We start from the raw sequence: 54,565 nt of genomic DNA, 5'->3' as shown, positions 1-54,565 counted from the left end.
AAGCGCATGAGCACGTGCGGCAGGCCCGCGGTGCCGAGCACGAGGGCCAGCGCGAGGGAGAGGAAGTCGAGCTGGGACAGCGCGCTCGCGCCGTACTGCAGGCCCGGCTCGAGGATCGCCTCGCCGCGGTCGCCCGACATGTTCACGGCCTCCTGCATGACGGCCGACAGGTTGAAGCCGTGCAGCGCGAGCACCCAGATCGTCATGGCGCCGGCGCCCAGGATGAGCAGGGTCGCCTTGATGATCTGCACCCACGTGGTGCCCTTCATCCCGCCCACCAGCACGTACAGGATCATCAGCGCGCCGACGACGGCGATGACGACGCCCTGGCCGGCCTGGTCGGTGATGCCGAGCAGGAGGGCCACGAGGCCGCCGGCACCGGCCATCTGGGCGAGCAGGTAGAAGAAGACGACGGCGAGCGTCGAGAGCGCCGCCGCCATGCGGATGGGGCGCTGACGCAGGCGGAACGACAGCACGTCGGCCATCGTGAACTTCCCGGTGTTGCGCAGCAGCTCGGCGACCAGCAGCAGGGCGACGAGCCACGCCACGAGGAAGCCGATGGAGTAGAGGAAGCCGTCGTACCCGTTGACGGCGATGGCGCCGGCGATGCCCAGGAAGCTCGCCGCCGACAGGTAGTCGCCCGCGATGGCCGTGCCGTTCTGCGTGCCGGTGAAGGTGCGCCCGCCCGCGTAGAAGTCGGCGGCGCTCTTGTTCTGCCGCGACACCCGGAAGACGACGACGAGGGTGACGGCGACGAACGCCCCGAAGATGCCGATATTGATCCAGGTGTTGCCGACGTTCGTGGCCGCGGCGGCCATGACGGTCCCGTTCACAGCTGGCCCCCCTCGATCTCCTCGCGCAGGGCCTGGGCCCGTGCGTCGAACTTGTTGTTCGCCCAGCGCGCGTAGAGCGTGGTGATCACGAACGTGGACACGAACTGCAGCAGGCCGAACACGAGCCCCACGGTCACCGTGCCGGCGACGCGGGTGCTCATGAACTCGTGGGCGTACACGCTCAGCAGCGCGTACAGCAGGTACCAGACCAGGAACAGCGCCGTCATCGGGAAGACGAAGTTCCGGAAGGCCTTGCGCAGGCTCTGGAACTCCGCCGACCGTTCGACGCGTTGGTAATCGGTTTCGACCGGCCCTGAAGCCTCTACGTCACTCATGCCGCCTCCATTGGCTCATGCGGGGCTCGCGCTCTCCCGCGGCCCGGTGCGTTCTCGCACCAGTGGCCCAATGTGCCGTATTTCACATGCTCAGGGCAATGGGTTCCCCCGGCGGGTCGATCGACTTGACCAAGTCGTTATTTCACCCGGGATCGGCGGGCCCGTGACAGGCGAAGCGGCAGGTCAGCGGCGCACGTACGTGAGGTCGGTGATCGTGCGCCCCGCGCGGTGCGCCTTGCGCTCGAAACTGGTGAGCACGCGCCGCTCGAACCGCGGCGCCGCGCCGCCCGCGCCGTGCGCGTTGTCGAGCGCCGGATGGGCGTCGAGCACCTCGAGCATCTGCGCGGCGTACTCGGCCCAGTCGGTGGCCAGGCGCAGGGTGCCTCCGGGCCGCAGCACGCGCGCGGCGAGGGCCGCGAACTCGGCGGTGACCAGACGACGCTTGTGGTGCCGGGACTTGTGCCAGGGGTCGGGGAAGAACACCCACAGCTCGTCGACCGCGCCGGCGGGCAGGGCCGTCTCCAGCAGCTCGGTGGCGTTGGCCTGCACGAGCCGCAGGTTGGACAGGCCCTCGCGGCCCTGCTCGGCCGCCGCCCGGTCCGCGTTCGCGATCGTGTTGGCCAGGCCGGGCTCGTAGACCTCGACGGCGAGGTGGTCCCGCTCCGGGTCGGTGGTCGCCGCCTCGACGACGGCGTCGCCCATGCCCGAGCCGATCTCGACGGTGAGCGGCGCCGTGCGCCCGAAGACGGCCTCCGCGTCGAGCACCCAGGCGGGGTCGACCGAGGTGCGGGCGACGGCTCGCGGGACGTCGATCAGATAGGCGTCGCGGCGCGTCTCCCACATGCGCTTCTGCCGGTCGGTGAGGCGGCCCGAGCGGCGCACGAACGACACCGGCCGGGTCCGGAACCCCGCGAGCCCTGGACGCCCCTCGGCGTCCGGGCGCGGGCGCTCGGCGGGGCTGTCGGCAGGACTGTCGGACGAGGCGGCGGGCGAAGCGGGCACGGGCTGACTCACAGCCCGATGGTACGAGGTGCCGAGGTAGTCACGTGGCGAGGTAGTCACGTGGCGAAGTAGTCACTCGGCAAGAGCACTCGTGGCTACCTCGCTGGATGACTACCTCGCCACGTGACTACCTCGCTGGACGACTACCTCGCCACGTGACTACCTCGCCGGGTGGTGGGGCAGATCGTGTCGAGCTCCGTCTCCAGCATCGCGACCGCCTCCGTGGCGCCGAGATCGCCGACGAGCGCGCGCAGCGTCAGGCCGTCGGCGAGCGCGAGCAGCCGACGGGCCCGCTGCAGCGCCACGGCGCCGTCCACCCCGCTCGCCTCCCGCACGAGCCGCGCGCACTCCTCCTCGGCACCACGCCGCGCCTCGGCGAGCACCTGGCGGACGGCGTCGTCGTTGATCGACCGGGCGACATAGGCGTACCAGACGCTGACGGCGGCGCGCTGCCCGTCGTCGCGCGGGATCTGCTGGCTCACGACGTGCAGGAGCCGCTCCCGCGGCGGGTCGTCCGTGGTGCCGAGGTAGCCCTCGTACGCGGAGTCGATCAGCGCGGTGCACCCGGCCAGCACGAGGGCCTCCTTGGTGCCGAAGTAGTGCTGGATCCGCCCCATCGACACGTCCGCCGCCGCGGCCACGGTGCGCAGGCTCACACCCTCGATGCCGCGCTCGGCGATCACCATCCACAGCGCCATGACGATCTGGGCCCTGCGTTCTGCGTGGTCGACGATCCTCGGCATGCGTCGAGTTTAGCAATGCACCCGCATCGCCATCTGTTACGATGCGAACGTATTGCAACAAGCCCCGAGGAGACATCATGCGCACCGAGCCCCACGCCCCGCGCCGCCGCTGGCCCGTCGTCCTGCTCGCGACCGTCGCCACCCTCTCGACGAGCGGCCTCGTGCTGCTCCTCGCCGCGAGCGGCCCGGGCGTCGGCCACTTCCGCAGCCCGGAGGGGCGAGCGGCGTACGAGGAGGCGTACGCGGCCGCGCTGGCGAGCCTGCCCGAGCCGACGGCGACGCACGACCTCGAGACCACGTTCGGCACCGTCCGCGCCTACGCCTGGGTCGACGACGAGCACCCCGACGCCGCGCCCGTCGTCCTGCTGCCCGGCCGGTCGGCGTCGGTGCCGATGTGGGGCGACAACCTGCCGGACTACGTCGGGCACCGCACGGTGTACGCCTTCGACACCCTCGGTGACACCGGGCTGTCCACGCAGACCCTGCCGCTGGCCGGCGTCGGCGACTCGGCGCGCTGGGTCGACGAGGCCATGGCGGCGCTCGACATCGAGCGGGCCCACCTCGTGGGCCACTCCCAGGGCGGCGGGCTGGCCGCGGCGGTCGCCGTGCGGTACCCGGAGCGCCTCGCAAGCCTCACGCTCCTGGAGCCGGTGCTCACCCTCGGCATGATGCCGCTGTCGACGATCCTCGTGTCGATCCCGGCCTCGCTCCCCTTCGTGCCCGAGGCGTGGCGCGAGGCCGCGCTGCACCGCATCGGCGGCGTCGAGGCCGAGGAGGTGGACCCCGACGACCCGCTGGCCCGCCTCATCGCCGCCGGCTCGCGGCACTTCAGCTCGGGCTCGCTGCCCAACCCCGTCCAGCTCACCGACGACGAGCTGCGCGCGCTGCCGATGCCCGTCTACGTGGCGATCGCGAGCGACTCGTCGCTGGCCGGCGGCGAGGGTGCGGCGGAGCGCGCGGGCCTGATCCCGGACGCCACGGTGAAGATCTGGCCGGACACGACGCACTCGCTCCCCATGCAGGTCGCCCCCGCCCTGGACGCCGAGCTCCTGTCCTTCTGGGACACCCACGACCCGGCCCGCTGACCGCGAGCGGCTCACGCCAGGGCGGTGCGTTCCAGGAGCCACCACAGTGCGACCACCGCGATCACCGCGCAGCCGGCGCCCAGGGCCCAGCGGGCCGTGCGCGGGGCGCGGGCGCGCAGCAGCACCAGCAGCGGGAACACCACCGCGACGATGCCGAGCTGCACCGCCTCGATGCCCACGTTGAACGCGAGCAGCGACCACAGCAGCGACCACGACCACGCCGCGTCGATCCCGAGCGCACCGGCGAACCCCACGCCGTGCACGAGGCCGAACACGAACACGAGCGGCAGCCGCCACCGGTCCCACGCCGTCCGCTCGTCCCGCACCGTCCCGCGCCAGGCGAGGGCGTCGCGGACCCCGCTCGGGAGCGCCGCCCCGTCCCGTGCGAGCAGCACGAGGTCCACCCCGGCGACGACGGCGATCGACGCGGCGATCACCGGCTCCACCACGATCGCGGGCACCTCGACCACGCCGAGCGCCGCCAGCAGGAACGTGATCGAGTGCGCCACGGCGAACGCCGTCGCCGTCCACACGACGTCGCGCAGGCGGCGTGCCCCGACGAGCAGGGCGAGCAGGAACAGCACGTGGTCGAGCCCGAACAGCAGGTGCTCCCCGCCGAGCACGAAGAACTCCGCGAGCTGCTTCAGCAGCCGGTGCTCCCCGGTCGTCAGGGTGGGCGACGACGCGGTGAGCACCGCCGAGCCCTCCTCGCCGTCGAGGGCGTACTCCACGATCGTCTCGGTCGAGTGCACGAACGACTCGGCGTCGGGGAACAGCGCGCTCGACACCTCGTGCACGCCGTCCGGTGCGCCCGCGCACGCGTAGGCGTACGCGAGCGAGGCGTACGCCCGCCCGCCGCGCTCGACGACGTCGGCCGCGGCGAGCGTCGGCGTGCAGGGGTCGCCGTCGGACGTCACGGCGAACCGGTCCGTGACGTAGCCGTCCACGGCGGCCTCGTGCTCGTCGAGCTCGGCGAGCTGCGCCGCGCGGCCGGTCGCCTCGTACGCCTCGGCACGCAGCCACGCGGACTTCATGAGCAGGTCGTACTCGAGGTCCAGCACGACCGACACGTCGGCCGAGCCGGGCGCCGCGGCCTGCACCTGGGCGTACACGTCGCTCGTCGCGTCGTGCGCGGACGCGGCGAGGCCCCCGGCGGGGCTGCTCACGACCGCGAGCAGCCCCGCCAGGGCGACGGTGTGCCGGATCCTCACCGGCGCGCCGTGGTGAAGTACGCCGGGGGCGCCGTCGCGGTGCCGCCCCCGGAGGTGCGGGCCGTGACGAACCAGGCGTAGGTGCGGCCCGGCTTCAGGCCCGTCCACCGGACCGACGCGGTGCGGCCGGAGGCCACGACGTCCTGGCCGATCTGGTGCGACGGGTCGTACAGCACCACGGCGTCGGTGGTGAACGACGTCGTGCGCGACGTCAGGTCGACGGGCAGCACCATGTCGTCCTCACGGCCGTCGTACCGGTGCTCGGTGTCGTACTCGGTGGCGCCGAACTCACCGAGGAGCGGCGAGTAGGTGTCCACCGACATCTCGCCACGGTCGACGTCGAACTGCAGCATCCGGAAGAACGACGCGCCGAACTGGAGCTGGTCGGCCGGGTCGTAGCCGCCGATCCGGTCGAGGCCCAGCCGGCCCGCTGACACCGTGTAGAACTGGTAGTCGGCCAGGAGCTCGACCACGCCGCCACCGATGTCGCCGACGACGGGCGGGCGCACGTTGGTGCCCACGCCGTGCCGGTGCCCCGCGAGCACGAGGAACACGTTCGGGTTGTCCTTGACGAGCAGGTTGTACAGCAGCGGCCCGTCCGACCCGCCGAAGGCGGCCCCCCGCCCGTCCGGCGAGGACGAGGGCTCGAGGTAGTCGTGCGTGAGCAGGATGCCGTTGCGGTCGGGGTACCGCTCGAAGATCGACGCCGCCCACTCGGCCTCGTCCCGCGTCACGCCGTACGAGAGGCCGACCACCACGAAGTCGAGGCCGCCCGCCGAGAACAGGTCGTAGTGGTTCTCGTTCGAGCCGGGCTCCATGACGCCGCCGTAGGAGGCGTCCTCCCAGCCCTCGGACAGCGCCTCGTACCGGTCGGGCCCGAAGTACCGGTCGTAGAGCGTCGGGTCGGTGCCGGACTGGTTGTCGTGGTTGCCCGCGACGACGCCGTTCGGGATGCCCGCCGCGTCGATGCGCCCCTGGGCCTGCGAGGCGAACTCGAGCTCACCGATGACCTGGTCCTCCATCTCGGGCGGGAAGGCCCGGATGTTGTTCTCGATGATGTCGCCGGTGTGCGCCACGTAGGCGATCTTCCGCTCGTCGGCGTTGTCGACGATCCAGTTCATGACGCCCTCGTAGCCCTGCGCCCACACGGCGCGCTCCTCGGGCGTCTCCTGCTCGACCGCACCCTCCGACAGGTACTGCGTGTCGGTGTAGTGGACGATCGAGAAGTCGTAGTCCTCCGGGTCCTCGAACCGGTCGCCGTCGCCGGCGGCGAGGTCGTCGGCGAACGGGTCCTCGCCCGTCACCATCGCGTGGACGGCGCCGCGGTCCACGTGGCCGCGGTCCACGGTGCCCTCGAGCACGGTCGGCCCGTCGACCGCGCCGCGCGCCGACGCGACGACGTCCCACGCGTCGGTCCGCGGGTTCCAGACCCGCAGGGTCACCAGGCGGGCGGGGTCGGCCGTGCCCTCCCAGCGCAGCACCGGCGCGTCGACCGTGCCGTGCACCGGCACGTCGAACCGCTGGTAGGTCACGTCGGCCGAGGCCGGCGCCTCCTCCGACCGGCCGTCGCCGGGCGCGAGCGCCGTCGTGCCGATCTTCCGCTGCCCGCGCGGGTCCAGCGTGGTCGGCACCTCGGTCGCCGTACCCTCCCAGGCGCGCTTCGGCGTGAGGATCTCGGCGGCGGAGAACCGCGCGGTGAGGCGGCCGCCGTCGGGCTCGGTGACCTTCGCGCGCAGGGTCGCGGTGCGGCCCACGTCGGAGGTCCCGGACGCCGGCGCGACCTCCGAGGGCACGTCCGGGATCCCGGCGCTGACGAAGGTGACCTCGTGGGTCGCCGCGTTGCCCAGGCCGTCCGTCGCCGTGACCCCGATCGTGTGCCGGCCCGCGGACAGGCCGGGCCCGACCGGGTCGCCGGGCGCGACCTCCTCGCCGTCGAGCGTGACGGCCGGGCCCTCGACCACGCCGGACGCGTCGTCGACCGCCACGTCGAGCGGCACGGCGGCCGTCAGCCGCGCGCCCCGGGCGGGCGTGACCCGCGTGAGCGCGGGACCCGTGTTGTCCGTGACCAGCGTGCGTGCGGCGGTCTCGCCCGTGGTCGACGTCGCGGTGAGCTCGTGCTCGCCGTCGCGCAGGTCAGCCGTGTCGAGGTCGGCGCGCAGGCCGCGCGCGGGCGCGTCGACGTCGAACGTCAGCGTGATCTCGCGCAGCAGCGTCTCGTTGGAGCCGCAGGTGCCGTCACCCATGCGGTAGGTGGGCTCGAGGTCGAGGCCGGCCGCCGTGCCCGCTGCCGGGGCCAGCGCGAGGGCCGAGATCGTGAAGTCGTCGCGGTTGCAGTCGTCCGCGAACGCGCCGGTGACGACCCGGACGGTGTTCTCCCCCGGCCGCAGCCACTCGTTGGGGAAGACGACGTCGGCGCGCTCGCTCGCGTACGAGCCGCCGAGCGGCGTCTCGATCCCGTTGACCACGAGCAGGTTCGCCGCACGGCCGTCGACGGAGTTCGACCCGACGTCGAACGAGAACGTCGCGTCGCCCGTGCCGAGGGTCTGGGTCGCGTCCAGCGGCTCGCCGTCGACGGCGAGCCCGGCCGTGCCGCCCTCGCCGTCCGCGGGCCGCGCCCCCGTCACGACGACCGCGCCCGTGGTCAGCGTGCCGTCGACGGGCGTGAGCCGCGGCGCGCCGGCCGGTGCGTTGTTCACGCGCACCGTGTGCCGCGTGCGGTCGCCCGAGGCGGTGCGCGCCTCGAGCGTGTGCGCGCCGTTGGTCAGCGTCGTGGTGTCGAGCTCGGCGCGCAGCCCCGTCGTGCCCTGCGGGTCGCCCTGGACGAAGAAGGTCAGCTCCGCGCGCAGCAGGAGGCTCGTGGTGGACCCGCAGCTGCCGTCACCGAACGCGTAGGTGTACTCGTTCTCCTCGCCGTCGGCGATCTCGCCGAGGGGTTCGAGCGTGAAGTCCGACAGCACGAAGTCGTCGTGGTTGGAGCCGCAGCTCGTCTCGATGGCCCCGACGACCACCTCGACGGTGTTCTCGCCCGCGCGGAGCTGCTCGTTCGGCACCTCGAGCTCGACGCGCTCGCTCACGGCATCGGGCAGCGGGATCGGCGCGGCGCCGTTCACGGAGACGGTGCTGCCGTACCGCGCCTCGATCGAGTTGCTGCCCACCTGGAAGCCGAGCACGGACGTCCCGAGGGTCTCGGTGGCACCGGGTACGGGCGCGCCGTCGACCGTGAGCCGCGCGACGTCGTCGCCCGGTGCCACCGGCTCGGCCGCGACGGCCACGGAGCCCTCGAGGAACGCACCGTCGCCAGGGGTGAGCAGCGGACCGTCCGGCGTCGGACCGGGCTCGTGCGGCGCCGGCCGGCCGGCCGGGCGTGCGTCGTGGGCGTCGTCAGCGGGCGCAGCGGACGACGAGGTCGCCGCCCAGCCCGTCACGGCCAGCGCGGCCGCGGTGACGGCCGCGACGAGCCCCGCCTGGCGCGAGGTCCGCCGTCCGGGTCTGTGGGTGCTGCTCGGCTGGTTCCTGGTGACTGGCCGCATGGCCGCCCTCCTGAGTGTCCTGGGGTCGTGTCTCGGGTCCGGGCGTCCCTGCGCACGCCCGGACGCCAACCTGGACCCGCCGGGTGAACGGCACGGGTGCGTCAGGCAACTGCCGGACGAACTGTCTGGAACCTGGACGAATCCTCGGCCCAGGCGGGCGCCGCCTAGTCGAGGGATGAGCGACGACCTGACCGGCACCACCGAGATCCGGCTGTGCTGCCTCCTGTGGGCCCGCCCCGGGCAGGAGGCAGGCCTGGCCGCCTACGAGGACACGGTGCTCGCCCTGGTGGCCGAGCACGGCGGCGAGGTGCTGCAGCGCGCGGCGTCCGACGGCGCCGACGGACATCCGCACGAGGTGCAGCTCTACCGGTTCGGGAGCAGCGGGGACCTCGACGGCTACCTCGCCGACCCCCGCCGCACGGCGCTGGCGGCCGAGCGGGACCGGGTCGTCGAGCGCACGGAGCTGTTCCCGGTCCAGGTGCGCTGAGGCACCTCGGGAACGACGAAGGCCCCCACCGTGGTGGGGGCCTTCGTCGTGCTGTGCGCCATCAGGGACTCGAACCCCGAACCCGCTGATTAAGAGTCAGCTGCTCTGCCAATTGAGCTAATGGCGCCTGCCTTGCGACGGAGAGATTACCAGGGTCGCAGGGTCTGCGCGCCATCTGATTCTCCGCTCACGACGGACCGCAGGGAGAGGCCTCGGAACCGTCGTGCTGGTGCGCCATCAGGGACTCGAACCCCGAACCCGCTGATTAAGAGTCAGCTGCTCTGCCTATTGAGCTAATGGCGCGCAACGGGGAGAAACACTACCAGGACCAGCGCCGTCATCGGTAACCGAACGGACGGCGCCGGCCTGTGAACTGCGCGACAGCGCCGGGGCCCTACAGGTAGAGCCCCGCGGCGCCGTCGGCCTCGTCGTTCTCGGCCACGCCGTGCACGTCGCGCTCGCGGAGCAGCACGTAGTCCTTGCCGCCCAGGTCCACCTCGGCGCGGTCCTCGGGGTCAAACAGCACACGGTCGCCGACCGCGACCTGACGGACGTGCTCGCCCTTGGCCACGACCGTCGCCCACGCGAGCCGCTTGGGCCCGACGGCGGTCGCCGGGATGACCAGCCCCGCCGTCGACTGGCGCTCCGCGGCGTCGTGCTCGGGCTCGACGAGCAGCCGGTCGTGGAGCATGCGGATCGGGAGGGTGCCGGGCGTCGTCACGGCGGCAGGTCCGGCGTCAGGCGTCGCGGAAGTACTCACGGGACAACGCTACGCGACCGCGAAGCGCTCCCGTGACCGCGCTACGGTTGCCGCTATGACCACTCGCCTCGAGCCCGGGGACAAGGCTCCCGACTTCACCCTCCCGACCGCCGACGGCGCGACCGTCCGCCTGACCGACCTGGCGGCGAGCACCGACAAGGGCGTCATCGTCTACTTCTACCCCGCCGCGGCGACGCCGGGCTGCACCAAGGAGGCCTGCGACTTCCGCGACTCCGAGGCGTCCCTGCAGGCGGCCGGGTACGCGGTGGTCGGCATCTCCCCCGACCCGGTGAAGAAGCTCGAGAAGTTCGCGGCGGACGAGTCGCTCACCTTCGCGCTCGCCTCGGACGAGGACCACGCCACCCTCGAGGCGTACGGCGCGTGGGGCGAGAAGCAGAACTACGGCAAGACCTACGTGGGCGTCGTCCGCTCCACGGTCGTGGTCGACCCCGACCTCACGGTCGCCGAGGCGTTCTACAACGTCCGGGCCACCGGCCACGTCGCCCGCGTGCGCAGGGCGCTGGGCCTCGACTGATGGCCTCGCCCGCCGACCTGCTCGACCTCGACGCCGAGCTGAGCGACGCCGAGCTGGCCACGCGCGACCGGGTGCGCGAGTTCGTCGACCGCCGTGTGCGGCCGAACATCGCGCAGTGGTTCGCCGACGCGCACTTCCCGCGCGAGCTCGCCCCCGAGCTGGGCGAGCTCGGCGTGCTCGGCATGCACCTGGACGGCTACGGCTGCGCCGGGCGGTCCGCCGTCGAGTACGGGCTGGCGGCCCAGGAGCTCGAGGCGGGCGACTCCGGCATCCGCACGTTCGTCTCGGTGCAGGGGTCGCTCGCGATGTCGGCGATCCACAAGCACGGCTCCGAGGCGCAGAAGCGGCAGTGGCTGCCGCGCCTGGCCACGGGCGAGCTCGTCGGCTGCTTCGGGCTCACCGAGCCGGGCGCGGGCTCCGACCCCGCGAGCATGACCACGCGCGCCCGGTTCGAGCCGGGCGGTGAGACGGGCGACGCCGGCGGCGAGTGGGTCCTCGACGGCGCCAAGCGCTGGATCGGCCTCGCGTCGATCGCGGACGTCGCGATCATCTGGGCCAAGGTCCGCGAGCCGCGCGACGACGGCACCGAGCGGGACCGGGTGCGCGGGTTCGTGGTCCCGACGTCGACCCCGGGGTTCTCGGCCGTGCCCATCGAGCCCAAGCTGTCGATGCGCGCGTCCGTGCAGTGCGACGTCACCCTCGACGGCGTCCGCCTGCCCGCCGACGCGATCCTGCCCGAGCACCCGGGCCTGGCCGGGCCGTTCGCGTGCCTCGACGAGGCGCGGTACGGCATCGCGTGGGGCGCCGTGGGCGCGGCGCGGGACGCGTTCGAGGCGGCGCTCGCCTACGCGAAGGGGCGCGAGCAGTTCGGCACGCCGGTGGCGGGCTTCCAGCTCACGCAGGCCAAGCTGGCCGACATGGCGCTGGCGGTCACCACGGCCCAGCTCCTGGCGCTGCGCCTGGGCCGCCTCAAGGACGCCGGACGCCTGGAGGGCCACATGATCTCGGCGGGCAAGCTCAACAACGTGCGCGCGGCGATCGAGGTGTGCCGGCAGGCGCGCACGATCCTGGGCGGCAACGGCGTGACGCTCGACCACTCGCCCCTGCGGCACGCGAACAACCTCGAGTCGGTGCGCACGTACGAGGGCACCGACGAGGTGCACACGCTCGTGCTCGGCAGGCATCTGACGGGTCTCGCGGCGTTCCGCTGACCTGGGCCGTCGTCGACCCGTAGACTGTGCGCCGCGCGCGAGTGGCGTAACTGGCAGCCGCGCCAGGTTTAGGTCCTGGTGTCTTCGGACGTGCGGGTTCGAGTCCCGCCTCGCGCACCCCTGTGGGCCGGGCTGCTACGGCAGCCGGCCCACGTGGGCCATGGCCTGCTTGAGCAGCATGCCCTGGCCGTTCATCATCTCGGCCTGCACGTCGTCGGCGCACGCCTCCTCCGGCGTCAGCCAGGCGAGGTCGAGGGCGTTCTGCTGCGGACGGCAGTCGCCCGTCACGGGCACGACGTACGCGAGGGACACGGCGTGCTGGCGCGGGTCGTGGAACGCCGTGATGCCCGGGGTGGGGAAGTACTCGGCGACGGTGAACGGCTGCGGCGACGGCGGCACCTGCGGCAGCGCGACGGGGCCGAGGTCCTTCTCGATGTGCCGCAGCAGCGCGTCGCGCAGCCGCTCGTGGTACATCACGCGGCCCGAGACGAGCGCCCGCGTCATCACGCCCTGCGTGTTGACGCGCAGCAGCAGGCCGACCGAGACCACGTCGCCCGAGTCGTCGACGCGGACCGGCACGGCGTCCACGTACACGAGCGGCAGCTGGGCGCGTACGACGGCGAGGTCCTCGTCGGTCAGCCACCCCGACGGCTGCGTGGGCTCGGGGTAGAAGTCGTCCGAAGGGTAGTCGGCAGTGTCCGTCACGGGTCCGTTCTACCAGTTCGGGCCCCGGCGCGCCCTACCCCGCGCCGACGAGTCCGGGCCTGCGGCTGTCTGCCGGGTCACTGCGCGACCATTCCTGGAATAGCCGAGGGCGTAAGAGTGCTGCACGTAGCAGACGCTCAACGAGAGGAACCAGGACATGGCCACCGTCGAGATCACCGACGCCACGTTCGAGAAGACCGTCACCGACAACGACATCGTGCTCGTGGACTTCTGGGCCACGTGGTGCCCGCCGTGCAAGATGTTCGGCCCCGTCTTCGAGAAGTCGTCGGACGAGAACACCGACATCGTCCACGCCAAGCTGGACACCGACGCCAACCCCGGCATCTCCGCCGCCGCGCAGGTCACCTCGATCCCGACGCTGATGGCCTTCCGCGAGGGCGTGCTGGTGTTCCGCCAGGCCGGCGCCCTGCCGCCCAAGGGCCTCGCCGAGGTCGTGGAGGCCGTCCGCGGCCTCGACATGGACCAGGTGCGCAAGGACCTCGAGGCGCAGAAGAACTGACGCCCGACACCACGAAGGCCGCCTCCCCCGGGGAGGCGGCCTTCGTGGTGTCCGGCACCTGGAGCGCGACGAGAGCCTCGTCGCGCTGGATCGTCAGGAGATCATCGAGGCAGCACGAGAGATCACGTCGAGCGGCGAGCTGGACCACGGGCAACGGGCTCAGATCAAGGCTGGTCCCACACCCCCTGAGCTCGCAACGCCTCACTCCGCCCGCGTCAGGTCCAGCACCGGCCAGTCGTCCAGGTCCGACCGCATGCGGCGGTCGTGCGTCGCGACGACGACGGCGCAGGGCGTCACCTGGAGCGCGCGCGTGAGCTCGTCCACGAGGTCGATGGACAGGTGGTTCGTCGGCTCGTCGAGCAGCAGCACGTGCGGCGCGTGCAGCAGCGCCCGCGCCAGCTCGAACCGGCGGCGCTGCCCGGCCGACAGCTCGGCGAGCGGCCGGTCCAGGTCCTCCTCGCTGAGCAGGCCGAGCCCCGCGACCGGGACCACGTAGTCGGGGTCGAGCTCGCCCGCGGAGAGCAGGCGCAGCGCCTCGTCCGCGTAGGTCTCGAACCCGGTCCGCAGCCGCGCCTTCCCGGTGATCGGCGCGCTCTCCTGCCCCACGACGCCGATCCGCGCCCCCGGGACGACCGTCCGCGTCCCCTGGTCGAGCGGCAGCGCGCCTGCGAGCGCCGCGAGCAGCGTCGACTTGCCCGTACCGTTGGGCCCCACCACGAGCAGCCTGCCCGACGGCGGCACGGCGACCCGGGTGCCGGGCAGGTCGAGCCGGGCGGCGCCGTCGTCCCCGACGCGGGGTGAGCGCACCTCGACCACGGGGTCGGCGGGGTCCCAGCCGGGTGACATGGCCGGGAGGTCGGGGAACCGGAGCTCGACGGGCGGTGTCGGCACCTCGATGGCCTCGGCCTCGAGCTTCTGGATCAGGCGGTCGGCGGCCTTGACGTGGATCCGGGCCCGCGTGGCGCGACGGTGCTTCTGCGAGCCCTTGGGCGGGCGCCACTCGTCGGAGAGTCCCTCGTACGAGGCGTCGAGCCGTTCCGCGAGCGCGGCGGCTCGCTTGCGCTCGGCCCGGTAGCGCTGGCGCCAGCGGTGCAGCGCCTGGTTCTTGGCGAACCGGTAGGCGAGGTAGCCGGGCTGCCCGTAGAGCACCGGTTTGCCGTCCCAGGAGGGGTCCAGGTCGAGGATGGCGGTGGCGGCGTCGTCGAGCAGCTCGCGGTCGTGCGTGACGAGCACGACGCCGCCGCGCCAGGCGACGAGCTCGCCGGTGAGGAACTCGATGGCGGAGTCGTCGAGGTGGTTGGTGGGCTCGTCGAGCAGGAGCAGGTCGGCGCGCTCGGCGAGGCGGCAGGCGAGCCGCACCCGGAACCGCTCCCCGACGCTGAGCTCGTCGAGCCGGCGGACGGGGTCGCGTGGCGCGCCGAGCCGGGTGAGGGCCACCTCGACGCGGCGGTCGGCGTCCCAGACCGCCAGGTGCTCGGCGGCGGCGAGCGTGCGCTCGAGGACGGCGAGGTCGCCGGTGCCGTGGTCGAACGCGGCGGCCGCGGCCTCGAGCTCGCCGGCGGCGGCGCGCAGGCCGTCGAGGGTCGCGGCGACGAGGTCGCCGATCGTCTGCCCGGGGGACGGGTGCAGCTCCTGCTCGACGAGGGCGACGCTCCCGTGCCGCCGGACCTCGCCCGCCTTCGGCGCAAGATCCCCGGCGAGCAGGTGCAGCAGCGTGGACTTGCCCGAGCCGTTCTCCCCCACGACGCCGAGCCGCGTGCCGTCGTTGACGGTGAAGGTCACGCCGGCCAGCACGTCCCGCCCGGGGTACGCGAAGGCAAGGTCCTGGGCGACGAGGTGCATCCCCCCAGCCTACGGGCCGGGCTCGACGGCTTGTCGTCGACCGAGGTCAGGAGCCGGCGCGGCACACAGGACTGGTGCGGACCGGCGCACCGGCGGTACGGTCCCGTCGCCGGCCCGATCGGTCCGGACACCACCACCCGAAGGCGGCTCCGTGACCGGTCCCAGTGCCCCGACGCCCGATCCGTCCGCCGTGCCCGATCGGGTCGCGTCCACCGAGACCTCCGCGGTCCACGAGGCGCGGCCCTCCTCGTGGACCACCGGCCCGTTCCCCCCGCTGTGGGCGGCGGTCATCGGCAGCCTCTTCGTCGTCGCGACCACAGGGATGGGTCTCGCGGTGACCTTCGTGGGCTCCGTCGTGTCGGCGATCGTGGCCCGCAGGCGGCCCTGGGTGTCCGCCACCGCCGTCGTGCTCGCGGTGTGGTCGGGAACGGGCGTCCTGCTCACCGGCCGCTTCTGACACACCACGTCCGGCACGACGACGCCGCGGGCACGCGGCGGGGGTTCACCCAGGGGCGGGTGCGCCGCGTGCCCACGGCGAGCTGGTCAGGCGGGGGTCACCTCCGTCCTGCGTTCCGCGGGGTACCGGATGTTCTCCACCATCTCCTGCACCTCGTGGGCGGGTGGTCTGGTCAGCAGCGACACGACGACGGTGACGACGAGGTTCACGACGGCGCCGATGGTGCCGATGCCCTCGGGGCTGATGCCGAGGACGTGGTCGTTCGCCGCGGTGCCGAACACCGGCAGGGTGTAGATCATGTACGTCGCCGTGAACACGAGGCCCGCGAGCATGCCGGACACCGCGCCTGCCGCGTTGGCCCGCTTCCAGAAGATGCCCAGCAGCAGGATCGGGAAGAAGGTCGACGCGGCGAGCCCGAAGGCGAAGGCGACCACCTGGGCCACGAACGCCGGCGGGTTGATGCCGAAGTAGATGGCGACCAGGACGGCCAGGCCCATCGCGATGCGGCTCACGAGCAGACGGCGCGACTCCGACGCGTGGTGGTCCACGTACCGGAAGTACAGGTCGTGCGACGCCGACGACGAGATGACGAGCAGCAGGCCCGCCGCCGTCGACATGGCCGCCGCGAGGCCGCCCGCCGCGACCAGGCCGATGATCGGAGCCGGCAGCCCCGCGATCTCCGGGCTGGCCAGCACCAGGATGTCGTTGTTGATGATCAGGTCGGCGCCCGACTCCGGGTTGTTGCTGATCGTGCTGATCGTCTGCACCCCGTCACCGACCGTGACCAGCCCGGTCGCCATCCAGTTCTGCACCCAGGACGGGAGGGCGTCCACCGCGGCGCCCTGCACGCCGGAGAGCAGGTTCAGCTTGGTGAACGCGCCCACGGCGGGAGCCGTCGTGTACAGCAGGCCGATGAAGATCAGCGCCCACAGGGCCGAGTAGCGCGCCCCGCGGACCGTCTTGGTCGTGTAGAACCGGATGATCACGTGCGGCAGGCCGGCGGTGCCGATCATGAGCGACATCGTCACGAGGAACACGTCGATCTGGGGTCGCGCCGTGAACGCCTCGGTGTAGACGGGCAGGCCGAACTCGGCGCCGATCCGGTTGAGCTCGGCCAGGATCTCGCCGAACGTGATCTGGGGTACCGGGAACCCGGTCATCGTCTGGGCCACGGCCCAGGCCGGGATGAGGTAGGCGACGATGAGCACCGTGTACTGGGCCACCTGGGTCCAGGTGATGCCCTTCATGCCGCCGAACACGGCGTAGGCGAAGATGACCGCCGCGGCGATGGCGACGCCCCACGCCTGCTCCACCTGCAGGAACCGGGAGAACACGATGCCGCCGCCGGACATCTGCCCCACCACGTAGGTGAAGGACACGATGATGGCCACGACGGCGGACACCGAGCGCACCGTCTCGGAGAACCGGTCGCCCACGAACTCCGGGACCGTGAACTTGCCCCACTTGCGCAGGTACGGCGCGAGCAGGAGCGCGAGCAGCACGTAGCCACCCGTCCAGCCCATGAGGTAGATGGAGCCGTCCGACCCGAGGAAGGCGATGAGGCCCGCCATCGAGATGAAGGACGCCGCCGACATCCAGTCCGCCGCGACGGCCGCGCCGTTCGCGACGGCGGGGATGTTCTGCTCGGCGACGAAGAAGCCCTTCGTCTCGCGGACCCGGCTGCGCCAGGCGATGACGATGTACAGCGCGAAGGACGCCGCGACGAAGATCAGCGCCCAGGTCTGGATGTCGCTCATGCGCGGCTCCCGTCCTCGTTGCGCTCGCTGACGCCGTACTCGTCGTCAAGCCGGTCCATGCGCAGGGCGTAGATGAGGATCAGCACGATGAACGTGTAGATCGACCCCTGCTGCGCGAACCAGAACCCCAGCGGGAAGCCGGCGATCACGATCTGGTTGAGCTGCTCGACGAAGAGGATGCCCGCGCCGAACGAGACCACGAACCAGACGACGAGCAGCGCCACCATGAGGCGCAGGTTCTTCTTCCAGTACTCCGTGCGCCAGCCGTTGTCCCGGCCGGCGGCCGGTACGGCGCCGTCGTCCGGCGGCGGCGCGGCGCCCCCCGGGCCCTCGTGGGTGTCGGCCATGTTCGACGCTCCTTTGCGTGTCGTGGTGCGGCCCGGCGGGAGCCCCAGCACGCGCCGGGCCGCTCTGTGGTGCGGGTCACAGATGCCCCCTGAGGCCGAGGAAACGGGCAGCGGGCCTGGTGGCGCAAGGCCCGACCGGGCGGACGGCGGACGCGACCCCGCGAGCGGTCGATCGGGGCGGCGAGCGGAGTCCGCCAACTTCACCCGACCGCTCGCGGTGGCGTTCCGACCGTTCGCGGGGCGGGCCCGGCCGTCCGTCAGGACGGGGAGGTGAGAGCCCTCCCCCGCGGGCCGCGCCGGCCCTACGATCGGCCCATGGCCTCGACGTCGAGCACCTCCGGCACCGCCGTGCGCCGCCGTGTCACGCACCCCGGCAGCCTGGCGATGATCGTCGGCGGGCTCTGCGTGTTCGTCGGGTCGGTCCTGCCGTGGATCAGCACGCCGCTGGGCGACATCCCCGGCCACGCGAGCTACCTCGGCTGGGCCACCATGGCCGCTGCCCCTCTCGCGTTCGCCGGGGCGGTCCTGCCGTTCCGGCGCGTCGCGATCGTGCACTGCCTCGTCGTCGCGCTCCCTGCCGTCGTCGCGGGCGGCATCTACCTCGCCCAGGTCGTCCAGCTCACCGTGGTCGCGGGGGCCTTCCCCACGGCGTGGCCCGGCATGGGGCTGGTCATGATCCTCGGCGGCGCGGTGATCCTGCTGCGCACGGCGTGGCGCCTGCGCCACGCCGCGGAACGACGGCCCTGACTACCCTCCTGACATGGAGTTCGACGACGGGGTCGACGAGCACGACACCCCGGCCGAGGTCGACGCGGCGTTCCGCACCCTGCGCCGCGTCGCGATCACCCACGTCGTCCTCTTCCTCGCCGCCCTCATGGGCGTGCCCGCCCTGTCCCTCACCCTCGGCTGGTGGTCGGACGGCCGGCTCGCCGGCGGCATGAGCCCGGGCTTCGCCATGGCCGCGTTCGGGCTCTACGCGTTCTTCCTCGTCATCGGCCTGGCCGCCGCGTCGCTCTCCTCCGCGGTCGAGGCACGCATGCTCGGGGGCAGGCACGTCGACGACGCCGACGGCTTCCCCCCGGAGGAGGACCGCCCGTGACCGTCACCAGCGCGGGCACGCTGGCCGCCCTCATCGCCCTCGTCGCGCTGATGACGCTCGTCGTGCGTCCGCGCGGCTCCTCGACCGTGGACTTCTACCTGGCCGGGCAGCGGGTCGGCGTCGCGACGAACGCCCTGGCCATCTGCGGGGACTACTTCTCCGCCGCGTCGTTCCTCGGCGTCGCGGCCGCCGTCTACGTCTCGGGGCTCGACGGCGTCTGGTACGCCGTCGGGTTCGCCGCGGGGTTCGTGCCCGTGCTGCTCTTCGTGGCGGCGCCCCTGCGCCGGTTCGGCGAGTTCTCGATCCCGGACTTCCTCGGCCGCCGGCTCGCGTCGGAACGGGTGCGGCTGGTCGCCGTCGGCGTGGTGCAGATCGTCATCCTCTCCTACCTCATCCCCCAGGCCGTCGGCAGCGGCATCACCTGGCAGCTCCTGGTCGGGCGCGGGCTGCCCGGCCTGTCCGCCTACGAGACGGGCGTCGTGCTGTCGACGGCCGTCGTGGCGGGCCTCGTCGCGTTCGGCGGGATGCGCGGCACCACCTGGACGCAGGCGATCCAGTTCCTCCTGCTGCTCGGCGCGCTGGTCTGGCTCGCCGTCGCCGTGGCGGGCTCGGGCTTCCACTACTCCTCCGCCGTCGCCGAGCTGTCCGCCGAGCCGCTGGCCAACCCCGCGCCGGGCGACGCCGGGTGGTACCTGCGGCCCGAGGACAACCAGATCGACCCCGGCGCACCCGCCCTGTTCGGTCAGCCCGGCGCCGCCTACGGCCCGCTGGCCCAGTTCGCCCTCATCCTCACGCTCGTGCTCGGCACCGCGGGGCTGCCGCACGTGATGAACCGCTACTTCACCAGCCCGACGGGCACGGCGGCCCGCATGACGACGGTGTGGGTGATCGGCCTGGCCGGCCTGTTCTACGCGCTGGCCGTCATGCTCGGCACGGCCGCGCGGCAGCAGATCGCCGCCGCCGTCGACGACCACCCGTGGCTCGAGGAACTGACGGTCGACGGCGTGCTGCTCGTCCCCGAGCACGCCCTGCCCGTCCTGGGGCGGATCTACGGCGGGGACTCGGGGCTCGCCGTCGTCGCGGCGGGCGCGCTGGTCGCGGTGATGTCGACGATCGCGGGCCTCCTGCTCGCGGCGGCGGCGTCCTGGGGCCACGACGTGTACGAGCGGCACATCAACCCCCGCGCCACCGAGACCCAGGCGGTGTGGGCCGGCCGGGCGAGCACCGCGTTCGTGGCCGTCGCCGCGGGTGCGCTGGCCATCGCCATGGAGCCGCGTGAGCTCACCCCGGCGGTGCCGTCCATCGTCGCCGCGATGGTGACGTGGGCGTTCGCGATCGCGGGCTCCGCGCTGACCCCCGTCTTCGTCCTCGCGATCTGGTGGCGCGGGACGACGGCGGCGGGCGCCACCGCGGGCATGACCGTCGGCGGGCTCGTCTCGGTGAGCATGTTCGTGCTCGGCGCCCTGCCGGTGGGACCCGGGCTCGGCGAGACGCTGATGACCCCGACGCTCGTCGCCGCGCCCCTCGCCGCCCTCGTGACCTGGTTGGTCTCCCGCCGCACCGCGCCGCCCGACGACGTCGAGCGACAGTGGCTCGTGCTGCACGGCACCGCCGCCGACCGGCACGCCGAACGCCTCGCGCGGCTGACCCTCGCGAGCCTCCAGCAGCCCACGCGGCGCCGCTCCGGCCGCACCGCCCGACGCCGGGAGGGGCGCGATGCGCACGGGTAGCCTGCTGCTCGCCGCGACGATCTGCGGCACCTGGGCCGTGGTGTATCTGGTGACCCAGGTCGTCGTGTCGCCGCCGCTCGGGGTGGGCACCACCGTGGTGGCGGGCACCGCGGCGTCGGTGCTCCTCGTGCTCGGCTACCCCTCCGCGCTGCGGGGCCCGCGCGCGCCGCTGGCGCGGTGGCGGCGGCTGAGGGGGCGCGCCGTCGGCTCCCGGCCGGCGGGCGATCACGCCGAGGGCCGAGGCGTCGAGCGCTCGCGCCGGCGCATCGTGGCAGGTCACCGGATGCCGCTGCGCTCGGGCCTCACGGCCGACGCCGCCCGCCGCACCGCCACGCTGCTGCGCCCGCTGCTCGGGGGCGACGCCGTCGTCATCACCGACCGGGAGCTCAACCTGGCGTTCGTCGGCCCGGGGTCCGACCACCACGAGGCCGGCGGGCGGGTGCGGGCCGCCGCGGTGCGCAGCTCGATCGACAAGGGCCGCACGGTCGTCACCCGCCGCGCGTCCGCGATGGGCTGCGACGTGCCCGGCTGCCCGCTGCGCAGCGCCGTCGTCGTGCCGCTCGTCGTGGGCGAGCGCGTGGTGGGGACCATCGGCGTGTTCCGTACGCACGACGAGCCCGCCCCGCGCGACCAGGTCGAGGACATGGCGAGCATCCTGTCGCTGCACCTCGAGCTCGCCGAGGCCGACCGCGAGCGCAAGCTCGCCGCGGACGCGCGCCTGGACGCCCTGCGCGCCCAGATCAACCCGCACTTCCTGTTCAACATCCTCAACACCATCGCGTCCAAGTCGCGCACCGACCCGGACGAGGCGCGGCAGCTCCTGCTGCGCCTGTCCGACTTCTTCCGGTACGCGGTGCGGCAGGAAGGGCAGCTCGCGGAGTTCGCGCAGGAGTACTTCTTCGTGCGCACGTACCTGTCGCTCGAGCAGGCCCGGTTCGGGGACCGGCTGCGCGTGCGGTACGACGTCGACCCGCAGGTGCTCACGGCGCACGTGCCGGTGCTGACGATCCAGCCGCTGGTCGAGAACGCCGTCAAGCACGGGCTCGCGACCAAGGTCCAGGGCGGCACCGTCACCCTGAGAGCACGGGTGGACCCGCTGACCCGCACGACGACGATCCGCGTGACCGACGACGGCGTCGGCATGGCCGGCGACGTGCTCGACCGGCTGGGCACCCCGCTCGTGGCGCGGGCCCCCGACGGGTCCCACGGCGAGGCGGGGGCGCGCGGCGGCGTCGGCCTGCAGAACATCTCCGAGCGGCTGACCACGCTGTTCGGCGAGAGGTTCACCCTGGACATCCAGTCGACGGAGGGCGAGGGCACGGTCGTGGAGGTGCGTGTCCCGCTACGCTGAGGCGCATGCGCCCCCGCGCCCTGATCGTCGACGACGAGGCACCGGCCCGGGCTGAGCTGCGCTTCCTGCTGGAGGAGCTCGGGCAGGTGCAGGTGGTCGGCGAGGCGGCCAACGGCGAGGAGGCCCTGCTGCTCCTGCGCTCGCTGCCCTACGACCTCGTGCTGCTCGACATCCGCATGCCGGGCGGGAGCGGGCTGGAGGTGGCCGCGGCCCTGCGGGACCTGCCGAACCCGCCCAGGGTCATCTTCACGACGGCCTACCCCGACCACGCCGTCGAGGCCTTCGACCTCGCCGCCGCCGACTACCTGGTCAAGCCGTTCGACGCCGCCCGCCTCGCCCGCGCGCTCGAGCGGGCGCTGGAGCACGCCGACGACGCGGCGTCGCCGTCCGCGGCCCCGTCGAGCGGCGGGCCCGCACGGCGCGGCGAGGAGCCCGAGCCGCTGGCCCGCGTGCCCGTGCAGCGCGACGGACGCACGGTGCTCGTCGACCAGTCCGCGATCGTGTACGCGAGCGCCGCACGCGGCTACTCGTCCCTCAAGCTCGCCGACGAACGGCTCCTGGTGACGTTCTCCCTCAACGAGCTGGAACGCCGCCTGCGCGGGCACTTCTTCCGCGTGCACCGGTCGTACCTGGTCAACCTCGACCACGTGCGCGAGCTCGTGCCGGACTTCAAGGGTGCGCTCGTGCTGGTGATGAACGACCGGCAGCGCAGCCGCGTCGAGGTCTCCCGGCGGCAGGCGCGCGAGCTGCGCCGCCGACTGGGGGTCTGAGCGAGCGGTTAGGCTCGCTCGCGTGAGCACCACTCCCCCTGCTGTGCGTCCCGTGTGGCCCGCCGCGGTGGCCGACGGCGTCGCCGTCCTCGCCTTCACCGCGATCGGGATCGCGTCCCACGACGGGGACCTGCTGCAGGCGTTCGGGCGCGTCGTCTGGCCGTTCGCCGCGGCGGCCCTGCTCGGCTGGCTGGTGGCGCGCGCGTGGCGCGACCCGGCGCGGGTGTGGCCGGTCGGCGTCGTGGTGTGGGCCGTGACGGTGCTGGGCGGCCTGGCGCTGCGTGGCCTGTCCGGCGGGGGCCTGGCCTGGACGTTCGCCCTGGTGACGGCCGCGTTCCTGGCCCTGACGATGCTCGGCTGGCGCGCGCTGGCGACCTTCCTGCGCCGCCGACCCTGACCGGCTCCGGCGTCGCCGCTCCTGCGTCGCCGCCGATCGCCTTTCAACCCGACGTTACTCGCCTTTGCGGCCCGTCAAAGCCAAGAAACGTCGGGTCGAAAAGCGATCGACGTCGGGGCGCGGGGCGGGGCGGACGGGGCGGACGGGCAGCTCAGGCCGGTCGGACCGCCGAAGATGACCCGGCGGTCAGGTTGCCGGGGCCGTCAGCGTGGCGAGGATCGCCGGGGCCAGCGCGCGGAACGCCCTGCCCCGGTGCGAGATCGCGTTCTTCTCCTCCGGGGAGAGCTCGGCGGCCGTGCGGTCGCCGTCCTCGTCGACCACCAGGATCGGGTCGTAGCCGAACCCGTTGGTGCCGCGCGGCGCCGTCGCGAGCACACCGCGCATCTCGCCGAGCCGCACCTCCTCGTGCCCGTCCGGGGTCACGAGGGCCGCGGCGCACACGAAGCCGGCCTGACGGTGCTCCGGGCGCACGTCGGCGAGCTGGCCGAGCAGCAGCTCGAGGTTGGCGACGTCGTCGCCGTGCCGCCCCGCCCAGCGCGCGGAGAAGATGCCGGGCGCGCCGCCCAGCACGTCGACGGCGAGGCCCGAGTCGTCGGCGACGGCGGGCAGGCCGGTCGCGGCGCAGACCGCGCGCGCCTTGATGAGCGCGTTCTCGGCGAACGTCACGCCGTTCTCCACGGGCTCCGGCGCCCCGACCTCGCCCGAGGTGACGAGGCCGCCGTCCGGCAGGACGAGGCCGGCGGCGCCGAGGATGGCTCGCAGCTCCCCGACCTTCTTGAGGTTGTGCGTCGCGAGGACGATCCGGGCGGCAGGCGGCACGGTCGAGGAGGTCATGTCCCGATCATGCCAGCCGCCACCCGCCCCGCTCACGCCGGGACCAGCGCGGAGTCGGGCGCCCCGGCGACGGCACCCGCGCCGACACCGGCACCGGAACCGGCACCGGCACCGGAACCGGCATCAGGACCCGAACCGTCCCGGTAGAACCGGCTCATCGCCCGGTACTGCCTGCTGCCCAGCGCGAGCGCCATGAGGCCGCCGCCGAGCAGGTTGTTGAGCAGCGTGAAGCCGATGAGCGCCCACATGCCGGGGATCTGGCCGACCAGCCGCAGCGTGCCGCGCAGGTCGACCCGCCTCGGCTCGCCCGCGGCGGCGGCCTCGGCGAGGACGTCCGGCAGGGTCAGGTGGCGCAGGTGCACGACGGCGGCGCCCAGCACGACGACCGCCACCACCAGCACGCCGAGCATCCCGCTCGAGGCGACGAGCAGGCCGCTGATCACGGAGGTGACGAGGTGGGAGATGCCCGACGTCGTCCCCACGAGACCGTTGGCCCGGTCGCGCCGCGCCTCGTCGAAGAGGGCGGTGACGACGGTGGTCATCGCGATGCCCCGGAGGTTGCCCACCATGACTCCCGCCATGACGAGCAGCACGAGGCCCCACAGGCGCGGGCTCGACCCCTGCGTCCACGCCGTGGAGGGCGAGGTGAGGTAGAGCGCGAGCGCCGCGACGTAGCAGGCCAGCGACGCGGCCGCGGACGCCTGCAGCACGGTCTTCGTGCGGTGGTGGTCGACGAGCGAGCCGAACCACACGCCCGTCGAGACCATCGCGACCAGGAAGATGCCCGAGATGACACCGGCCGCGAAGACCGATCCCGTCTCCAGGTACACCCAGAAGGTGACCGCGAACCAGACGGTGAAGTTGACCACCGAGGCGAGGCTCACGTTCACGAGGAGGTGCGCGAAGGTGCGCACCTCGGGGTCCTGCAGGCGCAGCGTCGCCACGCCGTCCGACGCCGCGGGCGTCTCGTTCGTGCTCATCTCCGGCTCCTCGCGCTCCCGGGTCCCTTGTGGACCCTGTCCCCGAGTCACTACGATCTTCGTAGTGACCTTGCCGGGCTGACGACGCGGACCGGGAGAACTCATCGGTCGGCAGGACGGAGACGTGATGAAGCGGGCGAGCGGGCGGTCGACGTGCCCGGTGAGCTTCGGCCTCGAGGCCTTCGGCGACCGGTGGTCGCTGCTCGTGGTGCGCGACATCGTGTACTTCGGCAAGCACACGTTCAACGAGTTCCTGGCCTCGGACGAGGCCATCTCCCCCAGCGTCCTGTCCGCCCGGCTCGACGGGCTCGTCGGTGCGGGCCTCGTCCGCCGGTCCCCCGACCCCGCCGACGGGCGCCGCGTGCGCTACGACCTCACCGAGCGCGGGCTCGGGCTGATCCCCGTGCTCGTCGAGGTCGCCGAGTGGGGTGCGACGCACGACCCGGCCACGGGCGCGCCGGCGGACTGGATCGCGCTGGTGCGGGAGAACAAGGCGGAGATGGTGCGGCGGTACACCGAGACGGTCCGGCGGGGCGGCGCGGTGTTCGTGGGCGAGGACAGCGTCGTCGCCCAGGTCGCGGCCGACCCGCCGGGTGCGCTCAGAGCTCCCGCGCGAGCGCTTCCTGCTGGATCCGCGTGAGCTCGGTCGTGCCCTGCAGGGCGAGGTCGAGCAGCGCGTCGAGCTCGGCACGGTCGAAGGGCGCGTGCTCGGCGGTGCCCTGCACCTCGACGAACTTCCCGCTGCCGGTCACCACCACGTTCATGTCGGTCTCGGCGCGCACGTCCTCGACGTACGGCAGGTCGAGCATGGGCGTGCCGTCGATGATGCCCACCGACACGGCGGCCACCGAGTCGGACAGCACCTGCTTGCCGCCGGTCACGTGACCGTGCCTGCGGCCCCAGGCGATCGCGTCCGCGAGCGCGACGTAGGCGCCGGTGATCGCCGCGGTGCGCGTGCCGCCGTCGGCCTGCAGCACGTCGCAGTCCAGCACGATCGAGTTCTCGCCCAGCGCGCTCATGTCGACGACGGCGCGCAGCGACCGGCCGATGAGCCGCGAGATCTCGTGCGTGCGCCCGCCGATCTTGCCCTTGACGGACTCGCGCGGGCTGCGCTCGTTCGTGGCCCGCGGGAGCATCGCGTACTCGGCGGTGACCCAGCCCTCGCCGGAGCCCTTGCGCCAGCGCGGCACGCCCTCGGTGAACGACGCGACGCACAGCACGCGCGTGCGGCCGAACTCCACGAGGACGGACCCCTCGGCCTCGTCGAGCCACCCGCGGGTGACGGTCACGGGGCGGAGCTGGTCGGTGGCACGGCCGTCGGCGCGCACGGCAGCGCCGGTGGAGTCGCTGGTGGAGGTCATGCGCCCACCCTATCGACCCGGCGAGTCGCGCTCCGCCGCGACCTTCTGACCTGCTCAGACGTGGTGCGCGTCACGCGTGGTGCGCCTCACGGGGCGCGGTGGGAGCACCGTGGGATCGCTAGGCTTCACCCGTGAACGACGCGCCCATCGGGATCTTCGACTCCGGCCTCGGCGGCCTCACGGTCGCGCGCGCCATCCTCGACCAGCTCCCCAACGAGCAGGTCCGCTACCTCGGCGACACGGTGAACAGCCCGTACGGGCCCAAGCCGCTCGCCGCGGTGCGTGCGATGGCGCTCGACGCCCTCGACCGGCTCGTGGCCGACGGCGTGAAGATGCTGGTGATCGCCTGCAACACGGCGTCGTCGGCGATGTACCGGGACGCGCGCGAGCGCTACACGCAGCGGCACGGCATCCCCGTCGTCGAGGTCATCCTGCCCGCGGCGCGCGCCGCGGTGACGGCGACCCGCACGGGCCGCATCGGCGTCATCGGCACGCGCACCACCATCCGGTCGCGCGCCTACGACGACGCGTTCCACGTGACCCCCGGCCTGACCATCACGAGCCAGGCCTGCCCGGAGTTCGTGCGCTTCGTCGAGGAGGGCCGCACGTCCGGTCCCGAGGTGCAGAAGTTCGCGCACGAGTACCTCGACCCGGTCCGCGCGGCCGGCGTCGACACGCTCGTCCTCGGCTGCACGCACTACCCGCTGCTCGCCGGCGCCATCTCGTACGTCATGGGCGACGACGTCACGCTGGTCTCGTCGGCCGACGAGACGGCGAAGGACGTGTACCGCACGCTCGTCGAGCACGACCTCGAGCGCTCCGCCGACGCGGGCGAGCCCGTGCACCGCTTCCTGACGACCGGCGACCCCGCCCCCTTCGGGCAGCTCGCCAGCAGGTTCCTCGGCCCCGAGGTGTCCCTCGTGGAGGCCGTCTGATGCGCCTGCTCCCCGTCGGGGTCTCCGGGTCGTTCCCGGGCCCCGAGACGCCCGCGTCGTCCTACCTGGTCCAGGTCACCGCGGCGGAGGCCGCCGCGGCCGGCCACGAGGCCCGCGACTGGAACGTGCTGCTCGACCTCGGCAACGGCGCGTTCGGCGCCCTGCAGAAGCACCTCGACCCGCTGACGCTCGACGCCGTGTCGATCTCGCACCTGCACCCCGACCACTGCGCCGACCTCGCGGGCCTGTACGTCTACCTGCGCTACCACCCCGAGCGCGGCTCGCTGCGCGACGGCGGCCGCGGCGCCCCGCTGCCCGTCTACGGGCCGTCGACCGCCGAGGGGCACGTCGCCCAGGCGTACGGGCTGAGCGAGGGCGAGTCGATGTGCCACGACCTCGAGTTCCTCTCCTGGCCCGAGCACCCGAAGGTGCAGGTGGGCCCGCTGGTGCTCGAGCCGCACCGGGTCTTCCACCCGGTCGAGACGTACGGCGTGCGGGTGACGGGCCCGTCGGCCGCCGGCGGCACGGCGACGCTCGCCTACACGGGCGACACCGACGCGTGCGAGTCGGTCGTCGAGCTCGCGCGCGACGTCGACCTGCTGCTCAGCGAGGCCGCGTTCGTCGAGGGCAGGGACGACGTCGTCGAGCGCGGCATCCACCTCACGGGCCGGCGCGCGGGCGAGCTCGCCACCGAGGCCGGGGCGCGGCGCCTCCTGCTCACGCACCTGCCGGTGTGGAACGACCCCGCGGTGTCGCTGGCCGAGGCGCGCGGCTCCTACGCGGGCCCCGTCGACCTCGCGCGGTCGGGCACGGTCTACGAGGTCTGACCGCGCGGCCCGGCCAGGTCGGACCGGCCAGGTCAGCTCAGCCAGGTCAGGTCAGCGGACGGCGGCCGCGCAGCTCCGCGAGCATGACGTCCATGAGCGTCTCCTGGGCGTAGCCCGCCGCCACGAACACGCCCGACCAGAAGCGGCGGGCCGCGCGGCCGTCGGTGGCCACGGGGATCTCGCGGCCGGCCTGGCGGTCCCACATGATCTCGTCGGTCAGCTGCGTGACCTGCTCGTCCGTGCGCAGGCCCAGCCGCTCGGCGATGACCAGCCGCACGTCGGTGAGCGCGCCCGCGAACCGCTCGGCGTCCTCGCGCGGCACCCGCACGGGCGGCGGCGCACCGTGCCGGCCGAGCGTCGACGGGGCGTCGTCGCCCGTCGGCAGGTCGAGCAGCGCGGCGAGCGCCTCGAGGCGCTCGACCTTGGCGCGCGCGACGTCGTTCTGCGTGAGGCGGCGGAACTCGTCGGCCAGGTCCTCGTCGTCCTTGCTGGCGGTCGGCAGCAGGCGCTGCGCGGCCGGGTCGGTGGGCAGGCGGCTCACGCCCGTCACGCCCGTGAGCCGCGCGAGGTCGGCGTCGGTGAGCTCGTCGGGCGCCAGCAGGCCGTTCGCCCACGTCTGCCCCTTGCCCGGACCGGGGTGCGCGGACGGGCCCGGCGCGCCGGTGTCGTCGAGCAGGTCGAGGCCCGCCTCCTCGCGGAGCATGTCCGCGACGTCGCGGGCCACGCGGGCCAGGATGACGCGCTCCACCGGCTCGAACCTGGCCTCGTAACCCCGCCGCATGGCGCGGAACGGTGTCATGCGACTCCCCGTGCGCCGGACTCCTGCAACGTCGCCCACAGCCCGAAGCCGTGCATCGCCTGGACGTCCATCTCCATGCGCTCGCGCCCTCCGCTCGACACGACGGCGCGCCCGTCCCGGTGCACCTGCGTCATGAGGCGCTCGGCCTTGTGCCGCGGATAGCCGAAGTAGCTCTCGAACACGTACGTCACGTACGACATGAGGTTCACCGGGTCGTTCCAGACGATCGTCACCCAGGGATCGGCAACCCCCGACGCGAGGTCAGCGTCGGTGTCCTCCTCGACGGCCGTCCCGGCTGACCCCAGGGGTGTGAGCAGCGGCGGAGGGGAAGAAGTCACGCCCTCACTCTAGGCGGTCATCACCCGGGACCGGACACCCCTGGGCAGAATTTTCGCGAAGTTGTCGCCGGGCTGTGACCTGCGCTCCGCGCCTCTCCGGGTACGGGTTCCCCGGACGTCACCAGGACGTCACCAGGAGGCGTCGAGGCGCAGATCGACCGTCGGGATGGCGGGGTCGCCCGCCGACAGCCTGCGGGCCCCGCGCGGCAGCTCCGCGCGCACCATGCCGTGGTTGATCGCCGCGTTGGCCACCCCGTACGGGCCCACCCAGCGCGAGTCGACGGCGCCGTCCACCACCATCGGCGCGAGCAGGGGCCGCAGGTCGTCGCTCTGCGGCGTCCACTCCGCGACGGCCGTGTCCGGGCCGGTCACCATGACCTCCTCGATCGCGTGCCCGTCGCGGCCGTACCGGCGCGCCGCGGCCTTGCGGCCGCCCCGCGAGGCCTTGTTGGCCGACGCCTTGGCCACCGGCTGCAGCACGCCGGACGAGTCGGCCCGCGCCACGAGCTTGTAGACCATGCCGCACGTGGGCGCCCCCGAGCCGGTCACCACCGAGGTGCCGACGCCGTACACGTCCACCGGGGCGGCGGCGAGCGAGGCGATCGCGTACTCGTCGAGGTCGGAGGTCACCACGATCCGGGTGTCCCGCGCGCCGAGCTCGTCGAGCTGCTGGCGCACCTCGTGCGCCAGGACGGCGAGGTCGCCCGAGTCGAGGCGCACCGCGCCCAGGCCGGTGCCCGCCACCTCGACGGCCGTCGCGACGCCCTGCTTGACGTCGTAGGTGTCCACCAGCAGCGTGGTGCCAGGGCCGAGCGCGGCGACCTGTGAGGCGAACGCGTCGCGCTCGGTGTCGTGCAGCAGCGTGAACGAGTGCGCCGCGGTGCCGATCGTGTCCAGGCCGTACCGCATGCCCGCCTCGAGGTTCGACGTGCCGGCGAACCCGCCGATGACCGCCGCGCGCGCCGCGGCGACCGACGCCTGCTCGTTCGCCCGGCGCGAGCCCATCTCCAGCACGGGCCGCTTGCCCGCCGCGCTCGTCATGCGGGACGCCGCGGAGGCGACCGCCGAGTCGTAGTTGAGGATCGACAGGATCAGCGTCTCCAGCAGCACCGACTCGGCGAACGTGCCCTCGACCTGCAGCACGGGCGAGCCGGGGAAGAACACCTCGCCCTCGGCGTACCCCTGGATCGTCCCCGTGAACCGGTAGTCGGCCAGGTAGTCGAGCGTGCGCCGGTCCACGACCCCGTTCTCCTCGAGGTAGGCCAGCTCGGCGTCCTCGAAGACGAAGTGTGGCAGCGCTTCCAGGACACGACCTGTGCCCGCCAGCACGCCGTACCGCCGGCCCGCGGGCAGCCGGCGCGTGAACACCTCGAACACGCAGTGCCGGTGCGCCGTGCCGTCCGCGAGCGACGCCTGGAGCATCGTCAGCTCGTACCGGTCGGTCAGGAGCGCGACAGAGGGACGCACCGCCGGAAGGGGTGCTGCGGGAAGGGGCCGAGGCTCGCCGACACCGTTGTCGATCGCAGGCCACGAGTCTGTGAGCGGGGCGCCGCTGCCCCGAAGCTCGTCGGTCATGCCCTCACGGTAGGCCAGAGAGGCGGCCCGAGTCGTGCGAACGGGCCCGTGGCGCCCTCTTGTCTCACCATGCGGATCGTGGCGCTCGCCACTGTCCCTCCCCTGCTCCTCCGGTCCTGCCCGGCCACGTCCGCGCGCTACTTCTGCCCGACGAACCAGCGGCGCACCTGCGCCACCCGCGCCTCGAGCTGGTCGGCCGTCGCCAGAGGCACCTCCGGCCCGCCGCACGTGCGGCGCAGCTGGGTGTGGATCACGCCGTGCGGCTGCCCGCTGCGCTTGGCCCACGCCGAGACGAGCTTCGACAGCTCCTTGCGCAGCTCGGCGGCGCGCCGGTGCTCCTGCTCCGACCGCTCGGCCTCCACCTCGCGCGCCGACGCGGCGGTGCCGCGCGCCTTGAGATGGTCCGCCTGCCGCTGGCGGAGGAGGGTCGCCACCTGGTCCGGCTCCAGCAGGCCGGGCAACCCCAGGAAGTCCAGCTCCTCCGCCGAGCCGACGTCGGCGCCCGCGCCGAACTCTCCGCCGTCGAACAGCACGCGGTCGAACGACGCCTGGGCGTCCAGCGCCTGGAACGAGCCCAGCAGCTCGCCCGACGCCTTCTCCTCCCGGTTCGCCTCGGCGACCAGCGCCGCCTCCGGGTCGTACTCGATGCCCTGCTCCTCGGCCGTGCGCGGACGGTCCAGCGCGTGGTCGCGCTCCTGCTCCATCGAGTTCGCGAGGTTCAGCAGCGGGGCGACGCTCGGCAGGAAGATCGAGGCCGTCTCGCCCCGCTTGCGGGCCCGCACGAACCGGCCGATCGCCTGCGCGAAGAACAGCGGCGTCGACGCGCTCGTCGCGTACACGCCGACGGCGAGGCGCGGCACGTCCACGCCCTCCGACACCATGCGCACGGCGACCATCCAGCGGTCGTCGTTCTGGGCGAACTCCTCGATGCGCCCCGAGGCCCCCTCGTCGTCCGAGAGCACCACGGTGGGCCGCCTGCCCGTGATCTCGTGCAGGTGCGCCGCGTACGCGCGCGCGTTGTCCTGGTCGGTCGCGATGACCAGGCCACCCGCGTCCGGCACCGTGCGGCGCACCTCGGTGAGGCGCTTGTCCGCCGCGGCGAGCACCGACGGGATCCACTGGCCCTCCGGGTCGAGCGCCGTGCGCCACGCCTGGCCGGTCATGTCCTTGGTCATGGCCTCGCCCAGGCGCGCGCTCACCTCGTCGCCCGCCTTGGTGCGCCAGCGCATGTCGCCCGCGTACGACAGGAAGAGGACGGGACGCACGACGTGGTCGCGCAGCGCCTCGCCGTACCCGTAGGTGTAGTCGGCCTTCGAGCGGCGGATGCCCTCGGCGTCGGCCTCGTACTGGACGAACGGGATGGCCGACGTGTCGCTGCGGAACGGGGTGCCGGTGAGCGCGAGCCGCCGCTCGGCGCCCTCGAACGCCTCACGGACGGCGTCACCCCAGCTCAGGGCGTCCCCGCCGTGATGCACCTCGTCGAGGATGACGAGCGTGCGCGCCGCCTCGGTCCGCGCCCTGTGCAGCGCCGGCTTGGCGGCCACCTGCGCGTACGTCAGCGCGACGCCGTCGTAGTGCGAGCCGTGCCGGCCCTGCGAGTTCTTGAACTTCGGGTCGATGCGGATACCCACGCGTGCCGCGGCGTCGGCCCACTGGGTCTTGAGGTGCTCCGTCGGCGCGACGACCGTGACGCGGCGGACCACCCCGAGCTCCAGGAGCTCGGTGGCGATGCGGAGGGCGAACGTCGTCTTGCCCGCACCCGGCGTCGCGACCGCGAGGAAGTCCTTCGGGCTGCGCTCGCGGTACAGTTCCAGCGCCTCGGCCTGCCAGGCGCGCAGGCTCGACGCCGTACCCCAGGGGGCACGGCGGGGGAAGGCAGGGCTGAGCGACGATGCGGCCGCAGACGACGGTGTGTGGGGCAGCTGCTGCGGCTGGCTCGTCACTTTCCGGAGTCGCCCTCGCCGCCGTCCTGCGGGTCACGGAGACCGTCGTAGATCTCCTTGCACCGGGGGCAGACCGGGAACTTGCCCGGGTCCCTGCCCGGGACCCAGACCTTGCCGCACAGCGCGATCACGGGCTTGCCGCTCAGGGCGGACTCCATGATCTTCTCCTTGCGCACGTAGTGCGCGAAGCGCTCGTGGTCCCCGGGCTGCGCCTCCTCCCGGGTCTCCTCGCGCTCGAGGACGCTCGTACCACCCTGCGTACGGGGGTCGTCCTGCGGTGTGGAGAGTGGTTCGGTCATGCCGGAGAGTCTACGCGGGACCTCTGACGTCGCGGGCTGCCCACGGGCTCGGCGCGGAGATTTCCTTGCGGCCGTGTCGGTGGGCACCGCTATAACTGACCCATGTCACGTCCCCGCCTCGAGAGGAGCCCCGTCCTGCCCGACGACCTGCCCGTCCCCGAGTCGCCCACCGCCCTGGCCGACCCGCCGCGCGACCTGCCCGCCCCCGACCTGCCCGCGCCCGAGTGGCCCGACTTCGGCGACCACGACGAGTGCGCGCGCCGCGCCGTCGCCGCCGTCGCCGCGATGCTCGGCCGCCCCGTCCCCGAGCGCCCGCGCGAGCCGCGGTCGTCGGGCGAGTGGCTGGGCCGCCGGTGGGAGGTCGACGAGAGCGCGCTCGTCAACGTGTCGCGCGACATGTCGCGCACGCTCCAGCGCCTGCACGGCTACGCCCTCCAGCGGTGGATCGACCGGCACCCGGACGCCGTCGACGTGTTCGGTCCGGGCGGCGCCCCGCAGCGGGCGGCGCTGGACCTCGGCGACGGCACGTCGGTGAGCGTCCCCGCCGTCGCGACGGTGCTGTTCCCCGCGGGCTCGGCGTACGACACGCCGGTGGCCGTCGAGCTGGCCTACCGCTACGGGACGCCGACCGTCACGGCGTTCACGCCGCCGGGCGGCCTCGCGCTCGCCGAGCGGGTGCTGACCGACCTGACCCGCACGCTCGAGGTGGACCACCCGTATCGCGGCGGGGTCCTCTCGGCGCGGTCGTCGACCGGCTCCGTCGAGCTGGTGCCCGTGTCGCACACCCCGCAGGCCCGCGCGGACGTCGTGCTGCCCGGCGAGCTGTGGCGCGAGGTCGACCTGTTCTGCTCGAGCGTGACCACCCGCAGGGACGCGCTCAAGGCGCTGGGGCACACCACCTCGCGCGGTCTGCTCCTGGCCGGCCGGCCGGGCGTGGGCAAGACGAAGCTGTCGCGCGTGATCGCGACGGAGCTGGCCGGGCCGCTCACGGTCGTGCTCGTCACCGCGGAGGTGCTGCGCACGTGGATGACCGAGCTCTACGACGAGATCCGGGGCCTCGGCCCGTGCCTCGTGGTGCTCGAGGAGATCGACTCCGTCGCGGCGAAGGGCGCGCGGGGCGACACGTCGTTCGCCGAGTTCCTCGACGCGCTCGACGGCACGCGCAGCTCCGACGACGTGCTGACGCTCGCCACGACCAACGACCCCGACGCGCTCGACCCCGCGGTCAAGCGCCCGGGCCGGTTCGACACGATCGTCGAGGTGCCGCCACCGGACCTCGCGGGCCGCAGCGAGATCCTGCGGCTGTTCCTGCCGCCGGGCGCACCCGTCGACGTCGGGCTCGTCGCCTCGTTCCTGGACGGGGCGACGGGCGCCGACCTGCGCGAGGTGGCCCGCCGCGCGATCCTCGAGCACGGCCCCGACGACCTGACGACCGAGCGGGTCGCCGACGTGGCGACGTCGGGCCGCTGGAAGCCGGCGCCCGTGGCGGGCAACTACCTCTGAGCGCCCGCCACGGGCGCGGTCCGCGTGTCCCTGCCGACCGCGCCTACAGGCCCTGCCACTCGGGCTTGTCGGCGTAGGTCTGGCGGTAGTAGTCGGCGAGCTGCAGGCGCGAGGCCGCCGCGTCGTCGACCAGCACGGTCGCGTGCGGGTGGAGCTGCATGATCGTGGCGGGCCACATCGCCGAGACGGGACCCTCCACGAGCTGGTGCACCGCCTCCGCCTTGGCGCGCCCCGTGGCCAGGAGCACGAGGTGACGCGCCTCCATGATCGTCGCGAGCCCCTGGGTGAGGCAGTGCCGTGGCACGTCCTCGACGGACCCGCCGAAGAACCGCGCGTTGTCCTCGCGGGTCTGCCGGGTCAGGGTCTTGATGCGCGTGCGTGAGGCGAGCGACGAGCCCGGCTCGTTGAAGGCGATGTGCCCGTCCGTGCCGATGCCGAGGATCTGCAGGTCCACGCCGCCGGCCCCGGCGATCGCCTCCTCGTACGCCGCGCACGCGGCAGGAAGGTCGGCGGCGAGGCCGTCGGGGCCCTGCACAGCGTCGGGCGGGAAGTCGACGCGCGAGGCGATCTCCTTCTCGATGACGTTGCGGTACCGCTCGGGGTGGTCGGCGGGCAGGCCGACGTACTCGTCGAGCATGAACGCCCGCGCCCGCGCGAAGGACAGGCCCTCCTTGTGCCGGCGCGCGAGCTCGTCGTACACGGCGAGCGGCGACGATCCGGTGGCCAGCCCGAGCACCGCGTCGGGCTTCGCCCGCAGCAGGCCCTCGACGGCGCCGGCGGCCAGCCGCGCGAGCTCCTCGGCCGGTGCGATGACGACCTCCATCAGCCCCTCCTCCCCAGCACCGCCGCGCCCACCGCGGCGACCGGTACGTGCGTCGGTGCCAGCCTGACGCGGTCGGCGAGCCGCAGCGACCCGAGGAACGCGGAGACCTTGGCCTGCTCGCGCAGCGCGTCCTGCACCACGTCGAGCAGCTCGGCGCCGAGCTGGGCCACGCCGCCGCCGAGCACCACGTGCCGCACGTCGGTCGTGAGCACGAGCAGGCGCACGGCCGAGGCGACGGCGTCCGCGAACCGGTCGCGCACCTCGATCGCCTCCTGGTCGCCCGCCCGCGCCGCCTCGAACAGCTCGACGGGCGCCGGCCTGCCGTGCCGCGCCGGCCACGCCGCCTCGAGCGCCTTGCCCGAGGCGAACCGCTCGAGGCAGCCCCGCTGTCCGCACGGGCACTCGGGTCCGAGCGGGTCGACCGGGATGTGCCCGATCTCGCCCGCCGCGCCGCTCGCGCCGCGGCGCAGCTCGCCGTCGAGCACGAGGCCCGAGGCGAGCCCGGTACCGAGCGCGAGGAAGGCGAGGTCCTCGTGCGCGCCGGCGTCGCCGTCGCCGCCCGGACCGTCCGGCTCGGCGGTCCGCTCGAGCACGTGCGCCGCGCCGACGGCGGCCACGTTGAGGTCGTTCTCGACCACCACGGGCACCCCGCCGAGCTGCTCGGACAGCAGCTCGGCGAGCGGCAGCTCGTCGTCGTGCACGCCGAGGTTGACCGCGTGCCGCACCGTGCCGGAGCGGTGGTCGACGATGCCGGGGATGCCGAGGCCGACCCCGGCCAGGACCCCCACCTCGACGCCGCCCGACGCCACGACGTCGCGCACCGCCTCGGCCGCGCCCGTCACCAGCCCGTCGGCGCCGTGCACCGTGGGCCGGCGCACCGTCGCCACCACCTCACCCGCTGGGTCCAGGAGGGCACCGAGGATCTTGGTGCCTCCGATGTCGAGCCCGACCGTGTACGAACCCATCCCGTCCTTGCCCATCAGCCCTTCACCGCGCCGGACACCAGACCACCGGTCATCCGGCCCTGCACGATCAGGAAGAAGATCACCGCGGGGATCGCGATCAGCACCGACCCCGCCATGACGGCTCCCCAGTTGGTCGCCTGCGTCGCCTGGAGGAACGTGCGCAGCCAGAGCGGCAGCGTCATCGCCTCGGGGCGCTGCATGACGACCAGCGCCGTGACGAACTCGTTCCACGCCTGGAGGAAGGCGAACACGCCCGTCGCCACCAGGCCCGGGGCGAGCAGCGGGAACGTCACCCGCCAGAACGCGCCGGCCCGGGAACACCCGTCGATCATCGCCGCCTCCTCCAGCTCCTTGGGTACACCGTTGACGAAACCGCGCAGTGTCCAGATCGTGAACGGCAGGACGCCGGCCGCGTACACGAGCGTCAGGCCGATGATCGTGTTGAGCAGCTGCCAGCCGTCGATGATCCGGAACACCGAGATGATCATCGCCTCTCCGGGGATCATCTGGACGACGAGGATCAGCACGATGAACGTCCGGCGGCCCTTGAACTGGAACCGGGTCAGCGCCAGCGCGGCGACGAACCCGACCAGCAGCGCGATCACCAGTGTGAGGAACGTGACACCGATCGAGTTGAGCACGGCGGGCGGGAACGGCGCCCGCGCCTCCCCGAACATCGCCGACCGGTAGTTGTTCAGCGTGAACACGTCCGGCGTCGGGAAGAACGCGAGGTCCCGGCCGCGGATCTTGTTGTTCGGCAGGAACGACGTGTTGACCATCCAGTAGACGGGGAAGGCCGAGAACACGAAGACGGCGACGGCCAGCGCGCCGAACCCCGTGTCGGCGAGACGCCTGCGGACCTTGATCACAGCTCCTCCTCCCGCAGCGTGCGCCGCACGTAGGGGTACGCGATGGCCAGCATGACCGCCACGAAGATGACACCGACGGCGCTCGCCAGGCCGTAGTGCCCCTGCGCCATGCCGGTCTGGTAGATGTACACGCCGATCGTGTTGGTGAGCTCGCGGTCGCCGCCGATGTCCTGCAGCACGAACACCTGGGTGAACAGCTTGAGGTCCCAGATCATCGACAGGACCACGAGCACGGTGATGATGCTGCGGACGTACGGCACCTGGATCAGCCGGAAGCGCTGGAAGGCGCTCGCGCCGTCGAGCTGCGCGGCCTCCATCACCTCCTCGGGGATCTGGGTGAGCCCCGCGTAGAGCGTGAAGGCGACGAACGGCACGGCGCCCCACACGACGATGAACGACAGGATGAGGAAGAACGAGAGCGGGTTGAGCAGCCACGAGTGCCCGAACCAGTCGTCACCGGTGATCCGGGTCAGCAGGTTGTTGACCACGCCGTACTGGGTGTCGAACACCCAGCCCCACACCGTGGTGGCCGACAGCGCGGGCATGGCCCACGCGAGCAGCAGGCCCACCGACACCAGCAGCCGCAGCGCCTTGTTCACGCGCATCATGAGCAGCGCCACCAGCATGCCGAGCACGAGGGTGGTGACGACGAGGAAGACCATGAGCAGGAAGCTGCGCCCGAGCACGATCCAGAAGCCCTCGACGTCGGTGAGCACCTCCGCGTAGTTCCCGAGGCCGACCCATTCGGCGGGCTGGCCCATGAGCTGGGCGCGCTCGTACTCCTGGAACGACATGACCACGAGCCGCAGCACCGGGTATCCGGTGAGGACGCCCAGCAGGATCATCGTCGCCGAGAGCAGCAGCCAGGGCAGGTACGGCGGCCGGCGCTTGTGCCGGATCTCTTGGCGCGGTGGCGCCGGTGAATCCACGAGTGTGGTGCTCATGTCCTGTCTCCTCGGGGCAGTGGAGTCCCGCCCCGCCCAGGAGTGGAGGTCACCGGGCGGGACGGGAGGAAGGGGTGCCGACGCGGGTCAGCTGTTGAGGATCTCCTCGATGTCCGCGTCGAGCTTCTCGGCGACGGCCTTGACGTCCTCGCCCGAGGCGATCTTGGAGAACGCGGTCTGCAGGATCATCTGCGACTCGACATCGGCCCACTTGGGGGACGCCGGGGTGAGCTTCGCGTTGGCGGCGGCCTCCGCGGCCGCGGTGCCGATCGACGTCGACTGGTCGACCTTCTCGAAGAGCGAGGTCTTGGCCGGGAACAGGCCGTTCTCGGCGAGGATCGACTGGTACTCGTCGCTGAGGATGATCTCCAGCGCGCTCATCGCGAGGTCAGGACGCGCGGACTTCTGCGCGACGGCGATGTTCGAGCCGCCGGCGAACACCTGCGCGGCGCCGCCGTCCTTGCCCGGCAGGGCGAAGGCCTGCAGGTCCGAGCCGTAGGTCGAGGCGCAGCCGGGCACGCCGTCCGGGTCCTCCGGCTCCTCGGGCGCGTTGATCGACCACTGGATCCAGCTCGGCGCCGAGAGGAACGCGACCTGCCCCTCGCAGAACGGCACCTGCAGGTCGGTCTCGTTGGTGTCGGCCGGGGCGTTGTTGCCCTCGGTCATGATCGTCTGGATCTGCTCCAGGCCCTTCAGACCGCCCTCGGAGGAGAAGCCGGCCTCCCACGTGCCGTCCTCGGCCTGCTCGGCGACGAAGCCGCCGTTCTCCCAGATGAAGGGCAGGGCGTTGTACCAGTCCTGGCCGGGCCAGTAGACACCGGAGAGGTCCTTGGTGTGCAGGTCGACGGCGGTCTCGACGTACTCGTCGAGGGTCGTCGGCACCGCGGTGTCGCCCAGCACCTGCTCGGAGTAGAAGACGACGCGCGAGCCCGAGTAGTACGGCAGGGCGTAGTGCTTGCCCTCCCAGTCACCGGCCTCGACGAAGCCCGGCAGCAGGTCGTCGCCGCCCAGCGTCTCGAACTCCTCCGCGGTGATCTCGCGGAAGTAGCCGGACGAGGTGAACGCGGCCGCCTGCGTGTTGCCGATCTCGACCACGTCGGGGGCGTCCGAGCCGGACAGCGCCGTCGTGTACTTGTCGACGAGGCCGTCCCAGGCCTGCTCCTCGATCGTGAGCGTGCTGCCCGGGTTCTCCTCCTCGAACGTCTCCTTGAGGTAGTCCCGGGCGTCCTGCGGCGTGTCGGAGCCGACGAGCCAGACCCGGACCTCGCCGGGGCCGGTCTCCTCGGGGCTGCTCGCCGCGCCGCCCGCGTTACCGCACGCGCTGAGCGCGAGCGTCAGGGTGATCGCCGACGCCGCGGCGCCGACCAGACGGTTTCTGTTCACGTGTGTCTTCCTCCCGGGATACGACTGTGTGTCGCGGTGGTGCATGGTGAGTGAGGTCGCCTGCCGCCGACACGTGCGCAGTGATGCTCACGAGACCCCCAGCTGGGCGGAAAGCACGAGGACGGCGGCGCCCGCCAGCACGACGTCCTCGTCGAGTGCGGCCATCCGCAGCTGCAGGCCCGAGGTGATGGCCGGCATGGTCCGCTGTCGGATGGTGTCCAGCGCGGCCTCGCGCAGGGGCCCGTCGAGCAGGTCACGCGGACCGCTCAGGAGCACCTGGTTGAGGTTGAGCGCGCTGACGACCGGGGCGAGGGTCACGCCCAGCACCCGGCCGGCCGACGCCAGTGCGGCGTCGGAAGCTTCCTTGTCCCTGCCCTCGACCGCGCGCCGCAGCGCGGGGACGGACAGGACCGTCTCGAGGCAGCCGCGGCGTCCGCACGCGCACTGCTCGCCGTCGTCGACCACGGTGACGTGGCCGATCTCGCCCGCGGCGTCGCCCTGGCCGTGCACGCGCACGCCGTCGACGACGACGCCCGCGCCGACACCGGCGCCCACGGTGACCACGAGCATGCCCGAGCTGCCGCCGCCGTAGGTGAACTCGCCGAGGGCCGCCGTGTTGGCGTCGTTGGCGACGTGCACGGGCAGTCCGAGACGCTCGCCCAGGACCTCGGCGAGCGGCACGTCGTACCAGCCGCGGTTGGGCGCCTCGACCACGCGCCCGTCGAGGTCGATGATGCCGGGCGACCCGACGCCGACGCCGATCACCGGGTGCGTCGCCGCGGCGACGAGCCGCCGGACGAACCGGGTGAGCAGGTCGACCAGCTCGTCGCCCGTGCGTCCGTCGATGTCGAGCTGCCGGCGCACCACGATCTCGCCCGTGAGACTCAGCACCGCGCCGCGCATGCGGCCGTGCTCGGTGAGGTCGACCGCCACGATCTGGTAGGCGTCCGCGCGCAGCCCCACGAGGATCGCCGGCTTGCCGACGCGCTGGCCGGGCCGGGTGCCGAGCTCCTCGACGAGGCCCTCCGCGATGAGCACGGAGACCAGGTCGGAGATGGTGACGCGGGTGAGCGAGGTGGCTCGTGCGAGGTCGGCCCGGGAGGTGGGCCCCTCGTGGAAGAGGTGCTGCAGCACCAGGGACCGGTTGTGCGCCCTGGCGTGCTCGGGGAGCACCTTGGACGTCGCGCGCAGCCGTGCGCCGAGCCCTCGCCCGGTGCCGTTGCGTTCAGTCGCCGTCGCCATGTTTGTTAGTAGACCTCCTTAACAGAGTGGTGTCCATCACCCGGTGGGACCCGTAACAAGACTGTTACGTGGGTCACGCGTGGCCGGGCGGAGGCCCCACGCTGCCGTCGACTCCGGATTACTTCATGTACCTGACGAAATCAGCCTGCCGCACCACGGCGACGCGGGCACGGCGTGACCGCACCGTGATCAAGGACCTCGCAAACCCGCAGAAACACCGGGTCAGGAGGGTCGGAAGTTCACAAAGGGATCACAGTTACCGGGTGAGCCCGGTTTCAGCCCCTTGGCCCTCTTACGCTCGTCACCATGAAGCGCATCCGGTTCGCCACGGGGGCGGCGGGCCAGCCCGCAGGCCGACCTGTCCGCACCCTCCTGGCGACAGCGGCCACGGGTCTGCTCGTGGCCGCGCTCGCGGCCTGCTCGGGCGGGGGCGCAGGCGAGTCCGGGGGCTCCGCGGTCCAGGACGGCGCCGCACCGCGCAGCGAGGTCGTCTCCCCCGACGGCGCGCAGGACGTGACCGACGCCGCGGCGGGCGCCGTCGGGCTGGGCGAGCCGCGGCAGGAGGCCGTCGACCGCGAGCTCGTGACCACCGGCACCGCGACCCTCGCGGTGGACGACCCGTTCGACGCCGCCGAGGAGATCGCACGGCTGGTCGAGGACGCGGGCGGGCGCGTCGAGGCACGGGACGAGCGCGCCCCGACCGACGACGAGACCGGCAGCGCCTCGATGACGCTACGCATCCCGGCCGATCGCGTGTCCGCGACCCTCGACGCCCTGGACGCGCTCGGCGAGGTGCGCGACCGGCACGTCGAGACCGTCGACGTCACCGGCACAGCGCAGGACCTGGACGCGCGCATCCAGGCACTCCGCACGTCGACCGACCGGCTGCGCGAGCTCATGGCGGAGGCCGACCGCACGGCGGACCTCATCGAGATCGAGTCCGAGCTCTCGACGCGTCAGGCCGAGCTGGACTCGGCGGTCTCCGAGCGCAACCGTCTCTCCGACGAGGTCGCGATGTCCACGCTGCACGTCGAGATCGTCGCGGAGGGCACGCCCGCCGCGCAGGCGCGCCCCGACGGGTTCCTCGGCGGTCTGTCCGCCGGCTGGAGCGCACTCGTGAGCACCTTCAACGTCGTGGTGCTCATCCTCGGCGCGGTCATCCCGTGGCTCGCGCTGGGCGGGCTGGTGCTGCTGGTCGTGGTCGGGATCCGCCGTCAGGTCGCCCGGTCCCGCCGTCCGGGCGCGACGCCGCCCGTCGCCGAGCCGGAGCCCGCGGCGGCGGAGTGACCGCGGCGGGCCCCTGGACGCCTCGCGTCAGTCCGTCACGGCCAGCGCGTCGATCTCCACGAGCATCTCCTCGCGCGGCAGGCCCGTGAACACCGTGGTCCGGCTCGGCAGCACACCGCCAGGGCAGTGCCGGGTGACGAACTCGCCGTAGGCGTCGTTCATGGCGGCGAAGTCCTCGCGCCTCGTCAGGTAGACCCGCAGCATCACGACGTCGTCGAACGTCGCGCCGCCCGCCTCGACGATCGCCCGCACGTTCTCCAGCGTGCGCGTCGTCTGCGCGGCGACGTCGCCCGGGTGGAGGTACTCGCCCGTCGCCGGGTCGACGGGGCCCTGCCCGGACACCTGCACGAACGGCCCCTTGCGCACACCCTGGTGGAACGTGTGCGCGGGCGCGGGCGCGTCCGAGGTGGAGATGGCGGTCTTGGCGGTCATCGGTGCTCCTTGCTCGATCTGCGGTGCTCGGTGGGCCCGGCGGGCCGGGGTCAGAAGTCGAGGGCGACCTGCTCGACGACGTCGTCGCCGCGCGTGATCAGCGCGGTCCGGTACTTGTCGAGCGTGGTGCACGGGTGCGAGATGCCGAACCCGACGACGTCGCCGGGCTGCAGCGTGCCGTCGGCCTCGGGACCGAGCGCGAGGTACCCGTGCTGGTCGTTCAGCGCGGTGACCCGGACGCCCGCCAGGTCCCGCGCGGCGCCGAGCCGGCCGTCGGCGTCGGGCGTGCGGGCGACGAGCGGCGTCGGCAGGTCGATGTCGAAGGAGACGTCCCGCCGCCCCAGCGCGACGATCACCAGCCCGGGCTCGGGTGCCGACAGCACGGTCGCCCACACCCGGATCGCCGGGAGCAGCGCCTGCGCGCCCATCCGCGTCCACGGGTCGGCGTGCAGGTAGTGGCCGTGGTCGTGGGTCACGTAGGCGCCCGAGCGCAGCACGACCCGGGTCGGCACCGTGCTTCCGGCGGCGTCGCGCAGGGGCGCTCCCAGGTGCCGCGCCACGACGTCGGCGAACGCGCTGCCGCCCGCGCTGAGCACGAGCGGGCCGTCCACGAGGCCCGCGACGGCGAGGCCTGTCGCGCGCAGCTCGTCGCACCACCGGCCGACGTCGGTCAGCTCCTGCTCGCTCGTCCCGCTCGCGACGGGCCCCTCGTAGCCGGAGACACCGACCACGCGGAGTCCGGCGTCGCGCACGCGCCCGGCGAGCGCAACGACCTCGTCGCGCGTGCGCAGGCCCGTGCGACCGCCCGGGACACCCAGCTCGACGAGCACGCCGAGCCGCGCGACGACGGCGGCGTCTGCCCCGTCGAACCCGGCCGCGAGCAGGTCGAGGCCGCGCGCGGAGTCGACGTACACCCACGCCTCCTCCAGCTCGCCCGAGGCGTCCCCCGCGAGCGCCGACCGGAGCCAGGCGATGTCGCGGGGGTCGACGATCTCGTTCGCGAGGAAGGCGCGCCGCACGCCCCAGTCGACCACCCGGCGCAGCTGGCCCGGCGTCGCGACGGTCGCGCCCCAGACCCCGACGGCGGACTGCCGCTCCCAGACGCGGCGGGACATGTGCGTCTTCACGTGCGGGGCGTGGTCGACGCCCGCTGCCGCGAAGGCGCCCGCGACGGTGGTGATGTTGTGCTCGAGGGCCGCCTCGTCGAGGGTCAGCAGCGGCCAGAGGAACGAGGGGTCGTCGATGCGCAGCACGGGCCCATCCTGCCCTCTCACCCGGTCTGCCCGCGAACCCCCGTCGTGTCCCCCGTCGTGCGCTGTGGCAGGTTCTCGACGCCGCCGTCCTCGCGCCAGCCGCCCATGCCCGCCCAGCCGCCCGCCGCGGTCTCGGCGGCCAGGTCACGCGGGTAGCCCTGGACACCGGGCCGGGTCTGCCAGGGGTGGGGGCCGCCGGCCGGACGGTACTCGACGCCGTACGCGTCGAGCCGCGGCAGGTGGTCGCACCGGAGCCGCTCGAGGAACTCCGCCGAGGCGGGCGTGCCGGGCGACCGGTCGGCCGCGGGCGACCAGGCGACCTCGGCGAAGGCCGCGAGCCGGGGGAAGGTGGCGTAGTCGACGCGCCGGGCGCTGTCCAGGTGCTCGGTCCACACCTGCGCCTGCACCCCGAGCAGCCGTCCGGGGTGCCCGGCGGCCGGGGGCGGGGACCCCGCGCCCAGCGCGGCCGGGAAGGGGTCGAACGCGTAGACGTCCTCGACCGTGCGCAGGAAGCCGACCGGGATCGGCTCCGCGGGGTGGTCGCCCGCGCGGTGGTCGAGGTAGACGGCCTGCTCGGGCGCCATGACGACGTCGTACCCCGCCGCGAGGGCCGCGGCGCCCTGCGCGTGGCCGCGCCAGGACGTCACGACGACGTCGCGGGGCAGGAGGGGCGAGACGGCCTCGTCCCAGACGACGGCGCGGCGGCCGGCGTCGGAGACGTGCCGCGCGAGCCGGGAAACGAACCAGCCGTGGAGCAGGCCGACGTCGGGCGTACCGTCCGCGCCGAGCAGGCCGAGCGCGCGGGCCCGCTCGACGATCTGCGGCGACTCGCGCCACAGGGTGGTCGGCACCTCGTCGCCGCCGAGGCCGATCCACGGTGTGTCGAAGACGTCGAGCACCTCGTCGAGCACGTGCCGGAAGAAGGCGAGCGAGCCCTCGGACGGGTCGAGCACGTCCTCGCTGATGCCCCAGGTGGTGCGGACCTCCTGGCGCATCTTGCGGGTGCCGAGCTCCGGGTAGGCGGCGACGGCGGCCTCGACGTGGCCGGGCACGTCGATCTCGGGCACGACGGTGACGCCACGGTCGCGCGCGTAGGCGACGATCTCACGCAAGTCGTCCTGCGTGTAGAACCCGCCGTGCGGGCGGCCGTCGCGGGTGCCGGTCCGCCAGGTGCCGACCGTCGACTCGCGGCGCCACGCCCCCGTGCGGGTCAGCTCCGGGTAGCGGTGGACCTCGACGCGCCAGCCCTGGTCGTCGGTGAGGTGGAGCTGGAGCACGTTGAGCCGGTGGGCGGCCGCGAGGTCGACGAACCGCAGCACGTCGTGCTTGGGCAGGAAGTGCCGCGCGACGTCGAGCAGCACGCCGCGCCACGCGAACCGCGGGTGGTCGTCGACGCGGACGGACGGCAGGACCAGCGCACAGGCGCCCCCGGCGTAGGCGGCGGGCGCCCGGCGGTAGGCGTCGGGGCCGGCGAGCTGGCGGAGGGTCTGCACGGCGGCGTGCGCCCCGGCGAGGTCGGCCGCCTCGACCCGGACGGTGGCGTCGCCCGCGCCCACCTCGAGGCGGTAGGCGCCGGCGGGCAGGTCGCCCGCCCGCTCGACGACGACGTCGGCCGCCGCGTCGGTCACGGGCACCAGGTCGATCCCGTACGCCTCCTCGGTGACCCGCCGCCACCAGCGGACGGCCGGACGCAGGGCGGGGTCGGAGCGCACCGTCGCGCCGTCGGCGAGCCGCACGGGGACGCCGTCGGCCCGCGTCGTCGCGGGTGCGGGGACGAGCCCGGGGCGGTGGGGGTGACGCACGGCTGCCACACTAGCGTGGCGTCGGTCGCCGGTGTGCGGCGGGCCGTGGAGGGGTGCGGGAACGACGATGCGCCGTGACCCCGAGGGGCCACGGCGCATCGTGGAGGGTGGAGCTGCCGGGAATCGAACCCGGGTCCGGTGTCGGTTTTCGAGGGCTTCTCCGGGCGCAGTCTGCTATGGATTTTCTCGGCCCCCGCGCTCGCGCAGACACGTTCGCGGACAGGCCCAGTCACCTGAGAGTCCCCGCAGCCCCGATGACGAGGGCTACGAGCAGTGGCTTCCTAGATGACGCGGGTGACCGGAGCGGAAGCAGACTCCGGGCCCACGGACTTCGGGCTCGCTCAGGCGGCGAGGGCGAAGTCGTTGCGCGAGTTATCGGCAACTATTGGTTGACAGGCATCGTTAACGAGATAAGCCTGCATCCTCGGCCCGCTTCACCTCGAAGCACGACCACCGTCGAAACCGATCAGCCCCTATGGTGTTGTCAATCAGCGCCCGTCCGGGCCGTCGGCCCGGGCGAACATCTCCAGTCTAGGGGATCAACGCCCAGGCCCCGCACGTTATTTCCGCGATACGGGCCCTCAGCTCAGCATCTCCTTGTGCCGCATCGCGCGCTGCGCCTCGCGGATGTCCTGCTTCTCGCGCAGCGACTGCCGCTTGTCGTACTCCTTCTTGCCTCGCGCGAGCGCGATCTCGACCTTGGCGCGACCGTCGAGGAAGTACAGCCGCAGCGGCACGAGCGTGTGCCCCTTCTCGCGCGCCTTCGACTCCAGCCGCTCGATCTCGTGGCGGTGCAGCAACAGCTTGCGCTTGCGGCGGGGCGCGTGGTTGTTCCACGTGCCCTGGAAGTAGGCGGGGATGTGCACGTTCTCGAGCCACGCCTCGCCGCGGTCGATGGCCGCGTACCCGTCCGTGAGCGACGCGCGGCCCATGCGCAGGGCCTTGACCTCCGTGCCCGTGAGCACGATCCCGGCCTCGAAGACGTCCTCGATCACGTAGTCGTGGCGGGCCTTCTTGTTGTTCGCCACGACCTGGCGCGGATCGTCCACCTTCTTCTTGGCCATGGTCTCCCTCCCAGGCTCGTTCGCTCGTCCGCCCGGTCCGGGGCGCGACCTTCCATCTTACGCGTCACGCACGCGCGGACCAGGCTTTATGCGGCGGGCGAAGGCCGGTGTACGCGGCCCGGGTCAGAGCCAGGTCATCGGGTCGACCGTCGACCCGTTGACGTACACCTCGAAGTGCAGGTGGCAGGCCGTGGACGTGCCCGTGGTGCCCGAGTAGCCGATCACCTGGCCGCGGGAGACCCGCTGCCCGGACGACACCGCGAACGACGTGAGGTGGTTCGCGCTGGTCATCACGCTCGTGCCGCGTGCCGTGTACCCGTGGTCGATGAGCACCTGGTTGCCCAGCCCGGCGAGCGTGCGCGCGTACAGCACCGTGCCGTCGGCCGCCGCGAGGATCGGCGTGCCGCAGTAGGCCCGGAAGTCCGTCCCCGCGTGCAGACGCGAGTAGTTGAGCACCGGGTGGAACCGCATGCCGTACGACGAGGTGACGTACGGGTTCGCCGTCGGGTAGCTGAGGAACGAGAGCGTGCCGCCGGACGAGCCGCCCGACGAGCCGCCGGAGCCGCCCGACCCGCCGGAGGAGCCGCCGCCCGACGCCGCCTCGCGCTCCGCCTGCTCGCGGGCCAGACGCTCGTCGCGCTCCTTCTGCTCGCGGATGATGCTCTTGAGGTCGGACTCGATCGAGCTCAGCTCCTGCTCGGTGTCGCGGATGCCTTCCAGCGCCACGTCCTTGCGCCGCTCGATGCGCCGGGTGAGCCGCTCCTGCTCCTCGATGAGGCGCTCGATCTCCGCCTTGCGCTCGACGGCGGCCTGCTTGGCCTGCTCCTTGGAGCGCACGTTCTCGTCGGCGAGCCGCTTGAGCTCGGCGACGGCCTCGCGGATCGCCGTGAGCCGCGCCTCGAGGTTGCGTGCCGTGGCCTCGGCGTCCTGCAGCTCGGCGAGCGTGCGCGCCCGGATCCGGGCGGCCGACGACGAGACGGAGTACCCGTCGATGAACTCCTCGGTGCTCTCGGCGCCCGTGACCAGGCCGATCGTCGAGCCGGTGCCCGCGCCGCGCAGCTCCTCACGCGCCATCTGCGCGATGTCCTCGCGCGCGCCGTCGACCTTGCCCGCGCCGTCGGCGAGCTGCCGGCTGACCGTCGCCTCCTCGACCTGAGCGTCCGCGAGCCGCTGGGCGAGGATCGCCGCCTCGCGCTCGGCCCGCTCCAGGTCGGCCTCGGCGACGGCGAGCTCCGCCTCCGCGACCGGCAGCCTGCCCTCGACCCGGTCGAGCTCGAGGACGGCGTCTGCGAGCTGCGCGTCCGTGTGCTCGAGCTCGGCCTCGAGGTTCTCGCGCTCACGCTCCTTGGCGGCCTGGGCGCGCTCGGCGGCGGCGCGCTTGTCGTCGAGGTCGTCCGCGTGCACGGCGGCCGAGCCGCTCACGAGGAGCACGACGGCGAGGGCGGCGGCCAGGGGCCCGCGCGTCCAGGACAGGGCGCTGCGCGCGGCAGTGGTTCGCTCGGCAGTCATCAGATCCTCGTGTAGCGGTTGAGGGTGAAGAAGGACGACAGCGCGGCCAGCGCGACGGCGACGACCACGAGCAGGGGGGCGATGCGCAGCACATCGACCTCGGACACGTACGCGACCCAGTCGACGGACCGTTCGAGCCAGTCCGTGACCATGAACCGCACGGCGAGCCACAGCCCGCCGCCGGCCAGCAGGGAGCCGAGCACGGCGGCCAGGGCGCCCTCGAGCAGGAACGGGAGCTGGATGAACAGGTTCGAGGCGCCGACCAGTCGCATGATCTCGGTCTCCTTGCGGCGCGAGACCGCGCTGAGCCGGATCGTCGTCGTGATGAGCAGGACGGCCGCGAGGAGCATGACGCCCGCCAGGCCCGCCGCGAGCAGCGTCGCCACGTTCAGCGTGCGGAACAGCGGCTCGAAGACGGCCCGCTGGTCCTCGACGATCTCGACGCCGTCGCGCCCCGACAGCACGTCGCTCACGACCGCCACCTGCTCGGCGTCGGTCAGCTTGAGCCGGAGCGAGGCCTGCATGTCCGCCTCGGTGAGCTGCGTGCCCTGGTAGCCGTCCGGGTAGCGCTCCTCGAACGCCTCGAACGCCTGCGCCTTCGACTCGAACCACACCGTGCTGACCTCGCCGGACAGCTCCGTGCGGATCACCTCGCGCAGGGCCTCCACCTGCTGGTCGGTGGCCTCGCCGCCCGCGCAGGACGGCGCGGCCGACTTGCCCTGCGGGCACAGGAAGACCGACACCTCGACCTTGTCGTACCAGTCGTCCTTGAGCTTGCCGATCTGGGCCTGGAGCAGCGCTCCCGCGCCGACGAACGTCAGCGACACGAACGTCACCAGGACGACGGCGACGACCATCGTGGTGTTGCGGCGCAGCCCGGAGAAGACCTCGCCGAGGACGAACTGGAAGCGCACGTCAGGACCCCCGCACCGTCGGGGCGGCGGGCAGGCGTGTGCCCGTGCCGGGCGCGTCGAGCACGGGTGACGACCCGACGTCCGGCAGGATCGCCTCGCGCTCCCCGTAGCCGCCGCTCGCCTCGTCGCGCACGACGACGCCGTCCGACAGCTCGACGACACGGCGGCGCATCTCGTTGACGATCTCGTCGTCGTGCGTCGCCATGACGACCGTGGTGCCGGTCCGGTTGATGCGGTCGAGCAGGCGCATGATGCCGAGCGAGGTGGTCGGGTCGAGGTTGCCGGTGGGCTCGTCGGCGAGCAGGATCTGCGGGCGGTTCACGATGGCGCGCGCGATGGCGGCCCGCTGCTGCTCGCCGCCCGACAGCTCCGTGGGCATGCGCTTCTCCTTGCCCGCGAGGCCGACCATGTCGAGCACCTCGGGCACGGTGTCCCGGATGACGTGGCGCGGCTTGCCGATCACCTGGAGGGCGAACGCGACGTTCTCGTGGACGGTCTTGTTCTGCAGCAGGCGGAAGTCCTGGAACACGACGCCGAGCTGGCGGCGCAGCGTGGGCACGCGCCACCCCGAGAGGTTCGCGACGTCCCTGCCCGCCACGTACACGCGGCCGCGTGTGGGGCGCTGCTCGCGCAGCACCAGCGAGAGGAAGGTCGACTTCCCCGAGCCCGAGGCCCCCACGAGGAACACGAACTCGCCACGCTCGACGTCCACGGAGACCTGGTCGAGGGCGGGCCGTGCGCCGCGCGCGTAGACCTTCGACACGTTCTCGAACCTGATCACGTGGCCGACACTAGGGGCGAGATCGGGTGGCGTGTCGGGCAGACACGCCGAGGAACATCACCCGGTGCGCAGCATGCCGGCCCGGAGATCCGCCGATTTCTGCGCCAATCGGGTCAAACCGACCTCCGGCTTACTTGCTCCCGCCACCCCGGCGCCAGCGGATGCCCGCCTCGATGAAGTCGTCGATGGCGCCGTCGAACACGGCCTGCGGGTTGCCCGACTCGTGCTCGGTGCGCAGGTCCTTGACCATCTGGTACGGCTGGAGCACGTACGAGCGCATCTGGTCGCCCCAGCTCGCCTTGATGTCGCCCGCCATCTCCTTCTTCTTCGCGGCCTCCTCCGCCTGACGCAGCAGGAGCAGGCGCGACTGGAGCACGCGGTAGGCGGCGGCGCGGTTCTGGATCTGCGACTTCTCGTTCTGCATCGACACGACCACGCCCGTGGGGATGTGCGTCATGCGGACCGCGGAGTCGGTCGTGTTCACGGACTGCCCGCCCGGGCCGGACGAGCGGTACACGTCGATCTTCAGCTCGGAGTCCGGGATGTCGATGTGGTCCGTCTGCTCGATGAGCGGGATCACCTCGACCGCGGCGAACGACGTCTGCCTGCGACCCTGGTTGTCGAACGGCGAGATGCGCACGAGGCGGTGCGTGCCCGCCTCGACCGACAGGGTCCCGAACGCGTACGGGGCGTTGACCTCGAACGTCGCGGACTTGAGCCCGGCCTCCTCGGCGTAGGACGTGTCGCCGACCTTGGTCGGGTAGCCGTGCCGCTCGGCCCAGCGCAGGTACATGCGCATGAGCATCTCGGCGAAGTCCGCGGCGTCGACGCCGCCCGCCCCCGCGCGGATCGTGACGACGGCCTCGCGCGCGTCGTACTCGCCGTTGAGGAGGGTGCGGACCTCGAGGGCGTCGAGGTCCTTGCGGATCTTGGCGACCTCCTCCTCGGCCTCGGTGAGCGAGTCGGCGTCGTCCATCTCGTGGCCGAGCTCGACGAGCGTCTCGACGTCGTCGATGCGCGCGGCGAGCTTCTCGACGCGGCTCAGCTCGGCCTGGGCGGCGGACAGCGCGGACGTGACCTTCTGGCCCTGCTCGGGGTCGTCCCACAGGTCAGGCGCGGACGCCTGCTCCGACAGCTCGGCGATCTTCGCCTCGAGCGCGGTGGGGTCGCTCACGGCCTCGATGGACTCGAGGGTGGCGCGGAGCGCCTTGATCTCTGCGGGGAAGTCGTTGGTTGCCACGATGTTCAAGGTTACCCGCGCGACCCGGTGCCCGGCGCCGCAGGCACTGCCCCCGGCCCGCACCGGGGCACGAGTGCAGTGTTCGTCGCGGCGCGGGGCCGCCGACCCGGTCGAAGCTCTGCAGTCGACGCGGGGTCAGGATTCGGCGGGGAGGGTGCGGCCGAACATCTGGGCCGTCGCGCGGGCGCTCGGCGTACCGGCGTCGGGGTCGGCGCCGTGGTCGAGGAGCGCGCGGACCACGTCGGTGGAGTCCTTGAACACCGCCCCCGCGAGCGGGGACTGGTTGCGGGCGTTGAGCCGGTTGACATCGGCCCCCCGCTCGGCGAGACCCGCCGTCAGGTCCGCGTGGCCGTGGTAGGCGGCGAGCATGAGCAGGGTGTTGCCCGCGTCGTCGGCCGTGTCGACGGGCAGCCCCGCGTCGACGAGGTCCAGCAGCACGTCGGCGCCCTGCCGGGCCAGGTCGAGGATCTGCCCGGGCTCGAGCCGCACGCCGTCCTGGTCGCCGGAGGCCTGCTGATCGGTGCTGTCGCTCATGGTCCCAACCTATGTCCTGCGAGCATCCGCCGGCTCACCACGCGCGCGCCGTCGCGGCCACCGTGAGGGGCACGCCCCCGCCGAACGCGTCCGTGAACCAGCGCAGCAGCGGTGGGCGGGAGACCCCGGTCAGGACCACGCGTGCGGAGCGGCCGTCCGGCGACGACGCCTCGACCACCGCCACGGGCAGGCCCGGCGGGTGCTCGGCGAGGTGGTGCTCGACGGCGGCGCGCACCGCGGCGTCCGACAGGATCAGCGGGGCGTCCTGCGCGGGCGCACCGGTACCGGCGTAGAAGGCCTCGGGCGAGATCGCGTCGGCGGCGTCGGCCGCGGCGAGGTCGGCGACGTCGTGCAGGGCCTTGCGGTCGAGGTGCACGGCGCCGGCCGAGGCGACCACCCCGACGAGGGCCAGCGCGAAGGCGACGAACGCCGCGGTCAGGAGGAGGATCCGCCCGCTCTCCGGCACCTCGGTGGGCTCGGTGGTGGACACGCTCCCAGTCTCGCGTCGCGCGGGCCGGGGCGCGCGGTCAGGAGCCGCCCTGTGGAAAGTTCGGTAGAAAACGTTTAGCGAAACCTCTTGACACGGTACGCCCGGGTTAGAAATCCTTTTCGACGCACGACGGACCAACGACGGCACGTCACCGAGAGGATCAACGATGACCCGAGCTCGCACGTCACCGCACCGCAGGCGCCGCCTCATCTCGATCGGCACCGCAGCGGCGGTGCTCCTCACCTCAGCGATCACCACAGGGATCGCGGCCACCTCCGCCCAGGCCGCCGGCAGCACGCTGCAGGCCGCCGCGGCGGAGTCCGGCCGCTACTTCGGGGTCGCCATCGCCGGGCACAAGCTCTCCGACTCGCAGTACACGACCATCGCGAACCGCGAGTTCAACATGGTCACGGCCGAGAACGAGATGAAGCTCGACGCGACAGAGCCCAACCAGAACCAGTTCAACTTCTCCGCCGGCGACCAGATCGTCAACTGGGCTCTCCAGAACGGCAAGCAGGTGCGCGGTCACACGCTGGCCTGGCACTCGCAGCAGCCGGGGTGGATGCAGAACATGGAGGGCAGCTCCCTGCGCAACGCCATGCTCAACCACGTCACCCAGGTGGCCACCCACTACCGGGGCAAGATCCACTCCTGGGACGTGGTGAACGAGGCCTTCGAGGACGGGTCGTCGGGCGCCCGGCGCAACTCGAACCTGCAGCGCACGGGCAACGACTGGATCGAGGCGGCGTTCCGCGCGGCCCGCCAGGCCGACCCCGGCGCCAAGCTCTGCTACAACGACTACAACACCGACAACTGGAGCCACGCCAAGACGCAGGCCGTGTACAACATGGTGCGCGACTTCAAGTCCCGCGGCGTGCCGATCGACTGCGTCGGCTTCCAGGCACACTTCAACAGCGGCAACCCGGTGCCGAACAACTACCACGAGACGCTGGGCAACTTCGCCGCCCTCGGCGTGGACGTGCAGATCACCGAGCTCGACATCGCCGGCTCGGGCACCTCGCAGGCCGAGCAGTACCGCGGCATCATGCAGGCGTGCCTCGCCGTCGAGCGCTGCACCGGCATCAGCGTGTGGGGCGTGCGGGACAGCGACTCGTGGCGTGCCAGCGACACCCCGCTGCTGTTCGACGGCAACGGGAACAAGAAGCTCGCGTACAGCTACGCCCTCGACGCCCTGAACGCCGGCGGCACCGGCGACGGTGACGGCGGCGACCCGGGCACCGGCGACTGCACCGTCGTCGTGACCCGGGCCGAGGAGTGGAACGACCGGTTCAACGTGACCTTCCGGGTCACGGACACGTCGTCGTGGCGGGTCGCGATCAGGCTGCAGGGCGGGCAGAGCCTGCAGAACTCGTGGAACGCCACCGTCTCGGGGACGTCCGGGACGCTGACGGCGACACCGAACGGCAACGGCAACTCGTTCGGCATCACCCTCTACAAGAACGGCAGCACAGGGACGCCGAGCGCCACCTGCTCGACGACCTGATCCGACCGACCCCCTGAGCGCCGGACGCCCGCCCTCCTCCCCCGTCGTGCACGGGCGGGCGTCCGGCGCTCACGGGCGCGTCGGCGCGTACTCGTCGACCACGGCCGTGCGGCGCGCCTCCACCGGCACCGACAGCGGCACCCAGGCGCGCAGCGCCTCGGGCACCAGCGGCAGCGGCACCTCCACGCGGACGACGGCCCCCACCGTCCCGCCCGGCGTCAGGCACGGCGTGTCCGAGCACGCGAGGGACAGCACGCCGGCATCGCGCGCGAAGCCCTGGTCACCCAGGGCGACGCCCACGGCGGCGCCCGCTCGCGCGGCACCGAGCGCCGACGAGTCGGCCGTGACCACGGCGCGCACCGCGTCCCGCGCAGCGCCCTCCGCGGCGAACGCCCCGGCCTGCACGCGGCCGACCGTCACCACGAGGTAGACCAGCGGCACCAGCAGGATCAGCGCGACGCCGAGGAACTCGACCATCGCCGACCCGTTCTCGCCCTCGGACCTCCGCCGGCCCCGGCTCACGGCTCCTCCAGCAGCGCGTGCCCGCGCACCGTCAGCACCCCGCCCGGGCCGAGCAGCCCGACGACCGGCAGCGGCGCGCGCACCGTGACCTCCGCGACCGGCACACCGTCGAGCGTGGTGCCGCCCGCTGTCACGTCGCGGGCGTACGCCCCGGTCAGCGCGGCGGTGAGCAGATCCCGGGTCCGTGCGGCGCCGTCCGCGGGCCCCCGGTCGGCGCGGGCCGCGACACGGGCCCCCTCGGCCGCCGCGTCGATCGCGAGCGACCGCACGTGCAGCGCGAGAGCCACCTGCACGACGCCGAGGAGCAGCACGAGGACCAGCACCGACACGAGGACGAACTCGACGACGGCGGACCCGTCGTCCGCGCGTGGCGGCCGGGTGCTCACCCGTGGCTCACCCCTGGCCCGTGACGCTGCTGATCGCCTGCCGGAAGGCGTCCTCGAGCAGCGGACCCGCGACGGCCCAGAGCGCGACCACCAGGCCCGCCGTCATGAGGGTGACGAGCACCCAGCCGGGCACGTCGCCGCGCTCGCGGCCGGACCGGTGGTCGGTGGTGGCGTGGGGCATGGTGGTTCCTTTCGTCGGCCCGGCCGGGCCGGGTCAGAGTCCGATCCGGAGGGCGGAGAGGCTGGGGAACACGGCGAAGACGACCGTCACCGGGAGACAGAGGAACACCACCGGGACCATCATCAGGACCTCCTTGCGACCGCCCGCCTCGAGCAGCGCGCGCCGACCGGCCTCGCGGACGTCGCCCGCCTGGGCGCGCAGCACGCCGGCCAGCGGCGTCCCCCGCTCCAGCGCGACCACGATGCTCTCGGCGAACCGCGTGAGCGGCGGGAGGCCGGTGCGGTCGGCGAGCGCGGTGAGCGCGGCGGGCACGGAGGCGCCGGCGCGGACCTCCGCGAC

General features: G+C 73.1%; 57 protein-coding genes, 3 tRNA genes and 1 other RNA gene (1 of these 61 cut by a window edge). 19 read left to right on the top strand and 42 right to left on the bottom strand.

What is annotated here, in order from left to right; translation table 11 throughout:
* The 4 genes from HLB15_RS02945 to HLB15_RS02930 all read right to left on the bottom strand — a co-directional run.
* Window positions 1-818 carry the 5' portion of a monocarboxylic acid transporter gene (locus tag HLB15_RS02945; RefSeq protein WP_171103575.1) on the bottom strand. The gene continues 817 nt to the left of window position 1, outside the view, so 818 of the gene's 1,635 nt are visible here — the first part of the coding sequence; the start codon lies at window positions 816-818; its stop codon lies off the left edge, out of view.
* A gap of 11 nt (window positions 819-829) precedes the next feature.
* Entirely contained in the window at window positions 830-1,168 is a 339-nt protein-coding gene (locus tag HLB15_RS02940) for a DUF485 domain-containing protein (RefSeq protein ID WP_171103527.1), read from the bottom strand.
* A 183-nt stretch (window positions 1,169-1,351) separates the two neighbouring features.
* The gene (trmB, locus tag HLB15_RS02935) at window positions 1,352-2,182 is read right to left on the bottom strand and encodes a tRNA (guanosine(46)-N7)-methyltransferase TrmB (protein WP_229785351.1); all 831 of its coding nucleotides are present in this window, start codon (window positions 2,180-2,182) and stop codon (window positions 1,352-1,354) included.
* Between the two features lie 131 nt (window positions 2,183-2,313).
* Window positions 2,314-2,913 (bottom strand): TetR/AcrR family transcriptional regulator, encoded by a 600-nt coding sequence (locus HLB15_RS02930; protein ID WP_171103525.1) that lies wholly within the window; start codon window positions 2,911-2,913, stop codon window positions 2,314-2,316.
* Window positions 2,914-2,990: 77 nt separating this feature from the next.
* Between HLB15_RS02930 and HLB15_RS02925 the strand changes: the two genes are divergently transcribed.
* A complete protein-coding gene (locus HLB15_RS02925) occupies window positions 2,991-3,998 on the top strand; it encodes an alpha/beta fold hydrolase (protein WP_171103523.1) in 1,008 nt (335 codons plus the stop codon).
* An 11-nt stretch (window positions 3,999-4,009) separates the two neighbouring features.
* Here the strand turns inward: HLB15_RS02925 and HLB15_RS02920 are convergent, their stop codons facing one another.
* Window positions 4,010-5,209 (bottom strand): HupE/UreJ family protein, encoded by a 1,200-nt coding sequence (locus tag HLB15_RS02920; protein WP_229785343.1) that lies wholly within the window; start codon window positions 5,207-5,209, stop codon window positions 4,010-4,012.
* Window positions 5,206-8,739 carry a metallophosphoesterase gene (locus tag HLB15_RS02915; RefSeq protein ID WP_171103521.1) on the bottom strand — a complete coding sequence of 1,178 codons (3,534 nt, stop codon included), beginning with the start codon at window positions 8,737-8,739 and terminating at the stop codon, window positions 5,206-5,208. The genes HLB15_RS02920 and HLB15_RS02915 overlap by 4 nt, the downstream gene beginning before the upstream one ends.
* A gap of 175 nt (window positions 8,740-8,914) precedes the next feature.
* Here HLB15_RS02915 and HLB15_RS02910 point away from each other — a divergent pair, with 175 nt between their 5' ends.
* Window positions 8,915-9,226 (top strand): hypothetical protein, encoded by a 312-nt coding sequence (locus HLB15_RS02910; protein ID WP_229785342.1) that lies wholly within the window; start codon window positions 8,915-8,917, stop codon window positions 9,224-9,226.
* A gap of 54 nt (window positions 9,227-9,280) precedes the next feature.
* Here HLB15_RS02910 and HLB15_RS02905 read toward each other — a convergent pair.
* The 3 genes from HLB15_RS02905 to HLB15_RS02895 form a co-directional block, all read right to left on the bottom strand.
* Window positions 9,281-9,353, bottom strand: a tRNA-Lys gene (locus tag HLB15_RS02905).
* A 100-nt stretch (window positions 9,354-9,453) separates the two neighbouring features.
* Window positions 9,454-9,529: transfer RNA gene (locus tag HLB15_RS02900), tRNA-Lys, on the bottom strand.
* A gap of 91 nt (window positions 9,530-9,620) precedes the next feature.
* Window positions 9,621-9,917, bottom strand: coding sequence for a GroES family chaperonin (locus HLB15_RS02895; protein WP_171103566.1), 297 nt, complete (start codon window positions 9,915-9,917; stop codon window positions 9,621-9,623).
* Window positions 9,918-10,041: 124 nt separating this feature from the next.
* Between HLB15_RS02895 and bcp the strand changes: the two genes are divergently transcribed.
* The 3 genes from bcp (at window position 10,042) to HLB15_RS02880 (ending at window position 11,849) form a co-directional block, all read left to right on the top strand.
* Complete coding sequence (bcp, locus tag HLB15_RS02890) at window positions 10,042-10,521, top strand: thioredoxin-dependent thiol peroxidase (protein WP_171103519.1); 480 nt, start codon at window positions 10,042-10,044, stop codon at window positions 10,519-10,521.
* On the top strand, window positions 10,521-11,732 hold the full coding sequence (locus HLB15_RS02885) for an acyl-CoA dehydrogenase family protein (RefSeq protein ID WP_171103517.1): 1,212 nt from the start codon (window positions 10,521-10,523) through the stop codon (window positions 11,730-11,732). The genes bcp and HLB15_RS02885 overlap by 1 nt, the downstream gene beginning before the upstream one ends.
* A gap of 35 nt (window positions 11,733-11,767) precedes the next feature.
* Window positions 11,768-11,849 (top strand) — tRNA-Leu (locus tag HLB15_RS02880).
* 18 nt (window positions 11,850-11,867) lie between these two features.
* Here HLB15_RS02880 and HLB15_RS02875 read toward each other — a convergent pair.
* The gene (locus HLB15_RS02875) at window positions 11,868-12,437 is read right to left on the bottom strand and encodes an NUDIX hydrolase family protein (protein ID WP_171103515.1); all 570 of its coding nucleotides are present in this window, start codon (window positions 12,435-12,437) and stop codon (window positions 11,868-11,870) included.
* A gap of 157 nt (window positions 12,438-12,594) precedes the next feature.
* Here HLB15_RS02875 and trxA point away from each other — a divergent pair, with 157 nt between their 5' ends.
* The gene (trxA, locus tag HLB15_RS02870; RefSeq protein WP_171103513.1) at window positions 12,595-12,957 is read left to right on the top strand and encodes a thioredoxin; all 363 of its coding nucleotides are present in this window, start codon (window positions 12,595-12,597) and stop codon (window positions 12,955-12,957) included.
* Window positions 12,958-13,158: 201 nt separating this feature from the next.
* Here trxA and HLB15_RS02865 read toward each other — a convergent pair whose 3' ends face one another.
* Window positions 13,159-14,799, bottom strand: coding sequence for an ABC-F family ATP-binding cassette domain-containing protein (locus HLB15_RS02865; protein ID WP_171103510.1), 1,641 nt, complete (start codon window positions 14,797-14,799; stop codon window positions 13,159-13,161).
* A 151-nt stretch (window positions 14,800-14,950) separates the two neighbouring features.
* Here HLB15_RS02865 and HLB15_RS02860 point away from each other — a divergent pair, with 151 nt between their 5' ends.
* Window positions 14,951-15,256 carry a hypothetical protein gene (locus HLB15_RS02860; protein ID WP_171103508.1) on the top strand — a complete coding sequence of 102 codons (306 nt, stop codon included), beginning with the start codon at window positions 14,951-14,953 and terminating at the stop codon, window positions 15,254-15,256.
* An 86-nt stretch (window positions 15,257-15,342) separates the two neighbouring features.
* On the opposite strand, the gene HLB15_RS02855 is transcribed toward HLB15_RS02860, so the two are convergent.
* The gene (locus HLB15_RS02855) at window positions 15,343-17,013 is read right to left on the bottom strand and encodes a sodium:solute symporter family protein (RefSeq protein ID WP_171103506.1); all 1,671 of its coding nucleotides are present in this window, start codon (window positions 17,011-17,013) and stop codon (window positions 15,343-15,345) included.
* Window positions 17,010-17,360: a DUF4212 domain-containing protein gene (locus tag HLB15_RS02850; RefSeq protein WP_171103505.1), complete on the bottom strand. Its 351-nt coding sequence runs from the start codon at window positions 17,358-17,360 to the stop codon at window positions 17,010-17,012. The genes HLB15_RS02855 and HLB15_RS02850 overlap by 4 nt, the downstream gene beginning before the upstream one ends.
* Before the next feature lie 315 nt (window positions 17,361-17,675).
* Here HLB15_RS02850 and HLB15_RS02845 point away from each other — a divergent pair, with 315 nt between their 5' ends.
* From HLB15_RS02845 to HLB15_RS02820, 6 genes are read left to right on the top strand one after another with little or no spacing between them, the layout of a single operon-like run.
* Entirely contained in the window at window positions 17,676-18,107 is a 432-nt protein-coding gene (locus tag HLB15_RS02845) for a hypothetical protein (protein ID WP_171103503.1), read from the top strand.
* Between the two features lie 13 nt (window positions 18,108-18,120).
* The gene (locus HLB15_RS02840; RefSeq protein WP_171103501.1) at window positions 18,121-18,459 is read left to right on the top strand and encodes a hypothetical protein; all 339 of its coding nucleotides are present in this window, start codon (window positions 18,121-18,123) and stop codon (window positions 18,457-18,459) included.
* Window positions 18,456-20,189 carry a sodium/solute symporter gene (locus HLB15_RS02835; RefSeq protein WP_229785340.1) on the top strand — a complete coding sequence of 578 codons (1,734 nt, stop codon included), beginning with the start codon at window positions 18,456-18,458 and terminating at the stop codon, window positions 20,187-20,189. The genes HLB15_RS02840 and HLB15_RS02835 overlap by 4 nt, the downstream gene beginning before the upstream one ends.
* Entirely contained in the window at window positions 20,176-21,540 is a 1,365-nt protein-coding gene (locus HLB15_RS02830) for a histidine kinase (protein WP_171103499.1), read from the top strand. The genes HLB15_RS02835 and HLB15_RS02830 overlap by 14 nt, the downstream gene beginning before the upstream one ends.
* Before the next feature lie 5 nt (window positions 21,541-21,545).
* Entirely contained in the window at window positions 21,546-22,310 is a 765-nt protein-coding gene (locus HLB15_RS02825; protein ID WP_171103497.1) for a LytR/AlgR family response regulator transcription factor, read from the top strand.
* A gap of 22 nt (window positions 22,311-22,332) precedes the next feature.
* Window positions 22,333-22,707: a DUF3054 domain-containing protein gene (locus HLB15_RS02820; RefSeq protein ID WP_229785338.1), complete on the top strand. Its 375-nt coding sequence runs from the start codon at window positions 22,333-22,335 to the stop codon at window positions 22,705-22,707.
* Window positions 22,708-22,893: 186 nt separating this feature from the next.
* Here HLB15_RS02820 and rdgB read toward each other — a convergent pair whose 3' ends face one another.
* Both rdgB and HLB15_RS02810 read right to left on the bottom strand, forming a co-directional pair.
* Entirely contained in the window at window positions 22,894-23,541 is a 648-nt protein-coding gene (gene rdgB, locus HLB15_RS02815; protein ID WP_171103495.1) for an RdgB/HAM1 family non-canonical purine NTP pyrophosphatase, read from the bottom strand.
* 32 nt (window positions 23,542-23,573) lie between these two features.
* Window positions 23,574-24,521 (bottom strand): MFS transporter, encoded by a 948-nt coding sequence (locus HLB15_RS02810; protein WP_171103492.1) that lies wholly within the window; start codon window positions 24,519-24,521, stop codon window positions 23,574-23,576.
* Between the two features lie 127 nt (window positions 24,522-24,648).
* On the opposite strand from HLB15_RS02810, the gene HLB15_RS02805 reads away from it, so the two are divergent.
* Complete coding sequence (locus tag HLB15_RS02805) at window positions 24,649-25,161, top strand: winged helix-turn-helix transcriptional regulator (protein WP_171103490.1); 513 nt, start codon at window positions 24,649-24,651, stop codon at window positions 25,159-25,161.
* Here HLB15_RS02805 and rph read toward each other — a convergent pair.
* Window positions 25,121-25,882 (bottom strand): ribonuclease PH, encoded by a 762-nt coding sequence (rph, locus tag HLB15_RS02800; RefSeq protein ID WP_212759428.1) that lies wholly within the window; start codon window positions 25,880-25,882, stop codon window positions 25,121-25,123. The genes HLB15_RS02805 and rph overlap by 41 nt on opposite strands.
* Before the next feature lie 131 nt (window positions 25,883-26,013).
* On the opposite strand from rph, the gene murI reads away from it, so the two are divergent.
* Together murI and HLB15_RS02790 are read left to right on the top strand one after the other, a co-directional pair.
* Window positions 26,014-26,817, top strand: coding sequence for a glutamate racemase (gene murI, locus HLB15_RS02795; protein ID WP_171103488.1), 804 nt, complete (start codon window positions 26,014-26,016; stop codon window positions 26,815-26,817).
* A complete protein-coding gene (locus tag HLB15_RS02790; RefSeq protein ID WP_171103486.1) occupies window positions 26,817-27,644 on the top strand; it encodes an MBL fold metallo-hydrolase in 828 nt (275 codons plus the stop codon). Before murI ends, HLB15_RS02790 begins: the two co-directional genes overlap by 1 nt.
* Window positions 27,645-27,690: 46 nt before the next feature.
* On the opposite strand, the gene HLB15_RS02785 is transcribed toward HLB15_RS02790, so the two are convergent.
* From HLB15_RS02785 to HLB15_RS02765, 5 genes are all read right to left on the bottom strand, one after another.
* The gene (locus tag HLB15_RS02785) at window positions 27,691-28,443 is read right to left on the bottom strand and encodes a DUF2017 family protein (protein ID WP_171103483.1); all 753 of its coding nucleotides are present in this window, start codon (window positions 28,441-28,443) and stop codon (window positions 27,691-27,693) included.
* The gene (gene clpS / locus HLB15_RS02780) at window positions 28,440-28,748 is read right to left on the bottom strand and encodes an ATP-dependent Clp protease adapter ClpS (RefSeq protein ID WP_171103558.1); all 309 of its coding nucleotides are present in this window, start codon (window positions 28,746-28,748) and stop codon (window positions 28,440-28,442) included. The genes HLB15_RS02785 and clpS overlap by 4 nt, the downstream gene beginning before the upstream one ends.
* Before the next feature lie 162 nt (window positions 28,749-28,910).
* Window positions 28,911-30,356, bottom strand: a complete 1,446-nt coding sequence (locus HLB15_RS02775; RefSeq protein WP_171103481.1) for a nicotinate phosphoribosyltransferase — start codon at window positions 30,354-30,356, stop codon at window positions 28,911-28,913.
* 137 nt (window positions 30,357-30,493) lie between these two features.
* Window positions 30,494-32,299, bottom strand: coding sequence for a DEAD/DEAH box helicase (locus tag HLB15_RS02770; RefSeq protein ID WP_171103478.1), 1,806 nt, complete (start codon window positions 32,297-32,299; stop codon window positions 30,494-30,496).
* Window positions 32,296-32,598, bottom strand: coding sequence for a DUF3039 domain-containing protein (locus HLB15_RS02765; protein WP_171103476.1), 303 nt, complete (start codon window positions 32,596-32,598; stop codon window positions 32,296-32,298). Before HLB15_RS02765 ends, HLB15_RS02770 begins: the two co-directional genes overlap by 4 nt.
* A gap of 102 nt (window positions 32,599-32,700) precedes the next feature.
* On the opposite strand from HLB15_RS02765, the gene HLB15_RS02760 reads away from it, so the two are divergent.
* Window positions 32,701-34,101 (top strand): AAA family ATPase, encoded by a 1,401-nt coding sequence (locus HLB15_RS02760; RefSeq protein WP_171103473.1) that lies wholly within the window; start codon window positions 32,701-32,703, stop codon window positions 34,099-34,101.
* Window positions 34,102-34,144: 43 nt separating this feature from the next.
* On the opposite strand, the gene nagB is transcribed toward HLB15_RS02760, so the two are convergent.
* The 6 genes from nagB to HLB15_RS02730 all read right to left on the bottom strand — a co-directional run bounded on the left by nagB (window position 34,145) and on the right by HLB15_RS02730 (window position 40,327).
* Window positions 34,145-34,924, bottom strand: coding sequence for a glucosamine-6-phosphate deaminase (gene nagB, locus HLB15_RS02755; protein ID WP_171103471.1), 780 nt, complete (start codon window positions 34,922-34,924; stop codon window positions 34,145-34,147).
* Entirely contained in the window at window positions 34,924-35,904 is a 981-nt protein-coding gene (locus HLB15_RS02750; RefSeq protein ID WP_171103469.1) for an ROK family protein, read from the bottom strand. The genes nagB and HLB15_RS02750 overlap by 1 nt, the downstream gene beginning before the upstream one ends.
* The gene (locus HLB15_RS02745; protein WP_171103466.1) at window positions 35,904-36,758 is read right to left on the bottom strand and encodes a carbohydrate ABC transporter permease; all 855 of its coding nucleotides are present in this window, start codon (window positions 36,756-36,758) and stop codon (window positions 35,904-35,906) included. The genes HLB15_RS02750 and HLB15_RS02745 overlap by 1 nt, the downstream gene beginning before the upstream one ends.
* Window positions 36,755-37,702, bottom strand: a complete 948-nt coding sequence (locus tag HLB15_RS02740) for a carbohydrate ABC transporter permease (protein WP_229785336.1) — start codon at window positions 37,700-37,702, stop codon at window positions 36,755-36,757. The genes HLB15_RS02745 and HLB15_RS02740 overlap by 4 nt, the downstream gene beginning before the upstream one ends.
* Before the next feature lie 87 nt (window positions 37,703-37,789).
* Window positions 37,790-39,085, bottom strand: a complete 1,296-nt coding sequence (locus HLB15_RS02735; protein WP_171103465.1) for an extracellular solute-binding protein — start codon at window positions 39,083-39,085, stop codon at window positions 37,790-37,792.
* A gap of 87 nt (window positions 39,086-39,172) precedes the next feature.
* Window positions 39,173-40,327 (bottom strand): ROK family transcriptional regulator, encoded by a 1,155-nt coding sequence (locus tag HLB15_RS02730; protein ID WP_171103463.1) that lies wholly within the window; start codon window positions 40,325-40,327, stop codon window positions 39,173-39,175.
* Window positions 40,328-40,633: 306 nt separating this feature from the next.
* Here HLB15_RS02730 and HLB15_RS02725 point away from each other — a divergent pair, with 306 nt between their 5' ends.
* Window positions 40,634-41,614, top strand: a complete 981-nt coding sequence (locus tag HLB15_RS02725) for a DUF4349 domain-containing protein (protein ID WP_171103461.1) — start codon at window positions 40,634-40,636, stop codon at window positions 41,612-41,614.
* A gap of 27 nt (window positions 41,615-41,641) precedes the next feature.
* Here the strand turns inward: HLB15_RS02725 and HLB15_RS02720 are convergent, their stop codons facing one another.
* The 11 genes from HLB15_RS02720 to HLB15_RS02670 form a co-directional block, all read right to left on the bottom strand.
* Window positions 41,642-42,046, bottom strand: a complete 405-nt coding sequence (locus tag HLB15_RS02720) for a RidA family protein (protein WP_171103459.1) — start codon at window positions 42,044-42,046, stop codon at window positions 41,642-41,644.
* A 50-nt stretch (window positions 42,047-42,096) separates the two neighbouring features.
* A complete protein-coding gene (locus tag HLB15_RS02715; protein WP_171103457.1) occupies window positions 42,097-43,299 on the bottom strand; it encodes a type III PLP-dependent enzyme domain-containing protein in 1,203 nt (400 codons plus the stop codon).
* Between the two features lie 17 nt (window positions 43,300-43,316).
* Entirely contained in the window at window positions 43,317-45,101 is a 1,785-nt protein-coding gene (locus HLB15_RS02710) for a beta-N-acetylhexosaminidase (protein ID WP_229785334.1), read from the bottom strand.
* Between the two features lie 105 nt (window positions 45,102-45,206).
* Window positions 45,207-45,575, bottom strand: a transfer-messenger RNA (tmRNA) gene (gene ssrA, locus HLB15_RS02705).
* A gap of 107 nt (window positions 45,576-45,682) precedes the next feature.
* On the bottom strand, window positions 45,683-46,165 hold the full coding sequence (gene smpB / locus HLB15_RS02700) for an SsrA-binding protein SmpB (protein ID WP_171103452.1): 483 nt from the start codon (window positions 46,163-46,165) through the stop codon (window positions 45,683-45,685).
* A gap of 123 nt (window positions 46,166-46,288) precedes the next feature.
* Complete coding sequence (locus HLB15_RS02695) at window positions 46,289-47,674, bottom strand: M23 family metallopeptidase (protein WP_171103449.1); 1,386 nt, start codon at window positions 47,672-47,674, stop codon at window positions 46,289-46,291.
* Window positions 47,674-48,588 (bottom strand): permease-like cell division protein FtsX, encoded by a 915-nt coding sequence (ftsX, locus tag HLB15_RS02690; RefSeq protein WP_171103447.1) that lies wholly within the window; start codon window positions 48,586-48,588, stop codon window positions 47,674-47,676. Before ftsX ends, HLB15_RS02695 begins: the two co-directional genes overlap by 1 nt.
* A 1-nt stretch (window position 48,589) precedes the next feature.
* Window positions 48,590-49,369: a cell division ATP-binding protein FtsE gene (gene ftsE, locus HLB15_RS02685; protein WP_171103445.1), complete on the bottom strand. Its 780-nt coding sequence runs from the start codon at window positions 49,367-49,369 to the stop codon at window positions 48,590-48,592.
* 130 nt (window positions 49,370-49,499) lie between these two features.
* Window positions 49,500-50,609 (bottom strand): peptide chain release factor 2, encoded by a 1,110-nt coding sequence (prfB, locus tag HLB15_RS02680; protein ID WP_171103443.1) that lies wholly within the window; start codon window positions 50,607-50,609, stop codon window positions 49,500-49,502.
* A gap of 135 nt (window positions 50,610-50,744) precedes the next feature.
* Entirely contained in the window at window positions 50,745-51,143 is a 399-nt protein-coding gene (locus tag HLB15_RS02675) for an ankyrin repeat domain-containing protein (RefSeq protein ID WP_171103441.1), read from the bottom strand.
* A 34-nt stretch (window positions 51,144-51,177) separates the two neighbouring features.
* On the bottom strand, window positions 51,178-51,633 hold the full coding sequence (locus HLB15_RS02670) for a hypothetical protein (protein WP_171103439.1): 456 nt from the start codon (window positions 51,631-51,633) through the stop codon (window positions 51,178-51,180).
* Window positions 51,634-51,799: 166 nt separating this feature from the next.
* Here HLB15_RS02670 and HLB15_RS02665 point away from each other — a divergent pair, with 166 nt between their 5' ends.
* Entirely contained in the window at window positions 51,800-53,137 is a 1,338-nt protein-coding gene (locus tag HLB15_RS02665; protein ID WP_171103436.1) for a glycoside hydrolase family 10 protein, read from the top strand.
* 69 nt (window positions 53,138-53,206) lie between these two features.
* Here HLB15_RS02665 and HLB15_RS02660 read toward each other — a convergent pair whose 3' ends face one another.
* The 4 genes from HLB15_RS02660 to HLB15_RS02645 all read right to left on the bottom strand — a co-directional run.
* Complete coding sequence (locus HLB15_RS02660; protein WP_229785333.1) at window positions 53,207-53,659, bottom strand: pilus assembly protein; 453 nt, start codon at window positions 53,657-53,659, stop codon at window positions 53,207-53,209.
* On the bottom strand, window positions 53,656-54,045 hold the full coding sequence (locus HLB15_RS02655) for a TadE/TadG family type IV pilus assembly protein (protein WP_171103434.1): 390 nt from the start codon (window positions 54,043-54,045) through the stop codon (window positions 53,656-53,658). The genes HLB15_RS02660 and HLB15_RS02655 overlap by 4 nt, the downstream gene beginning before the upstream one ends.
* 7 nt (window positions 54,046-54,052) lie before the next feature.
* Window positions 54,053-54,226, bottom strand: a complete 174-nt coding sequence (locus HLB15_RS02650; protein WP_171103432.1) for a hypothetical protein — start codon at window positions 54,224-54,226, stop codon at window positions 54,053-54,055.
* A gap of 33 nt (window positions 54,227-54,259) precedes the next feature.
* Window positions 54,260-54,565 (bottom strand): type II secretion system F family protein (locus HLB15_RS02645; RefSeq protein ID WP_171103429.1); only part of this gene is annotated, 306 nt, incomplete at its 5' end.

This window comes from Promicromonospora citrea, assembly GCF_013004695.1.
Classification (GTDB): Bacteria; Actinomycetota; Actinomycetes; order Actinomycetales; family Cellulomonadaceae; genus Promicromonospora; species Promicromonospora citrea.
The sequence above is the reverse complement of the archived record's forward strand: the minus strand, read 5'-3'. Positions and strand labels throughout refer to the sequence as shown.

Excerpts from the sequence above, each read along its gene's own strand:
- HLB15_RS02940 (WP_171103527.1), bottom strand. The coding sequence starts at position 1,168 with ATGAGTGACGTAGAGGCTTCAGGGCCGGTCGAAACCGATTACCAACGC.
- HLB15_RS02930 (WP_171103525.1), bottom strand. The coding sequence starts at position 2,913 with ATGCCGAGGATCGTCGACCACGCAGAACGCAGGGCCCAGATCGTCATG.
- HLB15_RS02925 (WP_171103523.1), top strand. The coding sequence starts at position 2,991 with ATGCGCACCGAGCCCCACGCCCCGCGCCGCCGCTGGCCCGTCGTCCTG.
- HLB15_RS02915 (WP_171103521.1), bottom strand. The coding sequence starts at position 8,739 with ATGCGGCCAGTCACCAGGAACCAGCCGAGCAGCACCCACAGACCCGGA.
- HLB15_RS02910 (WP_229785342.1), top strand. The coding sequence starts at position 8,915 with ATGAGCGACGACCTGACCGGCACCACCGAGATCCGGCTGTGCTGCCTC.
- HLB15_RS02895 (WP_171103566.1), bottom strand. The coding sequence starts at position 9,917 with ATGCTCCACGACCGGCTGCTCGTCGAGCCCGAGCACGACGCCGCGGAG.
- bcp (WP_171103519.1), top strand. The coding sequence starts at position 10,042 with ATGACCACTCGCCTCGAGCCCGGGGACAAGGCTCCCGACTTCACCCTC.
- HLB15_RS02885 (WP_171103517.1), top strand. The coding sequence starts at position 10,521 with ATGGCCTCGCCCGCCGACCTGCTCGACCTCGACGCCGAGCTGAGCGAC.
- trxA (WP_171103513.1), top strand. The coding sequence starts at position 12,595 with ATGGCCACCGTCGAGATCACCGACGCCACGTTCGAGAAGACCGTCACC.
- HLB15_RS02865 (WP_171103510.1), bottom strand. The coding sequence starts at position 14,799 with ATGCACCTCGTCGCCCAGGACCTTGCCTTCGCGTACCCCGGGCGGGAC.
- HLB15_RS02855 (WP_171103506.1), bottom strand. The coding sequence starts at position 17,013 with ATGAGCGACATCCAGACCTGGGCGCTGATCTTCGTCGCGGCGTCCTTC.
- HLB15_RS02850 (WP_171103505.1), bottom strand. The coding sequence starts at position 17,360 with ATGGCCGACACCCACGAGGGCCCGGGGGGCGCCGCGCCGCCGCCGGAC.
- HLB15_RS02845 (WP_171103503.1), top strand. The coding sequence starts at position 17,676 with ATGGCCTCGACGTCGAGCACCTCCGGCACCGCCGTGCGCCGCCGTGTC.
- HLB15_RS02840 (WP_171103501.1), top strand. The coding sequence starts at position 18,121 with ATGGAGTTCGACGACGGGGTCGACGAGCACGACACCCCGGCCGAGGTC.
- HLB15_RS02830 (WP_171103499.1), top strand. The coding sequence starts at position 20,176 with ATGCGCACGGGTAGCCTGCTGCTCGCCGCGACGATCTGCGGCACCTGG.
- HLB15_RS02825 (WP_171103497.1), top strand. The coding sequence starts at position 21,546 with ATGCGCCCCCGCGCCCTGATCGTCGACGACGAGGCACCGGCCCGGGCT.
- rdgB (WP_171103495.1), bottom strand. The coding sequence starts at position 23,541 with ATGACCTCCTCGACCGTGCCGCCTGCCGCCCGGATCGTCCTCGCGACG.
- HLB15_RS02810 (WP_171103492.1), bottom strand. The coding sequence starts at position 24,521 with ATGAGCACGAACGAGACGCCCGCGGCGTCGGACGGCGTGGCGACGCTG.
- HLB15_RS02805 (WP_171103490.1), top strand. The coding sequence starts at position 24,649 with ATGAAGCGGGCGAGCGGGCGGTCGACGTGCCCGGTGAGCTTCGGCCTC.
- rph (WP_212759428.1), bottom strand. The coding sequence starts at position 25,882 with ATGACCTCCACCAGCGACTCCACCGGCGCTGCCGTGCGCGCCGACGGC.
- HLB15_RS02790 (WP_171103486.1), top strand. The coding sequence starts at position 26,817 with ATGCGCCTGCTCCCCGTCGGGGTCTCCGGGTCGTTCCCGGGCCCCGAG.
- HLB15_RS02785 (WP_171103483.1), bottom strand. The coding sequence starts at position 28,443 with ATGACACCGTTCCGCGCCATGCGGCGGGGTTACGAGGCCAGGTTCGAG.
- HLB15_RS02775 (WP_171103481.1), bottom strand. The coding sequence starts at position 30,356 with ATGACCGACGAGCTTCGGGGCAGCGGCGCCCCGCTCACAGACTCGTGG.
- HLB15_RS02765 (WP_171103476.1), bottom strand. The coding sequence starts at position 32,598 with ATGACCGAACCACTCTCCACACCGCAGGACGACCCCCGTACGCAGGGT.
- HLB15_RS02760 (WP_171103473.1), top strand. The coding sequence starts at position 32,701 with ATGTCACGTCCCCGCCTCGAGAGGAGCCCCGTCCTGCCCGACGACCTG.
- nagB (WP_171103471.1), bottom strand. The coding sequence starts at position 34,924 with ATGGAGGTCGTCATCGCACCGGCCGAGGAGCTCGCGCGGCTGGCCGCC.
- HLB15_RS02750 (WP_171103469.1), bottom strand. The coding sequence starts at position 35,904 with ATGGGCAAGGACGGGATGGGTTCGTACACGGTCGGGCTCGACATCGGA.
- HLB15_RS02740 (WP_229785336.1), bottom strand. The coding sequence starts at position 37,702 with ATGAGCACCACACTCGTGGATTCACCGGCGCCACCGCGCCAAGAGATC.
- HLB15_RS02730 (WP_171103463.1), bottom strand. The coding sequence starts at position 40,327 with ATGGCGACGGCGACTGAACGCAACGGCACCGGGCGAGGGCTCGGCGCA.
- HLB15_RS02725 (WP_171103461.1), top strand. The coding sequence starts at position 40,634 with ATGAAGCGCATCCGGTTCGCCACGGGGGCGGCGGGCCAGCCCGCAGGC.
- HLB15_RS02720 (WP_171103459.1), bottom strand. The coding sequence starts at position 42,046 with ATGACCGCCAAGACCGCCATCTCCACCTCGGACGCGCCCGCGCCCGCG.
- smpB (WP_171103452.1), bottom strand. The coding sequence starts at position 46,165 with ATGGCCAAGAAGAAGGTGGACGATCCGCGCCAGGTCGTGGCGAACAAC.
- HLB15_RS02695 (WP_171103449.1), bottom strand. The coding sequence starts at position 47,674 with ATGACTGCCGAGCGAACCACTGCCGCGCGCAGCGCCCTGTCCTGGACG.
- HLB15_RS02675 (WP_171103441.1), bottom strand. The coding sequence starts at position 51,143 with ATGAGCGACAGCACCGATCAGCAGGCCTCCGGCGACCAGGACGGCGTG.
- HLB15_RS02665 (WP_171103436.1), top strand. The coding sequence starts at position 51,800 with ATGACCCGAGCTCGCACGTCACCGCACCGCAGGCGCCGCCTCATCTCG.
- HLB15_RS02650 (WP_171103432.1), bottom strand. The coding sequence starts at position 54,226 with ATGCCCCACGCCACCACCGACCACCGGTCCGGCCGCGAGCGCGGCGAC.